Annotated in this window: 52 protein-coding genes and 5 pseudogenes (2 of these 57 running past the window's edge); 40 read left to right on the top strand and 17 right to left on the bottom strand. The window is 62.2% G+C overall.

Annotated features, from left to right (window positions below):
- On the top strand, positions 1-326 hold the 3' portion of the coding sequence (locus SJ05684_RS25965; protein WP_034856282.1) for a GFA family protein. 109 nt of this gene lie to the left of the window's left edge; 326 of the gene's 435 nt are visible here — the last part of the coding sequence; the start codon falls outside the window, past its left edge; its stop codon occupies positions 324-326.
- Positions 327-380: 54 nt separating this feature from the next.
- Here the strand turns inward: SJ05684_RS25965 and SJ05684_RS25960 are convergent, their stop codons facing one another.
- The 4 genes from SJ05684_RS25960 to SJ05684_RS25945 all read right to left on the bottom strand — a co-directional run bounded on the left by SJ05684_RS25960 (position 381) and on the right by SJ05684_RS25945 (position 4,008).
- Positions 381-863 (bottom strand): DUF302 domain-containing protein, encoded by a 483-nt coding sequence (locus SJ05684_RS25960; RefSeq protein WP_034856232.1) that lies wholly within the window; start codon positions 861-863, stop codon positions 381-383.
- A gap of 110 nt (positions 864-973) precedes the next feature.
- A complete protein-coding gene (locus SJ05684_RS25955) occupies positions 974-2,248 on the bottom strand; it encodes an MFS transporter (RefSeq protein WP_034856229.1) in 1,275 nt (424 codons plus the stop codon).
- 180 nt (positions 2,249-2,428) lie between these two features.
- Entirely contained in the window at positions 2,429-2,920 is a 492-nt protein-coding gene (locus SJ05684_RS25950) for a cupin domain-containing protein (RefSeq protein WP_034856227.1), read from the bottom strand.
- Between the two features lie 176 nt (positions 2,921-3,096).
- Positions 3,097-4,008 carry a LysR family transcriptional regulator gene (locus SJ05684_RS25945; protein ID WP_050980069.1) on the bottom strand — a complete coding sequence of 304 codons (912 nt, stop codon included), beginning with the start codon at positions 4,006-4,008 and terminating at the stop codon, positions 3,097-3,099.
- Positions 4,009-4,279: 271 nt separating this feature from the next.
- Between SJ05684_RS25945 and SJ05684_RS25940 the strand changes: the two genes are divergently transcribed.
- From SJ05684_RS25940 to SJ05684_RS25895, 9 genes are all read left to right on the top strand, one after another.
- Positions 4,280-5,107, top strand: coding sequence for a 3-hydroxybutyrate dehydrogenase (locus tag SJ05684_RS25940; protein ID WP_050980068.1), 828 nt, complete (start codon positions 4,280-4,282; stop codon positions 5,105-5,107).
- Positions 5,108-5,124: 17 nt separating this feature from the next.
- Entirely contained in the window at positions 5,125-6,204 is a 1,080-nt protein-coding gene (locus SJ05684_RS25935; protein WP_034856224.1) for a patatin-like phospholipase family protein, read from the top strand.
- 282 nt (positions 6,205-6,486) lie between these two features.
- Positions 6,487-6,756: a BufA1 family periplasmic bufferin-type metallophore gene (locus tag SJ05684_RS25925; RefSeq protein WP_034856221.1), complete on the top strand. Its 270-nt coding sequence runs from the start codon at positions 6,487-6,489 to the stop codon at positions 6,754-6,756.
- 41 nt (positions 6,757-6,797) lie between these two features.
- Complete coding sequence (gene bufB / locus SJ05684_RS25920; protein ID WP_034856218.1) at positions 6,798-7,826, top strand: MNIO family bufferin maturase; 1,029 nt, start codon at positions 6,798-6,800, stop codon at positions 7,824-7,826.
- Positions 7,813-8,616, top strand: a complete 804-nt coding sequence (locus SJ05684_RS25915) for an HvfC/BufC family peptide modification chaperone (protein ID WP_034856216.1) — start codon at positions 7,813-7,815, stop codon at positions 8,614-8,616. Before bufB ends, SJ05684_RS25915 begins: the two co-directional genes overlap by 14 nt.
- On the top strand, positions 8,613-9,086 hold the full coding sequence (locus SJ05684_RS25910; RefSeq protein ID WP_034856214.1) for a DoxX family protein: 474 nt from the start codon (positions 8,613-8,615) through the stop codon (positions 9,084-9,086). The genes SJ05684_RS25915 and SJ05684_RS25910 overlap by 4 nt, the downstream gene beginning before the upstream one ends.
- 4 nt (positions 9,087-9,090) lie before the next feature.
- Positions 9,091-10,374, top strand: coding sequence for an NAD(P)/FAD-dependent oxidoreductase (locus tag SJ05684_RS25905; protein WP_034856213.1), 1,284 nt, complete (start codon positions 9,091-9,093; stop codon positions 10,372-10,374).
- Positions 10,375-10,376: 2 nt separating this feature from the next.
- Positions 10,377-12,299 (top strand): adenylate/guanylate cyclase domain-containing protein, encoded by a 1,923-nt coding sequence (locus SJ05684_RS25900; protein ID WP_034856211.1) that lies wholly within the window; start codon positions 10,377-10,379, stop codon positions 12,297-12,299.
- Entirely contained in the window at positions 12,235-12,612 is a 378-nt protein-coding gene (locus SJ05684_RS25895) for a DUF3307 domain-containing protein (RefSeq protein WP_034856210.1), read from the top strand. Before SJ05684_RS25900 ends, SJ05684_RS25895 begins: the two co-directional genes overlap by 65 nt.
- Before the next feature lie 12 nt (positions 12,613-12,624).
- Here the strand turns inward: SJ05684_RS25895 and SJ05684_RS25890 are convergent, their stop codons facing one another.
- The 5 genes from SJ05684_RS25890 to SJ05684_RS25870 all read right to left on the bottom strand — a co-directional run bounded on the left by SJ05684_RS25890 (position 12,625) and on the right by SJ05684_RS25870 (position 17,806).
- Positions 12,625-12,996, bottom strand: coding sequence for a YbaN family protein (locus SJ05684_RS25890; RefSeq protein WP_034856207.1), 372 nt, complete (start codon positions 12,994-12,996; stop codon positions 12,625-12,627).
- A 157-nt stretch (positions 12,997-13,153) separates the two neighbouring features.
- Positions 13,154-13,927, bottom strand: a complete 774-nt coding sequence (locus SJ05684_RS25885) for a sugar phosphate isomerase/epimerase family protein (protein WP_034856205.1) — start codon at positions 13,925-13,927, stop codon at positions 13,154-13,156.
- Positions 13,924-14,934 (bottom strand): hydroxyacid dehydrogenase, encoded by a 1,011-nt coding sequence (locus tag SJ05684_RS25880; protein ID WP_034856202.1) that lies wholly within the window; start codon positions 14,932-14,934, stop codon positions 13,924-13,926. The genes SJ05684_RS25885 and SJ05684_RS25880 overlap by 4 nt, the downstream gene beginning before the upstream one ends.
- On the bottom strand, positions 14,931-16,784 hold the full coding sequence (locus SJ05684_RS25875) for a DUF2264 domain-containing protein (protein ID WP_034856200.1): 1,854 nt from the start codon (positions 16,782-16,784) through the stop codon (positions 14,931-14,933). Before SJ05684_RS25875 ends, SJ05684_RS25880 begins: the two co-directional genes overlap by 4 nt.
- Positions 16,781-17,806, bottom strand: a complete 1,026-nt coding sequence (locus SJ05684_RS25870) for a LacI family DNA-binding transcriptional regulator (RefSeq protein WP_095694405.1) — start codon at positions 17,804-17,806, stop codon at positions 16,781-16,783. The genes SJ05684_RS25875 and SJ05684_RS25870 overlap by 4 nt, the downstream gene beginning before the upstream one ends.
- A 147-nt stretch (positions 17,807-17,953) precedes the next feature.
- Here SJ05684_RS25870 and SJ05684_RS25865 point away from each other — a divergent pair, with 147 nt between their 5' ends.
- From SJ05684_RS25865 to SJ05684_RS31095, 27 genes and pseudogenes are all read left to right on the top strand, one after another.
- A complete protein-coding gene (locus SJ05684_RS25865; protein WP_034856199.1) occupies positions 17,954-19,249 on the top strand; it encodes an ABC transporter substrate-binding protein in 1,296 nt (431 codons plus the stop codon).
- Between the two features lie 495 nt (positions 19,250-19,744).
- Positions 19,745-20,155, top strand: a complete 411-nt coding sequence (locus SJ05684_RS25855) for a hypothetical protein (protein WP_193354428.1) — start codon at positions 19,745-19,747, stop codon at positions 20,153-20,155.
- 10 nt (positions 20,156-20,165) lie between these two features.
- The gene (locus SJ05684_RS25850) at positions 20,166-21,098 is read left to right on the top strand and encodes a hypothetical protein (RefSeq protein WP_085939106.1); all 933 of its coding nucleotides are present in this window, start codon (positions 20,166-20,168) and stop codon (positions 21,096-21,098) included.
- Positions 21,099-21,123: 25 nt separating this feature from the next.
- Positions 21,124-23,391, top strand: coding sequence for a type VI secretion system tip protein TssI/VgrG (gene tssI / locus SJ05684_RS25845; protein ID WP_095694388.1), 2,268 nt, complete (start codon positions 21,124-21,126; stop codon positions 23,389-23,391).
- Between the two features lie 44 nt (positions 23,392-23,435).
- Positions 23,436-24,518: a DUF2169 family type VI secretion system accessory protein gene (locus SJ05684_RS25840; protein ID WP_244938028.1), complete on the top strand. Its 1,083-nt coding sequence runs from the start codon at positions 23,436-23,438 to the stop codon at positions 24,516-24,518.
- Complete coding sequence (locus SJ05684_RS25835; protein WP_095694387.1) at positions 24,515-25,999, top strand: DUF4150 domain-containing protein; 1,485 nt, start codon at positions 24,515-24,517, stop codon at positions 25,997-25,999. Before SJ05684_RS25840 ends, SJ05684_RS25835 begins: the two co-directional genes overlap by 4 nt.
- The gene (locus tag SJ05684_RS30715) at positions 25,999-27,120 is read left to right on the top strand and encodes a hypothetical protein (protein WP_244426754.1); all 1,122 of its coding nucleotides are present in this window, start codon (positions 25,999-26,001) and stop codon (positions 27,118-27,120) included. The genes SJ05684_RS25835 and SJ05684_RS30715 overlap by 1 nt, the downstream gene beginning before the upstream one ends.
- Positions 27,113-28,761, top strand: a pseudogene (gene tssI, locus SJ05684_RS25825) (type VI secretion system tip protein TssI/VgrG); the annotation flags it as partial. The gene SJ05684_RS30715 and the pseudogene tssI (SJ05684_RS25825), both read left to right, overlap by 8 nt.
- Before the next feature lie 12 nt (positions 28,762-28,773).
- Positions 28,774-29,889 carry a DUF2169 family type VI secretion system accessory protein gene (locus SJ05684_RS25820; protein ID WP_034859917.1) on the top strand — a complete coding sequence of 372 codons (1,116 nt, stop codon included), beginning with the start codon at positions 28,774-28,776 and terminating at the stop codon, positions 29,887-29,889.
- Entirely contained in the window at positions 29,886-31,427 is a 1,542-nt protein-coding gene (locus SJ05684_RS25815) for a DUF4150 domain-containing protein (RefSeq protein WP_095694386.1), read from the top strand. The genes SJ05684_RS25820 and SJ05684_RS25815 overlap by 4 nt, the downstream gene beginning before the upstream one ends.
- A complete protein-coding gene (locus SJ05684_RS25810) occupies positions 31,427-32,542 on the top strand; it encodes a hypothetical protein (RefSeq protein ID WP_034859815.1) in 1,116 nt (371 codons plus the stop codon). The genes SJ05684_RS25815 and SJ05684_RS25810 overlap by 1 nt, the downstream gene beginning before the upstream one ends.
- A 48-nt stretch (positions 32,543-32,590) precedes the next feature.
- Positions 32,591-32,846: pseudogene (locus SJ05684_RS25805) on the top strand (contractile injection system protein, VgrG/Pvc8 family); the annotation flags it as partial.
- 146 nt (positions 32,847-32,992) lie between these two features.
- On the top strand, positions 32,993-33,388 hold the full coding sequence (locus SJ05684_RS25800) for a hypothetical protein (protein WP_034859811.1): 396 nt from the start codon (positions 32,993-32,995) through the stop codon (positions 33,386-33,388).
- 226 nt (positions 33,389-33,614) lie between these two features.
- Complete coding sequence (locus SJ05684_RS25795) at positions 33,615-33,926, top strand: PAAR domain-containing protein (protein ID WP_374193093.1); 312 nt, start codon at positions 33,615-33,617, stop codon at positions 33,924-33,926.
- A 4-nt stretch (positions 33,927-33,930) separates the two neighbouring features.
- Positions 33,931-35,572: pseudogene (tssI, locus tag SJ05684_RS25790) on the top strand (type VI secretion system tip protein TssI/VgrG); the annotation flags it as partial.
- 8 nt (positions 35,573-35,580) lie between these two features.
- Positions 35,581-36,183, top strand: coding sequence for a DUF4123 domain-containing protein (locus SJ05684_RS25785; RefSeq protein ID WP_050980241.1), 603 nt, complete (start codon positions 35,581-35,583; stop codon positions 36,181-36,183).
- Positions 36,183-36,662: a hypothetical protein gene (locus tag SJ05684_RS25780; RefSeq protein ID WP_050980242.1), complete on the top strand. Its 480-nt coding sequence runs from the start codon at positions 36,183-36,185 to the stop codon at positions 36,660-36,662. Before SJ05684_RS25785 ends, SJ05684_RS25780 begins: the two co-directional genes overlap by 1 nt.
- A 148-nt stretch (positions 36,663-36,810) precedes the next feature.
- On the top strand, positions 36,811-37,578 hold the full coding sequence (locus tag SJ05684_RS25775) for an HNH endonuclease (RefSeq protein ID WP_244426752.1): 768 nt from the start codon (positions 36,811-36,813) through the stop codon (positions 37,576-37,578).
- Positions 37,579-37,588: 10 nt separating this feature from the next.
- Positions 37,589-38,119: an SMI1/KNR4 family protein gene (locus SJ05684_RS25770; RefSeq protein WP_034859791.1), complete on the top strand. Its 531-nt coding sequence runs from the start codon at positions 37,589-37,591 to the stop codon at positions 38,117-38,119.
- 1 nt (position 38,120) lies between these two features.
- Complete coding sequence (locus SJ05684_RS25765) at positions 38,121-38,906, top strand: cell division cycle protein 123 family protein (RefSeq protein ID WP_034859788.1); 786 nt, start codon at positions 38,121-38,123, stop codon at positions 38,904-38,906.
- Positions 38,907-38,938: 32 nt separating this feature from the next.
- Complete coding sequence (locus SJ05684_RS25760; RefSeq protein WP_034859786.1) at positions 38,939-39,244, top strand: PAAR domain-containing protein; 306 nt, start codon at positions 38,939-38,941, stop codon at positions 39,242-39,244.
- A pseudogene (gene tssI, locus SJ05684_RS25755) lies at positions 39,241-40,851 on the top strand (type VI secretion system tip protein TssI/VgrG); the annotation flags it as partial. The gene SJ05684_RS25760 and the pseudogene tssI (SJ05684_RS25755), both read left to right, overlap by 4 nt.
- An 8-nt stretch (positions 40,852-40,859) precedes the next feature.
- On the top strand, positions 40,860-41,933 hold the full coding sequence (locus tag SJ05684_RS25750) for a DUF2169 family type VI secretion system accessory protein (RefSeq protein WP_034856912.1): 1,074 nt from the start codon (positions 40,860-40,862) through the stop codon (positions 41,931-41,933).
- A gap of 285 nt (positions 41,934-42,218) precedes the next feature.
- On the top strand, positions 42,219-42,707 hold the full coding sequence (locus SJ05684_RS31100) for a PAAR-like domain-containing protein (RefSeq protein WP_083846205.1): 489 nt from the start codon (positions 42,219-42,221) through the stop codon (positions 42,705-42,707).
- A gap of 101 nt (positions 42,708-42,808) precedes the next feature.
- Positions 42,809-43,546: an HNH/ENDO VII family nuclease gene (locus tag SJ05684_RS25740; RefSeq protein WP_050980096.1), complete on the top strand. Its 738-nt coding sequence runs from the start codon at positions 42,809-42,811 to the stop codon at positions 43,544-43,546.
- Positions 43,543-44,016, top strand: coding sequence for an SMI1/KNR4 family protein (locus tag SJ05684_RS25735; protein ID WP_034856908.1), 474 nt, complete (start codon positions 43,543-43,545; stop codon positions 44,014-44,016). Before SJ05684_RS25740 ends, SJ05684_RS25735 begins: the two co-directional genes overlap by 4 nt.
- Positions 44,017-44,382: pseudogene (locus SJ05684_RS31095) on the top strand (ankyrin repeat domain-containing protein); the annotation flags it as partial.
- Between the two features lie 392 nt (positions 44,383-44,774).
- On the opposite strand, the gene SJ05684_RS25725 reads toward SJ05684_RS31095, so the two are convergent.
- The 3 genes from SJ05684_RS25725 to SJ05684_RS25715 are packed head-to-tail and all read right to left on the bottom strand — an operon-like array spanning position 44,775 to position 47,903.
- Complete coding sequence (locus SJ05684_RS25725) at positions 44,775-45,851, bottom strand: ABC transporter substrate-binding protein (RefSeq protein WP_034856906.1); 1,077 nt, start codon at positions 45,849-45,851, stop codon at positions 44,775-44,777.
- Positions 45,848-47,239, bottom strand: a complete 1,392-nt coding sequence (locus SJ05684_RS25720) for a sensor histidine kinase (RefSeq protein WP_034856904.1) — start codon at positions 47,237-47,239, stop codon at positions 45,848-45,850. The genes SJ05684_RS25725 and SJ05684_RS25720 overlap by 4 nt, the downstream gene beginning before the upstream one ends.
- Positions 47,226-47,903, bottom strand: a complete 678-nt coding sequence (locus SJ05684_RS25715; RefSeq protein WP_034856902.1) for a response regulator transcription factor — start codon at positions 47,901-47,903, stop codon at positions 47,226-47,228. Before SJ05684_RS25715 ends, SJ05684_RS25720 begins: the two co-directional genes overlap by 14 nt.
- Before the next feature lie 363 nt (positions 47,904-48,266).
- Here SJ05684_RS25715 and SJ05684_RS25710 point away from each other — a divergent pair, with 363 nt between their 5' ends.
- The 3 genes from SJ05684_RS25710 (at position 48,267) to SJ05684_RS25700 (ending at position 51,404) form a co-directional block, all read left to right on the top strand.
- Positions 48,267-49,241 (top strand): Bug family tripartite tricarboxylate transporter substrate binding protein, encoded by a 975-nt coding sequence (locus SJ05684_RS25710; protein WP_034856900.1) that lies wholly within the window; start codon positions 48,267-48,269, stop codon positions 49,239-49,241.
- A 148-nt stretch (positions 49,242-49,389) separates the two neighbouring features.
- Positions 49,390-49,860 carry a tripartite tricarboxylate transporter TctB family protein gene (locus tag SJ05684_RS25705; RefSeq protein ID WP_050980095.1) on the top strand — a complete coding sequence of 157 codons (471 nt, stop codon included), beginning with the start codon at positions 49,390-49,392 and terminating at the stop codon, positions 49,858-49,860.
- A 32-nt stretch (positions 49,861-49,892) separates the two neighbouring features.
- Positions 49,893-51,404, top strand: coding sequence for a tripartite tricarboxylate transporter permease (locus SJ05684_RS25700; protein ID WP_034856898.1), 1,512 nt, complete (start codon positions 49,893-49,895; stop codon positions 51,402-51,404).
- A gap of 75 nt (positions 51,405-51,479) precedes the next feature.
- On the opposite strand, the gene ngg is transcribed toward SJ05684_RS25700, so the two are convergent.
- The 5 genes from ngg to SJ05684_RS25675 form a co-directional block, all read right to left on the bottom strand.
- Entirely contained in the window at positions 51,480-53,267 is a 1,788-nt protein-coding gene (ngg, locus tag SJ05684_RS25695) for an N-acetylglutaminylglutamine synthetase (protein ID WP_034856896.1), read from the bottom strand.
- A 1-nt stretch (position 53,268) separates the two neighbouring features.
- On the bottom strand, positions 53,269-55,044 hold the full coding sequence (locus SJ05684_RS25690) for an N-acetylglutaminylglutamine amidotransferase (protein ID WP_034856918.1): 1,776 nt from the start codon (positions 55,042-55,044) through the stop codon (positions 53,269-53,271).
- Positions 55,045-55,167: 123 nt separating this feature from the next.
- On the bottom strand, positions 55,168-55,968 hold the full coding sequence (locus tag SJ05684_RS25685; protein WP_034856887.1) for a FadR/GntR family transcriptional regulator: 801 nt from the start codon (positions 55,966-55,968) through the stop codon (positions 55,168-55,170).
- Positions 55,969-55,972: 4 nt separating this feature from the next.
- The gene (locus SJ05684_RS25680) at positions 55,973-56,770 is read right to left on the bottom strand and encodes an ATP-binding cassette domain-containing protein (protein ID WP_034856885.1); all 798 of its coding nucleotides are present in this window, start codon (positions 56,768-56,770) and stop codon (positions 55,973-55,975) included.
- Positions 56,767-57,327, bottom strand: the 3' end of a protein-coding gene (locus SJ05684_RS25675; RefSeq protein WP_374188716.1) for a dipeptide/oligopeptide/nickel ABC transporter permease/ATP-binding protein. It continues 1,242 nt past the right edge of the window; the window shows 561 of its 1,803 coding nt (coding positions 1,243-1,803); its start codon lies off the right edge, out of view; it ends in the stop codon at positions 56,767-56,769. Before SJ05684_RS25675 ends, SJ05684_RS25680 begins: the two co-directional genes overlap by 4 nt.

Below are 57,327 nucleotides of genomic sequence, written 5' to 3'. Positions count from 1 at the left end.
AATGGTCAGCCGCGCCGGTCAACGCGTTCTCGCTTTGGCCGATGGATGCGGTTACGATCGTGAAGGGCAGCGATGATCTCGCCAGCTACCAGAAATCGGACAACAGCATCCGCAGATGGTGCAGGGCCTGTGGTGGGCATGTCATGACCGAGCATCCAAGGTGGGGGCTCACCGACGTCTATGCAGCCGTCATTCCGGCACTGCCTTTCAGGCCCATGCTGCATGTGAATTATCAGGGGTCGGTGTTGCCGATGAAGGACGGCCTGCCTAAGCAGCGTGATTTCCCGTTGGAGTTCGGCGGCACGGGCGAGCTTGTGCCGGAGTAGCGCTCGCCGAAACCCGTAAGGAACCGGGCGAGCGCTGACAGATCGTGTTCTTGGCTACTTTCTCACGCCATCGGTGACGGCTTCGATTACCTGCGTGGCCATGGCGAATTCACGGCCCCTGTTTTGGATGCGATGGCGTTTTGCGATCCAGCCGAAGTCCGTATAGGCGGCATAGACCGAGCCGTCCTGAGCCTGGTAGACGAGAACGCGCACGGGCCAGTCGAGGCCGGCAAGCGGATTGGCAGTTATGAAGGTCGTGCCGAGCGCCGGATTGCCGAACAGCATAAGCCGCGACGGCCGGACCTTGTTGCCGGCGTCGTTGCCGAGCCGGGCCTGGTCGATGATGCCGAAGAGGGTGATGCCCTTTTCTTGGACGCTGCGCTTGATGCGGTTCACCGTCTCGCTGACGGTGTAGCGACTTTTGACAGTGACGATTCCGTCCCTGTCTCCGGCTTCAACCGTCGAAATGTGAGCCGACGTCACGATCGCGGCGGCGATCAGGGCAGCCGACCGGGTTACATTGCTGATCTTCTTCATGAGAAGCTCCTCTTTGTTGCCACGGGACCGCGCGTCCTTCCGGTGCCGGGTCGCTGTAGCGATTTGAAGTGCTGCATGTTTTGTCCGAAGCCATGCAGTGGTGGTGCATCTCAAACATGCGGTTGACCGGCTGATTTTGATAATGCCGTCTCTTGTCCGTTTCGATAATCGGACCTTATCGCGACCGGTTCGGTGCGCAGAGCCAAGGCCAACAGCATGGCGAGCGCCAGGGTGGCGACGAGCGCCAACACGCAGGCGTTCCATCCAAGGTGATCATAGAGCTGCCCCACCAGCAGGCTGCCGAAGAGACCGCCGGTATAGTAGGAGGCGAGATAGGCCCCGCTGGCTGCCGCCTTCTCCGTGCCCGCGACGCGGCCGACCTGGCTGGTTGCAAGCGCTTGGGCGAGAAAGGTGCCGATGGCGATCATGGCAAGGCCTGCAAGCACAACGCCGAGGCTGCTGCTCAGGAGGGCGAAGAGTCCGAGGACGGCGACGAAGAGGGTGAAGATGATGCCGGCTCCGGGGCCGAGCCAACGCGCGATCAGACCGCCGAGCGGCGTGGTGAAGAGCGACGGCAGGAAAACGAAATAGACGAGGCCGAGCTGCATCGGCGAAAGGCCGAGCTCGACGAGACGAAAGTTGACATAGGTGTATGTCCCTATGAACACGAAGAGGATCAGGAAGCCGATGGCGAGCACGCTCTGAAGGCGTCGGTTGCCGAGCACCGAGCGCCAGCTCCCGCTCATGCCCGGCCCATGCCGGCCCGTCATCATTCGCTCCGTCCGCTTCAATGTGGTCCAGACGAGGGCCGCGCCCGCGAGGTTGAGAAGCGCGAAGGTCTGGAAGTTGATCGACAATCCGCCGAAATCGGCAACCGCAGCCGAGAGAATGCGGCCAAAGAGATTGCTGGCAACATTGCCGGTGACATAGGCCGCGAGCGCCCCCGTTATCCGCTCCGCCGGGAAATGCTCCGCAAGATAAGCCATGGTCAGGGTGAAGGCGGTCGCCATGCAGAGCCCCTGCGCCACCCGCAGACCGGCAAAGAGCGCGATGTCCCGGGTCGTCGAGAGCAGCGCGGTCGGGACGGCAAGCAGTGCGAGACTGACCCAGATGCCGTTTCGCCGGTCCAGGTTGCGCCCGAAAATGCCGATGACGAGGCTGGCGAGCGCCATGCCGAAGGTGCTCGCATTGACTGCGAAGCCCATGGTGGCCCGGCTGACCCCGAACTCTCGCTGCAGCGACGGCAGGATGGCCTGGGCGGCGAAGAGGTCGACGAGTGTCAGGAACGCGATGACCGCAATGATGCCGAAATGCCAGCGATCAGCGGCCGGGCTGGCCAGGATGGACATGGACGCCGGCAGTGAGGCGCGATCGAACTTCTCCATCGCTTTTCCTCCTCCAAAGGGACGTTTCCCGCCAGTGGCGGGAAACGTCCGGGGTGGGTGCGGTACGACCCAGCGCGGGATGAGGAAAAGTGTTGTGCGTTTCCGCCCGCATCCTGCGCAAATTTCTTGGAATCGACCACGTTTGTGCCATTAGGCCGATCCGACCTACCTGGCCGCGGCTCACATAACGTGATCGTCATCCTGCATCGGCGGCAGGATATCGGCCGAGTAGAGCACGGCCGGCTTCGAGCCGTTGTTTTTCCACCAATGGGCAAGATCGCCGAACTCGGCGGTCACTTCGCCAGCCTTGTGCTCGATCGGAACCTTGCAGGTGCTGCGATATTCGGTGATCGAGCCCTCGACGACCAGGATGTTGGCGGGCCGTGCTTCATGCGAATGCCACGGAACCACGCCGCCCGGCTGGACGACAAGTTTGCGCAGACGCAAGGCGCTTCCTTTCCAATCACCGCCTTTCGGGGAGAGATCGATCGAGGCGAGGACGTCGTCGGTGACGCCCTCCGGTGCGGTTGCGCCCGGAGCCATGGCTTCCGCCGCGACCTGGTCGGCCGGGCATTCGCCCGCGAAAGCGGGCATCGTGGCGAAGGTGGGGGCAAAAAGGCCGAGCGTTGCGGCAAAGAGGGGCAGGCGGGTTGCGGTGAGCTTCAGGGTCATGTCGGGTTCTCCTTTGTCGGGATCGCCGGAGAATTTCCGGCGGCACTAGGAGAGTGCGGGAGATTGCGCCGACAAAGAAATGCCGCCTGTTTTTGAATTCCATAGCCCAGGGCTATCGCGGAAGAGAGGGCGCAGCCGCTTCTGCGGCCCGGGTAACTCATCGTGTTCTGGCAGGGTCAGGCGATACGCCGCATATCAATCCCGGAGTGCGGCGCGGCCCAGCCGTAGGACTTCACCGATCCGACGAAGGTTGCGACGGCCGGCGAGAACCGCCGACCGGCAACAGTCACGAGACACACATCGCGCGTCACTTCGGGCTCGGCGACCGGTCGCACCTGCAGACCGGGAATGACCGCGCTGTATTCGGGGATGAAGCAGATGCCAAGGCCACCGGCGACCATGTTCTGGATCCAGTCCTCCCGCTCGCTCGAATAAGAAACCTGGGTCTTGACGCCAACAGAGGCGCAAAGGTCGGTGAGATAATCCCAGTATTCGCAATTCACACGCCGGAGATAGATTTCGCCATCTATCGCCGTGATCGGTATGGCATCGTACTGACAAAGGCGGTGGCCGGCGGGAAACGCCAGCATGAATCTCTCGCGGAAGAGCGGCGTTATGTCGAAACGTTCGGGGAAGCGGTCACTACTCGCCATAATGGCGACGTCAATTTCCCCCGTCTCGAGCAGTTCCGAAAGCCTCTGGGGCACGCCTTCCACGAGCTGAAGCTGAATGCCGCGGTGGCGCACGTTGAAATCGGTGAGCAGGCCGGTAAAGCGGCGCGGCCCGATTGTGCACATGATCCCGACCTTCACATGCGCGTCTTCGAGACAGAGAAAACGCGACGCCTCCTGCCGGACGCCGGACAATTCATCGAGGATCGACTGGAAGCGCGGCCTCAGCAGATTTCCAAGATCGGTCAGATGGGTGAGGTTGCGCTCGCGTCGGAACAGAAGGCCGCCGACCTCGTCCTCGAGTTGCTGAATGGCGCGGCTCAAAGCCGGCTGGGTGACATTGCATTTCTCCGCCGCGCGCGTGAAGTTGCGCGTTTCGCAGACCGCCAGGAAATAGCGAACGTGGTGAATGTCCATACCTGCCCCCCGAAAAGCCTCTATGGCATGTTCTTCGGATCGGATCCGGTCCAAAATGAATGATTTCAGATATTGTGGCGATCCGCCCTTGAGTCTCGATCGATGCGAAGCGCCGCAGTCGAGGCGATGAATTTCCTCTGTGCGCGCCGCCTTCGCCAATGCAATTCACCTATCGAATTCATAGCACAGTGGCATTTCAGTTGAAATGAATAGCGCGCCATTCTCTTCCCGGAAAAAGGGCCCTTCGGCCCAAACGTGAGGAGACGTGGACATGCTGAAAATTACCGCAGAAATCGACGCGATGCTCGGGCGCCGGGCACTCGAGGGCCGCAGCGCCATCGTCACCGGCTCCACAAGCGGCATTGGTCTCGGCATCGCTCAGGCGCTTGCCAAGGCGGGCGCGGCGGTGATGCTCAACGGCTTCGGCGATCCGGCCGAGATCGAACGGCAGCGGGCCGAGATCGCGGAGGAAAACGATGTCGACGTCGCCTATGACAGCGCCGACATGTCGAGACCGGAGGCGATTCGGATGATGGTCGAGCGCGCCAGCGCCCGCTTCGGACAGGTTGACATCATCGTCAACAATGCCGGTATCCAGCATGTGGCACCGATTGCCGAATTCCCAGCAGCCAAATGGGACGCGATCCTCTCGATCAATCTGTCCGCCGCCTTCCATCTCGTTCAGGCGACCTATAGCGAGATGCGCGCCCGTGGTTACGGGCGCATCATCAACGTCGCCTCGGCCCACGGCCTCGTCGCCTCGCCCTTTAAATCGGCTTATGTTGCCGCCAAGCATGGCCTCGTCGGGCTCACCAAGGTGGTCGCTCTCGAAGGCGCTGAATTCGGCATCACGGCCAATGCGATCTGCCCGGGCTATGTCTGGACGCCGCTCGTCGAGCAGCAGATCGACGGTCAGGCAAAGTCGCATGGCATCGCCCGCGATGCGGTCATCCGCGACGTGTTCCTGAAGAATCAGCCGACGAAGCGCTTCGCAACCGTCGAGGAGATGGGTGCGCTCAGCGTCTTCCTGTGCAGCAGCGCGGCCGCATCGATTACCGGGACTGCCATCCCGGTCGACGGCGGCTGGACGGCCCAGTGAGCGCGAGGAAAAGTGCGATGAACAAGCACGCCACCATGGACATTCCTGGGGACGAGGAGAGATCCTCGATCGTCGCGGCGCGCCCGCCGCGAACCCTCAATCTGGCGCTACAGGGAGGCGGTGCGCACGGCGCCTTCACCTGGGGCGTGCTCGACCGATTGCTCGACGAGCCGAGCCTGTCCTTCGAAGGCATCGTCGCGACGAGCGCCGGCGCCATGAATGCTGCGGTCCTTGCCTACGGGCTGGCGGAGGGGGGGCGCAGCGGCGCGCAGAAGGCGCTTGCCAATTTCTGGCGTCGTATCAGCCATGCGGCCGCCTTCAGCCCGCTGCAGCCGAGTCTGCTCGATCGCATGACGGGATCGAAATCACTGGAGCATTCGCCAGCCTTCCTCATCTTCGACATGGTGACGCGGCTGCTCTCGCCCTATCAGTTCAATCCGTTGAACTACAATCCGCTGCGTCAGGTGCTGGAGCAGTCGATAGACCTCGATGCGATCCGCATGGCGCGTTGTCCGGTCAAGCTGAACATCTGCGCGACCAATGTGCGCACCGGCAAGGTCAAGGTGTTTTCGAATGACGAGATTTCGATCGATGCCGTCATGGCATCGGCCTGCCTGCCCTTCCTGTTCCAGGCCGTCGAGATCGACGGCGAGGCCTATTGGGACGGCGGCTATATGGGAAATCCCGCGATCTTTCCGTTGATCTATAGCTGCGACACGCCGGATGTGCTGGTGGTCCACATCAATCCGCTGGAGCGAACGGAACTGCCGCGAACGGCAGGGGAGATCCTCAACAGGATCAACGAAATCAGCTTCAACTCCTCGCTGCTCCGCGAGATGCGGGCGATCGCCTTCGTGACGCAACTGATCGATTCCAATGCGGGCAATAGCCTCGATCTGAAGCGCATCTTCGTGCACGGCATTTCCGACGACGAGACGATGAGAAGCCTGAGCGTCTCGAGCAAGCTCAATGCCGAGTGGGGTGCGCTCGTCGACCTGCGGGACCGCGGCCGAGAATGCGCCGAGGCGTGGCTCGAGGAGAACTACGACGCGATCGGCAATCGCTCCAGCGTCGACATCAGCACGCGCTATCTTTAGCCGTTTCCATGTCCCTCCCACGGCAGCCTCGCCCCCCGATTCGGGGGGCTTTTTCTTAAGGAGGTTCCGCAGAAGGGTCCCACGGTTTTTGCGATCAGGACCTGCGGCAAAACGAGGAAGCCGAGCAGACTTGCTTGCTTGTGGTCGCCTGTATTCAGCGGATAGGCCGGACCTATCGAAACGATGCCCGAACAGCATTTCAAAGAGCGGGAGCCGTCTGCGAAGCTTGTCTCCATCAGGCCGATACCCGGTCTGAACAATGTCAGATCCAGGAGATGTTTCATGATCAACAATCGCACGCTCATCGGCTCCGCACTTGCGGCCATCGCATCGCTATCGGCCTCCACGGTAGCCGCCGGGCCGGCGGCCCAGCCCGAGTTCTCGTTCGAAAAGTGTTACGGCGTCGTCAAGGCTGGGCAGAACGACTGCCAGACCGCGACCCACTCCTGTGCGGGCACCTCGACGATGGACGATCAGGCCGATGCCTGGATCTACCTGCCGGCCGGCACTTGCTCAAAGATCGCCGGCGGCAACAACGCGCCGAAGGCCTGACGGCCGGCGTCTTCAGCAATACTCAAGAAGGGAGTAGACCGATGCCCAAGACGTTCCCAACCCACCCGGTGCCGTGCGCTGCGGGCATCGGCCTTCGTTCCATTCACATCGCCGAAATGCTTGCCCGCAGACCCTCTGCGGGTTGGCTCGAGGTGCATGCCGAGAACTACATGGGTCAGTCGGCGGCCGTCGATGCGCTCGAAAAGCTGCGGGAGATCTATCCGCTTTCGGTGCACGGCGTCGGCCTGTCGCTCGGCAGTGCTTCCGGCCTCGACCGGGATCATCTGGAGCGGCTGCGACTTGTCTGCAGGCGGTTCCAGCCCGCGATCGTCTCCGAGCACCTCGCCTGGAGCATCGCCGACGGCGCCTATCTCAACGATCTTCTGCCGCTTCGCTATGACGAGGAGGCCCTTTCCACCGTCTCCCGTAACATCGACCGGCTGCAGGAAACGCTGAAGCAGCGGGTCTACATCGAAAATCTGTCCGCCTATCTGTCCTTTAGGGGCTCGGTCATGAGCGAGGCCCAGTTTCTGGCTGAGCTCGTCCGCCGCACGGGCTGCGGATTGCTGCTCGACGTCAACAATGTCTATGTCTCGGCGAACAATCTCGACTTCGATGCTGCGGCCTTCATCGATGCCTTGCCGGCCGATGCGGTCGGCGAAATTCATCTCGCCGGCCATGCGGTGAACGAGGCGGATGGCGACGTCATTCTCATCGACGATCACGGTTCGCGCGTACCGCCCGCCGTCTGGTCGCTTTATGCCCATGCCATCCGCAGCATCGGGCCCCGGCCGACGCTGATCGAATGGGATACGGATGTGCCGCCGCTCGACGTGCTGCTCGGCGAAGCCATGTGGGCGGACATGCTTGCGCGCCGCATCGATTTCGACGCCCGCCCGGAGGAGCGAAAAGCCGCACCTGACAGCCGTTTCGCAGCGATGACGCTGCCTCGCCGGGACGACGCGACAGGGATCCGCTTCCCGGCTCTTGCCGCGATCGCAGCCGTCAAGGCCGCATGCCGCGGCTGCGCCGCCGAAGATTGCGGGAGGGCTCGCCATGTCCTCCATTGAGACCATGCAGAGCATTGTCGCGCGCGCTGTGCTTGCGGCCGAGCCCGCTGATGTGCTGCCGCTGCTTGCGCCGGGACGTTTCGATCCCGCAAGGCGGCTCAACATCTACCGGAACAATACGCGCGCCTCGTTGACCGGAACTCTGAAGGTCGTGTTTCCGGTAACGGCGCGGCTTATCGATGAACGCTACTTCAATTACGTCGCGGGTTGCTTCATCCGAAACAATCCGCCGAAGGAGCCGCGGCTGTCGCGTTATGGGGCAGATTTTCCGGCCTTTCTTTCTGGCTTCGAGGCAACCGCCGATATGCCCTTTGTCGCCGAAACCGCGCGGCTGGAGTGGTTGATCGCCGAGGCGCTCGACGCACCGCTCCAGCGGCCATGCCGGCTGATCGAACTCTATGACGGGCTTTCGAACAGCTCGATCGGCCTGACCCTGCAGCCGTCGCTGCGGCTTCTCCTGTGCCGTTGGCCGGCCTTGAGCATATGGGCTTCGCACCAGCCGGGAGCGGACGTTGACCGGCTCGGTGGGCTCCAGCGCAAAGCGGAGCGGATCGCGCTATGGCGACACGGCGAAACCATTCGGTTCATGCGGCTCGACGCCGCGAATTTCGCCTTTTGGCGGGCGCTCATGCGCGGGCTGGGACTGGAGACAGCGGCCGCCCGCGCCTGCCGCCATGCGCCGTCGTTCGATATCGCCCGCGCGCTGACGGGCCTCTTCGTCGGCGAGCTCGTAACCGCCGTAAACCATCATCTGAAGGCGTTTTCCAAAGAGGAGGAAAGAGTGTCATGATTACAATGCGCATCACCGGGGCCGGCGGCTCCAGATCCATCGTCAAGCTCTACGACCTGTTTGCGGAGCAAGCGGCGGCCTTGCCGCTGTCGGTCGTTCAGCTGGCCGCCCGCATCGCTGTCGCCGAGGTGTTCTGGCAATCCGCCCAGACGAAGCTCGCCTCCTGGCCCGTGACGCTTCAGCTCTTCACCTTCGAATACCGCGTGCCGCTGATCGATCCCGCTCTTGCGGCGATCCTGGCGACAGGGGCGGAACTGTCGGGAGCCGCAATGCTGGCGCTCGGCGTGCTCTCGCGGCTGGCGTCGCTGATGCTGCTCGGCGTCGTCGCCACCATCCAGATCTTTGTCTATCCCGGCCATTGGGCCGAGCATCTGATGTGGGCGAGCCTTCTCCTGCTCATTTTGTCGCGTGGGGCCGGGTTCCTTTCAGTCGACCACCTCGTCGCGCGCCGTATACGGGCCGGAGGCTGAGGCGATGGACGCGAAGCGAGATCAGCGTTGCGGGCCGGAGCGTCGGCCGCATGTGGTCATTCTCGGCGCCGGCTTCGGCGGTTTGAACGCGGCGATGTCGCTTCGCCGCGCGCCGGTCGATATCACAGTCATCGACCGGCGCAACTATCATCTCTTCCAGCCCTTGCTCTACCAGGTTGCAACCGCCGGGCTTTCTCCGGCGCAGATTGCCATGCCGATCCGTCGCATATTGACGCGGCAGTCAAACGCGACGGTGCTGATGGACAAGGTCGAGTCGGTCGATGCGGCGGCAAGATGCGTCGTGACCGGCACGCGGCGCATAACCTATGACTATCTGGTGATCGCGACGGGAGCGCGCCACACCTATTTCGGAAACGACGCCTGGTCCGAGTATGCGCCGGGCCTGAAGACGATTGCCGACGCGACGGCGATCCGGGCGCGCATCCTCTCCGCATTCGAGAGGGCGGAGGTGACCGACGATGCTGCTATGCGTAAGCGGCTACTGACCTTCGTCGTCGTCGGCGGCGGGCCGACGGGCGTCGAGCTCGCCGGAGCGATCGCCGAGCTAGCTCGCAATACGGTCGTGCGCGATTTCCGGCGCATCGATTCCTCGACCGCCCGTGTCATGTTGGTGGAGGCGGGGGCGCATATCCTCCCGACGATGCCGCCATGCCTTTCGAAAAAGGCCGGGAGACAACTCGAAAAGCTTGGCGTCGAGGTCGTATGCGGCAATGCCGTCGCCGACTGTGACGACAGCGGCGTGCGGCTCGCGAATGGAACGGAGATCGACTCTGCCTGCGTCCTTTGGGCGGCAGGCGTCATGGCTTCGCGCGCCGCCAAGTGGATCGGCGCGCCGGCCGATCGCGCCGGACGCGTCATGGTCGACGCGCGCCTCAACCCGCCGGGGCATGGCGAGATCTTCGTGATCGGCGACACGGCTTCGGTGGGCGATGGGGGCGGACTGCCAGTTCCGGGCGTGGCGCCTGCGGCCAAGCAGATGGGCCGTTACGCGGCCCGCGCCATTCTCGACGATATGGCAGGACGGCGATCGGCGCCCTTCCGTTATCGCGACTACGGCAATCTGGCGACGATAGGCCGCAAGGCAGCGGTCGCGGATTTCGGCAGGGCTCGGCTGTCGGGCTATCCGGCGTGGCTCGTCTGGAATTTCGCCCATCTCTGGTTCCTTGTCGGCTTCCGCAACCGTCTGGTTGTCTTTCTCGACTGGGCGGTTGCCTATGTCCGCAATGATCGCGCCGCGCGGCTGATCACCGGGCAGTACGAGGCCTAGCGATGTATCGCCCGAAGCTGGCCCAAGTCGTCGCCGTTCTCCTGTTGCTGGCGGTGCTGTCAACCGCGGCGCTGATCCATCTCATCTGGCAGCGTGCGGCCAGCGAGAATATCGAGGGGATCGTCGCAAGTCTCGATGCTCAGACGGCGGGTTCTGTCAGGAGCGACCTGTCCCAGACGCTGGCGCTTGTTTCGAGCTCGGCGGAAATCGTCCGTTCCATTCTTTTCCAGGGAGCGATCAGCGCCGAGGATGAGGTCAGGCGCGAGTTCCTCTTCCTGTCGCTGCTGCGCGAGCAGCCAGCGATCGCCTGGATCGGCTTCGGTTTTCCCGACGGGCGCTTCTTCGGGTCGCACGCGACGGCCGACGGCCGGATCGAAATGGTGGAGATCGGCGCTGCGAAGCCCGGTGAACTCCGCCCGCTGCGGCGCGACCTCTACCGACCGATTCCGGGCGACATCTTCTTCGAGGAGCGCATCAAGACGGAGAGCGCCTATGTAGCGCTCGGCGCGCCATGGTTTCGGTTGGGCAAGGATAGCGCAGAGCCAGTCTGGACGGTCACCAATGTTCTGCCGAACGGCTTCGAGCCAGCCATCGTGTTGTCGAAGCGCGTCGAGAGCTTCGGGGCGTTCACCGGCGTAGTGATGGCGGCCGTCAGCCTCCGGCGCCTGTCCGAGGCGCTGCAGGCGCTCGACATTCCCGCTGAGAGCAAAGCATTCGTGCTTGACGAGCGCGGACGGGTGCTTGCGACCTCCCAGCCATCGGACGGCGTGATGGCGGCGCATTTTTCCGATTTCCCCGAATCCGATGCTGTTGCCAGGGCCGCGGCGCAAGCAGTGGCCGCGAACGGCGGTAACGCATTTCGGGTCGTGGCGCCAAGCGCCGCTCTGGGGCCGCTTTTTGTATCGTCGTCAAGGCTGCCATTTGAAAATTGGCGGCTGATCATCGCTACGCCCCGCTCGACCTTCGCCAGCGGCATCGACAAGAATATCCGGCGCATCGCCATCGTCGTGCTCGCAATCGCGGTGCTTGCGGCAGGGACGGCCGTGGTGGTTGCCAATTTCCTCTTCGCGCGGCCGCTCGCGCGGCTGGCAGTGCAACTGCGCGCGATCGAGCGCTTCGCGTTGGGAAGCGTGTGCCATCATCCGACCTTTCTCTCCGAGCTTAACGACTTCTCCCAGGCGTTGAAGCGCATGTCTGTCGGGCTCTCCGCCTTTGCCCGCTACATGCCGCTTGACGTCGTGCGGCCGTTGGTAGAAGGCAGCATCGAGCCGAAGCCGGGCGGTGAGCTCTGTGAGGTAACGGTGATGTTCGCCGACCTGCCCGGTTTCACCGAGCTGACCGAGAGGCTCGGACCGGATGTCGAGCCGCATTTGACGCGCTTCCTGACGATTGCGGTGGCCGCGATCCATACCGAGGGCGGGACCGTCGACAAGTTCATAGGGGATGCCGTCATGGCCATCTGGAACGCGCCGGGAAGGCAGGTGGATCATGCCGCCCGCGCCTGCCGCGCGGCTATCGCCATCCGGAATGCGATGCACGAGGAGCCACCAGCGGCCGCCGGCGAAAACACGATCCGCGTGCGCATCGGCATCAATAGCGGCACGGCGCTGATCGGCAATATCGGATCCGCGGAGCGGCTGAGCTACACCGCGATCGGCGACACGGTCAATCTCGCAAGCCGGCTCGTGAATGTTGCGAAGGAGCGTGGCGTCGAGATCGTGCTCAGCGACGCGACCATGCGGGACCTCGGTCCAGAGCCGATGACGAGGCCGCTGGGGCTTGCGACGGTGCGCGGCAAGGCGAGGCCCGTCTGCGTGCATACGATCGACCAGCCAAAAGCTCGGTCCACGGGAGGAACCAATGGAGATGGCAATCACGACGGTGGCGATGCTCGCGTGCCTGCAGCTCAAGCATTTCTTTGCTGACTATGTGCTGCAGCCGGCCTGGATCCTGCGCGGCAAGGGCGATTTCCGCATGATCGGCGGCTATATCCATGCGGGCGGGCATGCGCTCGGAACCGTGCCGGCACTGATGCTCGCCAACATCGGCTCGACGCGCATCGCCATTCTCGTGCTCGCTGAATTCGTTCTTCACTATCTCATTGACCATGGAAAGGCGCTATTGTCCCGTCATTGCCGCGCCGATGCAACGACGCGTGCCTATTGGGCCATGCACGGCGCCGATCAATTAATGCACCAGCTGACCTATGCGGCACTGATCTTGGCCGCGCTGGCGTAATCCGTTGCTCTTTCAGAATGGTTCCGGCCGCGAGACGATGAACAGGCCGGCCGCGATCATGATCATCGCAACAATGGCTGCGGTCGGCATGGACGGCTCCACCCGGAGCCAGAAGAACAGGAAGCCCGCGCCCATAAGCGCAATTGCCAGCACCTTGGCGCGCCGTGATATTGCACCGGATTCGCGCCAGTCCCTGAGCGGCCGCCCGACCATCGGGTGATCGAACAGCCATTGTTCGAGACGTGGCGAGGAGCGGGAGAACAGCCATGCGGCCAGAAGCAGGAAGGGCGTCGTTGGTAAGAGCGGAAGAAAGATACCGGCAACACCGAGGCCGACCATCGCCCAGCCGAGGCCGAGAAGAATGAGGCGCAGGGATAGGTTCATCTGCCTTTCCTTGGGGGAGAACCAATGAAATCTTGTCAGGCGCCTCGCAGTGGCCCTGGTGTGGCGTGAAGTCCGCAAGTTGGACCGAGTGCCGCGCGAGATCTTAGTCGAGATAATGACCGCTCGCGCAAAAACAAGGGTTTCGCTGGCGTGACATTCAGCCCTTCAGGATTCCTTGCAGCGTTGCGGTATCCTCGAAAAACGCTGCCGGGTCGTCATTTGCCACGAATTCCAGCATCGCGAAGCGCCGGTCGCTCCAGCGTGAGGCGGGCATGGCGGCGAGAGCCGTCCGCCAATAGTCGGCCGCCGATGACAGCGGGAAGCGGTTGCGATCGGCGTCCCACGCGAAAACATGGACATGGGAAACATGCGGCCCGATTTCGCCGATCTCGGCGAGTGCTTCTTCAAGCGGAAGTCCGGGCCGTGGCTGCCAATAGAGATAGACGTTGTCATGGGCGATCGCCTCGATCAGGCGGCGCGCCGATTGCGTCGTGTCGGTCAGGGACTGCGGGTGACATTCGAGCGATAGGCTTACCCCGTTTCGCGCCGCCTCGGTACCCATCTCGCGGATCGCATCCGCCGTGGCGCGCCGTTCGGCGGCGCTGTAGTCTTCTGAATCGCGCCCGCGCGTGCCAGGCCAGATGCGGATATTGGCGGCGCCAAGCCCAATAGCACTCTTCAGGGCACGCAAGAAGTTCGGCATGCCGTCTGTCGGCGGGGCGACATAGGACCCGTAGGAGGTTGCCAACCCAGCATTCCCGGATAGCCGCGCGATCTCTCTGGCGACCGGCTCATCGCCGGGAGGGACATGGATGTCGCCCGCCCATTCGAGCGCAGCAAGCCCGGCCTTGGCGGCGAGCGCCACGATCTTCTCCGCAGGCAGCTTCCGGAAGGTGACGGTGCAGAGCCCCGGTTCGAAAAAACCGGTCATGCCATTCGCTCCAGTTCCCCCTTGCAGACCTCGAAGAGCAGCGGCCGGCCTTCGACGAAGCGGGCGATCTCGTCGACCGCCATCTCGCCGAGGCGGGTCCGCTCAAGCCCGATGGCGCCGGCGATATGCGGCGTCAGGAACACATTCGGCAATTCATAGAGTTCGGAATTCGTCTCCGGCACTTCAGGATCGGTGACGTCGATGATCGCATGGAGCACGCCCGTCTTCAGCCGTTCGATGAGCGCCGCCTCGTCGACCAGTGCGCCGCGCGCCGTGTTGATGAGTGTCGCGCCTTTCTTCATCAGGGAAAGACGCCGCGCATCGATCATATGCCGGGTGTCGGGGAGCGAAGGTGCATGCAATGACACGATGTCCGCCTGCGCCATCAACTCGTCGAGGTCTACCTTCTCCACCCCCAGGGCGGAGGCGGCATCCGCTCCGACGAGCGGATCATAGAGCAGCAGCCGGCAATCGAATGGGCGCAGAAGCTCGATCACTCGCCGGCCGATCCGCGAGGCGCCGACAATGCCGATGCTGCGGCGGTAATTGCCGATCGGCAGGCCGAGCAGGCGCTCGCTGCGCCCGCGTCCCCTGTCGGCAGCATAAAGATTGCGGAATTGGAAAACCTGCTTGCCGGCGAAGATGATCGCCGCGAGCGTGAACTCGGCGACGGGCATGGCATTGGCCGCAGCCGCATGGCTGACGGTCACTCCGGCATCGAAGACGCAATCGTCGACGACGCCTTTAACGGTACCGGCGGCGTGCATGATGAACCGCAGGCGCGGTGCCGAGGAAAGGGCCACCTCGTCGAAGAGCGGCGCCCCCCAGCCGGTTACCAGAACCTCCGCCTCCGCCAGAAGGCGTCTGGCTCTCTGGCCGTCGAAGCCGGTCATCGGTTCATCATCAAGGATTCGTGCCATCCCGCCGAGGCGGAGCAGGAGCTCCGGAGTGAAGACGTGTTGCGTCCTTTCGGCTCGCATCGCGAAGGCAATCGCGGGACGGTTCATGGCAATCGCCCCGGCGCTTCCATCGCGCTGACCATCTCGCCTTGTTCCGCAAGGGCATCGAGTTCGGCTATGGCCGGCACGACCGGCGCTAATGGCCAGAGATTGTCGGCGACGGCCGTGTCGCGAACTGCGAGTACGGCGCACCGAAGGACGGTTTCTCCGGCTGGGATGGTCGCACGCAGTTGCGGCACCAGCGTCTTGGCGACGATCAGGTTGGTATTGGGCGGCGCCTTCTGGACGAGGCCTTCGCGCGTGACCGTCGAGCCGAGATCGCGGATGCCGCTGAAATCCTCCGATCCGATGGCGTGGGCCGAGCCCGGAGCAGCCACAAGCCTGTCGTCCTCGAAGTCACGCCGGGCGATGGCGAAGCCGCCCTCGGCCGTGAGAAGCGGCCGCGGCGTCGTAATCCGGTGCACCCGGACATGCCAGGGAGGAGAGGGTTTGAGCCAGGTTTCGACGACAACATCGGGCCAGGGCGACCATTTGGAATAAAGCACGTCACCGGCGAGCCGGGCCTCCTCATTCGTCTCGCGCACCCGGTAATGAATGCCATCGTCGCTGAAGGCCAGCATCGAATCGAAGGCGCCGCCGGCAAAGGCTCGCTCATCGCTTTCGACGCTGAAGCCGTAGCGGGTCGAATAGGCGAATTTCGCGTATTTCTCCGGGCCGAAACGCATCTGCCGGTTCTCCTGGCCGGACACGAGCGCGACCACATCGCCCTTGCAGGGCATCATGACCATCCCCGGATGGCGCTGCGCGACGGACTCCTCAAAGGCCGCGGGCGGTACTTCCCGGCTCGTCCAGAAGGGATGGTCCTCGCCAAGGGCGAGCGGCAGGAAGGCCTTGAACGCCCAGTATGGCGAACCGGCCGAATTGTAGTTTTCCGACATCATGAGGTTGGGATAGCCGAAGCCGATCGACAGAATGCCGTCGCGATGTGTCATCGGCTTGTCTGCCCACCAGCGAAGGTGGCGGAGGCAAAGGCCCTTGATCTCGCCCCAGGGCAAGGGCTCGAGGTCGGCAAAGGCTAGCGCCGACCAGAAACCGGCGCAGGCGAAGCGATAGGTGAGGCTGCGGCCGAACGGAACGGTCGCGCCGTCCTCGGCGAACCAGTGGCGAAAATCCCCCGCAAAGGCGAGCGCACGCTCCCGATAGCGCCTTGCATGGTCGTCCTCGACCAGGCGTGAATAGATCAGCCCATAGAAATGCATGGCGAAGGGGACGTAGTGGTCGATGCGCCGGAAATTGCCGTCGCGGTACCAGCCATCGGCAATGTAGAAGCCATCGAGTTCTTCGAGGTATTGCCGCGTCAGCGTGCGATCATAAGGGACCCCGAGGCGGTCGAGGGCGATATCGACGAGGATGCGAAAGAATTTCCAGTTGTTTTCGGCATAGTCGAACTGCCGAACATTCAGGAGATAGTCGACGAGATTGTCGCGCTCGCGCGGCCCCAACGGCTCCCACAGCTTTTCCGGAAGCAGGGCAAGCGCAAAACCCAGTGCCGCAAGCTCGACCATGCGCTGGTCGCGCCCGTTGACGGTGCCCCAATATTCCGGGTGGCCGGGATCGGTGCCGTTGGCAACGCCCTCGGCGTAGCGATCCCAGTGGGCAAAATCGCCACCGCCGGCGGCAAAGGGCGCAAGGCCCCAGAGCGGCCGTGCGAAACCTTCGAGATCGGCCGCGGCCCGGTCGAAATGCGCGGCGGCCGCATCGAGCCGGACCCGGGCATTGCCAGCAGAAAAATATGGCAAGAGCGGATCAAAGAGATCGAGCAGCGCGCGCTGCATGTCGCCGCGCGTTATGAGCGGATTGCCGGATAGCGGATTGGCGCTGCCAGGGTCAAAGGTCATCTCGGCCCTTCCTTGAGCGTGCCGCCAGCGATCGGCACGACGCCGTGCGAGACATGTCGGGCCGGGGCGTCGGGATTGCGGAAGCGGTGCTGCATCATGGCGACCGCCTCGCGGCCGAGCGCCACGCGGTCGACCAACATCGTCGCAATGCGCGGATTGGCCATCTCGGCGCAGGGCAGGTCGTCGAAGCCGACGATCGCGAAATCGTCCGGCACGCGTCGGCCGGCCTCCGCGACCGCCTCAAGCACGCCGACGGCAACGAAATCGTTCATGCAGAAGGCTGCCGTGAAGCCTGCGTCCTCGGTAAGAGCGGCGAGCGTTGCCTGATGCGCTTCGATGCTTGCATTGGTCTCGAAGGGCAGATGGATGACGCGGGCTTCGCCGCCAACCGACGCGACGGCAGCCTCGAAACCGCGTATACGCTCGCGGATCGTCTGACGATGCGATCCGGTAAGATGCAGGATGCGGCGATGGCCGGCATCGATGAGCCGGCGTGTCGCCGCATAGGCGCCGAAGAAGTTCGAGGGAGAAACGCCGTCGAAGCGCATCAGGGGATCGGTGCCGTTGACGAGGACGACGGGGGTACGGCTTTCCTGAAGCCAGTTGCCGAGTGCCTCGCCGGGGTCGATGCCGACCAGGAAGAGCCCTCGGGCCCCGACGGATCCCACGTGCTCGCGGACCGCATCCGGCGTTGCCTTCGCCTCGCGAACGAGGCGGATATCGAACGGCATGCCCTCGCCGGCCGCCTCGGAGCGCAGCCCCTCGACGATCCCTTCATAAAAGACGCTCAGACCTCCGGTTACGCCATGGCTGGCGATCAGCGCCAGTGATCCGGGTGCCGCCTTCGACCCGGCCTTCACCGGATAGCCGAGTTCGTTGGCAACCTTGAGGATCTGGCGCCGGACGTCATCGCTGATCCCCGGTTCGTTGGCGAGGACGCGGGAAACCGTGGAAACCGAGACACCGGCGCGGGCGGCGATGTCGGCTTGGCGGAATCGTTTCGAACTCGGCGTATCGTTCATGCTCGCAAGTTTTATGCAAATCATGCAAATTTGCAAGAAAAAAGCAAAAACTTGCACAAACAGAATTTTTGCATATTCTCTTTGCGCAGTTTGTATCTGCCCGCGGGAGGAGCGCGCGCGGCAGTCAATGAAGAGGAGAACAAAGGCATGCGCATCAATCGACGCACATTCATGCTTGGCTCGGCCGCAGCAGCGGGCGGCGCAGCGCTCGGCATCTCCGGTTCCCGGATTGCCCATGCGGCAGAAGAGGTGCAATTGCGCGCGATGTGGTGGGGATCGAACGACCGCGCCAAGCGCACCTTGAACGTCGCCAAGCTCTTCCAGGAAAAGAATCCGAACGTTTCGATCGTCGGCGAAAGCATCAGCGGCGACGGCTATTGGACGAAACTCGCGACGCAGATGGCCGGGCGCTCGATCGCGGATGTCTTCCAGCTCGAGCCCAGCACGATCTCGGACTATTCCAAGCGCGGCGCCTGCCTCCCTCTCGATCCGTTCGTTTCGTCGGGGCTCGAGGTCGACGCCTTCGGCGAGGATGTGCTGAAGCTGACGACGGTGGACGGCAAGCTCTGGGGGGTCGGCCTTGGCCTGAACTCCTTCGCTCTTTTCTACGACGCCGACGCCTTCGCGAAAGCAGGGATTACCCCTCCGGGCGTCGATACCACCTGGGCGGACTATGCGGATATCGCGGTCGAGATGACCAAGGCCGGCGGCAAGAGGAATTTCTGGGGCGGCCCCTACGGCGCCCGTTACAATTACGTTTTTGATGCCTGGCTTCGCCAGCGCGGCAGCAGCCTCTATACCGAAAGCGGTCTTGGCTTCGGCGTCGAGGAGGCGAAGGAGTGGTTTGCCTATTGGGAGGATCTGCGCAAGCGCGGCGGTACGGTCGGACCCGATATCCAGACCCTCGACCAGAATACGATCGACACCAATTGCCTGGCGCTCGGCTATTCGGCGATCGGCATGGCCTACTCGAACCAGATGATCGGTTATCAGCAGATCATGAAGAACAAGATCGGCATCGCGATGCTGCCGCGCGCCGAAAAGGGCGGGCCGTCCGGTCACTATTATCGCCCGGCGCTGATCTGGAGTGTCGGCGCGACGACCAAGCATGGAGAAGAGGCCGCGAAATTCATCAACTTCTTCGTCAACGACGTCGAGGCAGGCAAGATCCTCGGGGTCGAGCGCGGCGTGCCGCTGTCTCCGAAAGTGCGTGAGGCCATCCTCCCATCGCTGAACCCGACCGAAGCCGAAACGGTGAAATACGTCAACCTGCTCAAGGACCAGGTGGGCAGCTATCCCGCGCCTGCGCCGCTCGGCGCGACCGAGTTCGACCAGCGCGTGCTGCGTCCGATCGCGGACGAACTTGCCTTCGAGCGGATCTCCGTCGGGGAGGCGGCGGAGCGTCTGGTCAACGAAGGAAAGGCGACTGTTCGCGCCGGTTGAACGCAAGGAGCGCGCCCCCAGGAGCGCGCTCCTCTTGCACCGCACGCCCGGATCTGATTCGGATGCCGGCATTTGGCATAGATCAATTCGGTGGAAACTGCCGGTTGTACGTGATTCGACGCAGGCCCTCAGCCCGACTCGGATTTCGGTTGCGGGTGTGCCACATGTCTGTGCCGTAAAGTTGTCACATTTCAAGATTTTGCAACCGGGCGTATTGCCATGGGCCGCATGGCTGGTATCTCTCGCAAAGCGCGAATCGATCAAGAGGATATGCTATGCGGGAGTTGCTGCCGGTTGCCCTTTGCCTGGTGTTGAGCGCCTGTGCGCGCCCTGCCGACGGGCCGAGCGCAAGCGACATCTACAACGCGAAGATTGCCGGCACGAACGAGCGGATCCAGGTCGTGGATCTCGCCAAGGCGCCGGCGGGCGTCGCCTCTTCGGCACCCTTGTCCTATCTACCGAATGACCGGGGGCTGAGCGTCTCTGCTCTTCTATATGAGCGCGGTGCTGGATTCCGATCGGCTTGTGACCTACGCCCCTTCCAGCCGCGGGAGCATGGAGGGCGGCGGCAGAGACGTTGAATATAGCAGGAAGCCCATTCCGCAAATGCCCTCAGCGTCGGATTATCCGAAAGAAGTCACGCCCCGGTATACGGGCAAGATGTTCCAGCCCTTTGAAACCGGCCAGCGTGTCGAATATGCCAATATCGGATCTGCCGTAAGAGATCGCATCGATACGCTGAGCCGTACTTTGACCGGGACTACGTTCTATCCCGAGCAGAACTTTGCCGAGAGGCTCTTGGTCGACCCGACGGGTGGTGCGCAATTGGTGAAAGCCGAGCAGATCATCAACCGTCTTGCTGCCGATGCCCGCCCCAAGCAACTCACCGACGTGCGGATGATCTAGGGCGGTTCTGATGGTGTTGATGGATTATCTCTCGAAGTCACATCGACCGGAGCGAAGCAAAGGCTGGCCCGCTGCCCTGACCGCGCTGGTGTGCGTGTTGGTCGGCTGCGCACCCGTGGTGGCGGATGCCTCCAATTCGATCGACGGTTCCCTTCTTCGGATCGAGCAGGTGGCGTCGCGCCTTTCCAGCGTGCCTTCCGCCGTAGCGACTGTCGAGGACGCCGCCACCGCAGCGGGGATCTCCGGCGTCTCCGAGGCCGCAGCGATACTTAGGCTTAGCGTCGACGCTTCCTTCGATGCAGACGCGATGGCGGCCGAGGTAGCAAAGGCCGTCGAAGAGATCGATGGCCAGACTGTCGACGGGGAGGCTCTCGCCCATGCAGCTGCTGCAATTGAAGAGGGCCGCACGAAGGTCGCTCAGATTTATCAGGCGCAGGACCAGATGGCTGCAAAAGACATCGAAGCCCGCCTTTCCGACGCTAAGAGCGGCGCGTCTATCCAGGAGCTCACGCAACTGATGGCGGCGCCGGATCTCGCCGTCGAAACCGCCATCACCTCGCAACTGATGTATGTCGCCATGGGGGCGTTTTCCGATTCCGGCACGGCGGACCTTGTTTCCGCTTCCAAAGACAGGCTGAGCGCGGAAGCGCCAACAGTAATTTCTGCGCTGCGTGCCAGAAATGAAAACCAAAAGCCCATGCCCAAGGACGCGGCGCGCCTGGACGAAACGGCGCGGCTTAGTTTTGTCCTGGCGACATTGTCCACGGAAGATCTGTCAGTTCTGCTGAAGTTCTATCGCAGTGCCGGCGGAAAAGCCAAACGCCGGGCGCTTGTCGACAGTTATGCACGGGAAATGAATCAGGCGAATGCAATGATGCTGCAGGCGTATTTCTCAGCCCTGGCGAATTATCTGAAAACTCATCCGCGGCCCAGCAGTGACTGACCACTTCCACGAGAGCACTTGAGCTATGGACGATCTTCAATCCTTTGCATCCGATTTCATTCAGGCGAGCCGCATCCTGAAGGTCTCGTCGCCGCTCGGTGAGGACCAGCTGCTTCCCGAGCGGGTCGAGATCGAAGAGGCGGTGTCGAAGCTCTTCGAGATCCGCCTCGCGGTGCGCGCCAAGCGCGAGGCGGTGAAGCCCGAGGAGTTGATCGGCCGGCTCGTCGACGTCTCGATCGAGGTACAGCAGGGGGAGGAAGGCGACGGCGGCGTGCGCCGTCCGTTCAACGGTCTCGTCACCGAGCTCAACGAGGGCCCGCCGGTCAGCCGCGGCCTGCGCTCCTATTCGCTGGTGCTGCGGCCGCAGATGTGGCTCCTGTCGCGGCGCTCCGACTGCCGCATCTGGATGGACAAGACGGCGGTCGACATCGTCGAGACGCTGTTTTCCGAGCACGGCATCCCCGCCCCGGACGTCTCCGGCATCGTCTCGCGCCCGCCGCCGCAGCATTATTCGGTGCAATGGAACGAGACCGACCTCGACTATCTCACGCGCCGCTTCGAGGAGGACGGGCTGTTCTTCTGGTTCAGCCACGAGAAGGGCAGCCATCGCCTCCATGTCGTCGACAGCGCCATCTCCTGGGCAAGGCCCTCCGCTTCGGCGCAAGGCGAGGGGCGGGTGCGGCTGGCGCAAGGATCCTCCGACCGCAACCACATCAACGAATGGGCGCGGCGCTTCTCCTATGTGCCCGGCCAGCGCGCCGGCGCCGACTGGAACTTCGAGACGCCGCGCATGGTGCCGGGCAACGCGACGCCGTCGCTGGTGCAGATGCCGGAGGCGATGAAGCGCGAGCTCTACGAATACCCCTCGCGCATCTCGACCGTCGCCGAAGCCGAACGGGCGCAGAAGCTCAGGATGCAAGCCGTCGAGGCCGACCACGACCGCGTCTTCGGCAACTCCACCTCGCGCGTCATCGAGGTCGGCCGCCGCTTCACCCCTTACGAGGTCGCCCATCCAGAACACGACTACGAGGAGCACGTTGTCGTCTCGATGCGCCAGACGGTGGTTGACCGCTCCTACGAGACCAATTCCAACGACCCGGAATATTCAAACAGCTTCGAGGCGGTACCCGCGCGCGTGCCGCTGACGCCGCACCGGCAGACGAAGCGGCCGCGCATCGAAGGCACGCAAGTGGCGATCGTCGCCGGCCCGCCGGGCGAGGAGATCCACCCGGACAAATACGGCCGCATCAAGCTGTGGTTCCCCTGGGACCGTAAGGCGAAGAAGGACGGCTCCGACACCTGCTGGGTGCGGGTCGCCCAAAGCTGGGGCGGCGGCACCTGGGGCGCGCAGATCATCCCCCGCATCGGCATGGAGGTGATGGTCGCCTTTGTCGACGGCGACCCGGACCGGCCGCTGGTGACGGGCGTGGTGCCGAACCCGGCCAATCCGGTGCCCTACGACCTGCCGGCCAACAAGACGCGCATGGTGCTGCGCTCGAACACGCACAAGGGCCAGGGTTTCAACGAAATCACCTTCGAGGACGAGGCGGGCCGCGAGAACCAGTTCTTCCACGCCCAGAAGGACCAGACGACGCGGGTCTTGAACGACCGCACCAAGCGCATCGACCGCCACGAGATCGCCTCGATCGGCGCCAACCGCGCCGTCGAAGTCGGCGGCAACCAGAAGCACGAGATCGGCGGCTCGATGAACACGGTGGTCGGCGGCACGGGCCCGATGGCGATGGCGCTGATGGGCGCGGTGCAGGGGCTCTCCGGCCACACCGCCGGACTGCTCTCCCAAGCCGGCCAGATCGCCGGCGGCGGCGGCCCGGCGCTCGCCGCCTTCGCCGGCACGCTCGCCTCCTCCGCCCTCGGTTTCCTCGACGCCGGCGGCCTCGGCAGCCGCGAGGGCGTGGTCGCCGACGCGAGCCCGCGCGCCGATGCAGGCACGGCGCTCGCCGGCTCCGGCACCGGCGTCGGCGATGCTGCCTCCGGGCTGTTTCCGCTGCCGGGCATCATGAACACGATCGTCGGGTCGTTCAAATCGGACACGATCGGCGTGGCGCGCGCCGAGCAGATCGGCGTCAGCAAGGTGACGAATGTCGGGCAGACCTCGCTGGAAAGCGTCGGCAAGTTCAAGAAGATCGCCGTCGGCGAGGAGTTTGTCATCGAGTGCGGTGACTCGAAGTTCATCATGAAGGCGAATGGCGAGGTGATCATCCTTGGCAAGACCTTCAACTTCGTCGCCACCGATCATTTCCAGATGCGCGGCAAGCCGATCGATATGAACTAGTCGGGGGACTCTTGCGGCTTGATAATCATACGCCGGCGGAAGCCTTGGCCTTTCGTCAGTTTGCGCGGGACGGCAGCCTGGATTGTGTCGTTGCCGTTAGAGCGACCTTCGAGCACAGGCAGCATGGCGTGCTCGTGCCGGCATCTGAACCCGATCCGTTCCAGTACGAGGACGTCTACGAAGGCGATCCGCATTCGACGGCGCTCTTGCGGCAAAGCGACCTCGTACCGGAGAAGCCGGGCACGGATGTGACGTTCCTCGGCTCGAGCTTTGCTCCAAACGGTGAGGCGGCGCGGCAATGGCCAGCGGAAATCCGTGTCGGCGATCGGCTGCGTAAGCGCGTCCTAGTGACCGGCCCACGACAATGGCTCCCGCAAACGAAACTGACTTGGTCGGGCCTGTTCTCGCGCGATCCGAAGCCGCTGCTGACGGGCTGGGCACTTAGCAAACCGGAACCCGTGGACCAAGTGGAGCTGACATGGGCGAAGGCTTTCGGCGGGCCAGTCATGGGCACGGAGGCGGAAGGCTCGCCGGCGGATCTGCATCGGGAAAATCCGCTCGGCCCGGGGCTGCTCGACGTCGCTCACGGGGACCCGGAAGCGGCGCTTGCCGCTCATCAGATTGACGACCCCGACAGTCCCGTGCGTGACTGGGAACAGCACGACTCTTCACCACAAGGGTTTGGCCTCATCTCGCCCTGGTGGCGCCAGCGTCAGAAGTTTGCCGGCACCTATGATGACACATGGCTGCAAGAGCGCCACCCGCTGCTGCCAGAGGATTTCAATCCGCGTTTTTGGCAATGCGCCCATCCTGATCTGATCGCCATACCGCATTTGCAGGGCGATGAGGAGTACGAGCTAGTCAACCTGCATCGGGACCACAATGCGGCGCGCGGCAGGCTGCCGGGCATCAGGTTGGGCGCTCAGTGTGAAGGCGGCGAGGAAGAGAGCGCCGGCTGGCACATGCTGGTACTCGATGGCGTGCACTTCGATTTTCGCGATGGTCGGGATTCGGTGATGCTCACCTGGCGCACGAGGTTTCAACTCAACAAGGCCGAGCGAGCAGTTCTCACATTGAAACGCATCCGGCTTGCCAACGATAGTGTTGCGCGGGAGGCCGCCGAATGAGCTTTCCGCCTCCCGCCGACAACTATGTTGGCGAGCCACAATACCCGAACCCTTGGACGACGAAGCGGCCGCTTGAAGGACTTCGGGACACCGACGCTGCGAAAATCATCTGCCTTGCACCTGATGTTTGCCTGACCCCGGTTGGCAAGGATGTAGTCCCGATCCCCTATCAAATCGTCGACTATTGCGGCCACGACGAAAACTATACCCCTTCGGTTCGCTTTACTGGCCAAAAGGCGATGGTGTTGCGCTCCAACACGACGCACGCCCATGGCGACGCGCCGGGAACGAAAAAGGGCATCAAGTCGGGTGCGGTTGAGGACATCTGTGAGCCTATCAGTCATGCCTCTCAAGTGCGGGCGGAAGGTTCCCACGTCATCCGCCACCTCGATCGATTCTGGATGAACCGCCGCAATACCCAGGGGGAGGCACAATTTGTCCGAGCCACCAAGACCTACGGGCCGCCGAAGGACGACGATCCGGTCCCGGGCTCACTGCGCTCCAGCGAGTTTGGTAGGGTGATGAGCGATGCCTCTCCCGAGGAATTGATCATGGGAGCGCAATACGCACAGGCATTGCCAGCTCATCAGCTACCTACCCCGGGAGGTGGATCGGCGGTGCCGGTACCCCAACCTAAAGGACCGGGCACAGTTATTCGGCCAAGTCTCGAGCGAGCGCCACAATGGTACAACAACAGAACGCCGCCGCATCTTGATTCTCGCCCGAACGCGGGTCAATGGGCTCGTTATGGAGTTTGGGCACGACGGTTTACCGCGATCGGTATCCTAATCGAAGGCATCTTTGTTCCAAGTAACGGGGCTAATCTCAGCGACGTCGTGCCACAGGACGGCTTCGAAGAAGAAGTGGTGCGAACTTTTCATGAGGGCTTGAAGCACGGCGCCGACAGTTGGGCGATGCGCGACTGGGCGATGGAGCAAATCAATGAGCACCGTTCGCGCCCCCAACACGAACGACCAAGACCGGAAGCGGTTCCACAGCCGGATACGGTGCGGATCGATCGCGAGAACGAGTTCCCCTGCCTCGTCGGGCCCTACAGTGAGATAGCTCCAATTTGCCCGGGGCAGGCTCATCACATCGTGCCGGACATGGCGCTCCGGTACGGGACCCGTGAAGAAGGTGCGGCAGGTCAGAAGCGTATCCCGAATGCTCCCTCGTTGGGCCGGGGTATGACAGTTTGCTTGTCGCAGAGCATGCATAGCGGTCTGCATAGCTCGCTCAATTCAACGCTTGCCGCATTGGGAGCCATGCAAACCCCAGCGGGTACGGCGCCAATGATCAGAATCTTGAACGCTTCCACCGCATCTATTGACTCCGTCATTGGGCTGTCAAAAGAGTGCAAGGAGCGAGCTAAAGCTGCCGCCCGCCTACAGATGATGCCTTTGGCAGCGCAACCAGGCCGCACCACGGTGTCGCTGCCAAATCCGGCTGCAACCGAGGTTCTCAGACGAGGTCGTTATTGATGTCCACACGTTTCGGTGAATTCCAACTCCTCCGTGCTGCCCATGTTGTCTCTCGTGACCGCTTCTGCATTGCTATTCACGAATTAGATGTGGACAATCAATTCTCGATCATTCTGGAATATGACGGGAGCTTTCCGCAACCGTGGAGCCGAGTCGAAGTGCGACGCAACATCGCCGATTTGACTGCGGAGCCGGATGGCTCACCAAATGACCGGCCCTACATCGCGATCAGCGACGAAGGGGACGTATTCTTTATCCGAGACGAAGGCATATTAACCGAGAAGATCTCCGGCGCCGGCGTGTACAGCGCTGATGCTGATGGCTCAGGCGCGATCCGTGGAATTACAATCGCAGACGGATACTTGTACGCCTTCGGCCTCGGAGGTCAGATTTACCGGCGGAATCCAGACCTCGGGTGGCAGCGCCTGCCAATCAGCGACCAATCGGCTGAGCGGCATGGATCGATAGCGTCAGTAAAAGGTGAAACGGAAGTTTATGCTGCCGGAGCCATTGCCCCCCAGACGTCGGCTGTGTCGGAAGATATTGAAAAGGCACAGCTACAAGCTGCAGCAGCAGGTGATTTCCAACGCTTTGAGGAACTAAGCAAAGAAGCAGAGCGGCTAGCAGAGCAACAGGGTTTCACCAGCATGCCAGCTGGCATGCTGCTGTATAAAGATGGAGATTTGTGGGTACGCGTGGATCGGGGTGACGCGCCTCCTTTGAACGATCTATTTATAGAAACGCCTGAACGCGTTTGGGCTGTTGGGACCGGCGGTTCAATTCTACTGGGAAACGCGAAGGACGGTTTTAAAGACATTTCCTTCCATGGGGACCGCAACCTCAACCTAATTTCCATCACCAAGCTGGGGAATAGGATGATTGTCGCTTCTGACTATGGCCTCCATTCCTTTGATGGACACTCACTCTCGCCACTGAAACCAAAGCTGGATCCATTTACAAATCGCAATGTCCCTAATCCGAAGAAAGTACAATCTCTCGGCGATGTAATGTTTTACTTTGATTACAAGCATGGCGTACATCGTTTTGATGGAGAAAACTGGGAGGAAATAGCAATTCCGCCAGAGCTTCTTCAGAAGAAATTCGATGGTCTGGGGAAATAGCCCTCGAGCGCAAGGCGAAGTTGCGTGCGGCTGGCGCAGGGATCGTCCGACCGCAACCACATCAACGAATGGGCGCGGCGCTTCTCCTATGTGCCCGGCCAGCGCGCCGGCGCCGACTGGAATTTCGAGACGCCGCGCATGGTGCCGGGCAACGCGACACCGTCGCTGGTGCAGATGCCGGAAGCGATGAAGCGCAAGCTCTACGAATACTCCTCGCGCATCGCCACCGTCGCCGAGGCCGAGCGGGCGCAGAAGCTCAGAATGCAGGCCGTCGAGGCCGACCACGACCGCGTCTTCGGCAACTCCACCTCCCGCGTCATCGAGGTCGGCCGCCGTTTCACCCCTTACGAGGTCGCCCATCCCGAACACGCCTACGAGGAGCATGTGATCGTTGCGATGCGCCAGACGGTCGTCGATCGCTCCTACGAGACCAATTCCAACGACCCGGAATATGTCAACAGTTTCGAGGCGGTGCCGTCACGCGTGCCGATGACGCCGCACCGGCAAACGAAGCGGCCGCGCATCGAGGGCACCCAGGTCGCCATCGTCGCCGGCCCGCCGGGCGAGGAGATCCACCCGGACAAATACGGGCGCATCAAGCTGTGGTTCCCCTGGGACCGCAAGGCGAAGAAGGACGGGTCGGATACCTGCTGGGTGCGGGTCGCACAGAGCTGGGGCGGCGGCAGCTGGGGCGCGCAGGTGATCCCCCGCATCGGCATGGAGGTGATGGTCGCTTTCATCGACGGCGATCCGGACCGGCCGCTGGTGGTCGGCGTCGTGCCGAACCCGGCCAACCCGGTGCCCTATGACCTGCCGGCCAACAAGACGCGCATGGTGCTGCGCTCGAACACGCACAAGGGCCAGGGTTTCAACGAAATCACCTTCGAGGACGAGGCGGGCCGCGAGAACCAGTTCTTCCACGCCCAGAAGGACCAGACGACGCGGGTCTTGAACGACCGCACCAAGCGCATCGACCGCCACGAGATCGCCTCGATCGGCGCCAACCGCGCCGTCGAGGTCGGCGGCAACCAGAAGCACGAGATCGGCGGCTCGATGAACACGGTGGTCGGCGGCACGGGCCCGATGGCGATGGCGCTGATGGGCGCGGTGCAGGGGCTCTCCGGCCACACCGCCGGACTGCTCTCCCAAGCCGGCCAGATCGCCGGCGGCGGCGGCCCGGCGCTCGCCGCCTTCGCCGGCACGCTCGCCTCCTCCGCCCTCGGTTTCCTCGACGCCGGCGGCCTCGGCAGCCGCGAGGGCGTGGTCGCCGACGCGAGCCCGCGCGCCGATGCAGGCACGGCGCTCGCCGGCTCCGGCACCGGCGTCGGCGATGCTGCCTCCGGGCTGTTTCCGCTGCCGGGCATCATGAACACGATCGTCGGGTCGTTCAAATCGGACACGATCGGCGTGGCGCGCGCCGAGCAGATCGGCGTCAGCAAGGTGACGAATGTCGGGCAGACCTCGCTGGAAAGCGTCGGCAAGTTCAAGAAGATCGCCGTCGGCGAGGAGTTTGTCATCGAGTGCGGTGACTCGAAGTTCATCATGAAGGCGAATGGCGAGGTGATCATCCTTGGCAAGACCTTCAACTTCGTCGCCACCGATCATTTCCAGATGCGCGGCAAGCCGATCGATATGAACTAGTCGGGGGGACTCTTGCGGCTTGATAATCATACGCCGGCGGAAGCCTTGGCCTTTCGTCAGTTTGCGCGGGACGGCAGCCTGGATTGTGTCGTTGCCGTTAGAGCGACCTTCGAGCACAGGCAGCATGGCGTGCTCGTGCCGGCATCTGAACCCGATCCGTTCCAGTACGAGGACGTCTACGAAGGCGATCCGCATTCGACGGCGCTCTTGCGGCAAAGCGACCTCGTACCGGAGAAGCCGGGCACGGATGTGACGTTCCTCGGCTCGAGCTTTGCTCCAAACGGTGAGGCGGCGCGGCAATGGCCAGCGGAAATCCGTGTCGGCGATCGGCTGCGTAAGCGCGTCCTAGTGACCGGCCCACGACAATGGCTCCCGCAAACGAAACTGACTTGGTCGGGCCTGTTCTCGCGCGATCCGAAGCCGCTGCTGACGGGCTGGGCACTTAGCAAACCGGAACCCGTGGACCAAGTGGAGCTGACATGGGCGAAGGCTTTCGGCGGGCCAGTCATGGGCACGGAGGCGGAAGGCTCGCCGGCGGATCTGCATCGGGAAAATCCGCTCGGCCCGGGGCTGCTCGACGTCGCTCACGGGGACCCGGAAGCGGCGCTTGCCGCTCATCAGATTGACGACCCCGACAGTCCCGTGCGTGACTGGGAACAGCACGACTCTTCACCACAAGGGTTTGGCCTCATCTCGCCCTGGTGGCGCCAGCGTCAGAAGTTTGCCGGCACCTATGATGACACATGGCTGCAAGAGCGCCACCCGCTGCTGCCAGAGGATTTCAATCCGCGTTTTTGGCAATGCGCCCATCCTGATCTGATCGCCATACCGCATTTGCAGGGCGATGAGGAGTACGAGCTAGTCAACCTGCATCGGGACCACAATGCGGCGCGCGGCAGGCTGCCGGGCATCAGGTTGGGCGCTCAGTGTGAAGGCGGCGAGGAAGAGAGCGCCGGCTGGCACATGCTGGTACTCGATGGCGTGCACTTCGATTTTCGCGATGGTCGGGATTCGGTGATGCTCACCTGGCGCACGAGGTTTCAACTCAACAAGGCCGAGCGAGCAGTTCTCACATTGAAACGCATCCGGCTTGCCAACGATAGTGTTGCGCGGGAGGCCGCCGAATGAGCTTTCCGCCTCCCGCCGACAACTATGTTGGCGAGCCACAATACCCGAACCCTTGGACGACGAAGCGGCCGCTTGAAGGACTTCGGGACACCGACGCTGCGAAAACCATCTGCCTTGCACCTGATGTTTGCCTGACCCCGGTTGGCAAGGATGTAGTCCCGATCCCCTATCAAATCGTCGACTATTGCGGCCACGACGAAAACTATACCCCTTCGGTTCGCTTTACTGGCCAAAAGGCGATGGTGTTGCGCTCCAACACGACGCACGCCCATGGCGACGCGCCGGGAACGAAAAAGGGCATCAAGTCGGGTGCGGTTGAGGACATCTGTGAGCCTATCAGTCATGCCTCTCAAGTGCGGGCGGAAGGCTCTCATGTCATTCGCCACCTCGATCGATTCTGGATGAATCGCCGCAATACCCAGGGCGAGGCGCAATTTGTCCGAACCACCAAGACCTACGAGCTGCCGAAGGACGACGATCCGGTTCCGGGCTCTTTACGGTGGATGTCCGGGCATGGAGAGAGCCAGGTGATGAGCGATGCGTCTCCGGAGCCTCTCCTTATGGGTGAGCAATATGCGGACGTGGGTGGGGTTGCCCAACGAAGTCCCTCGCTAGGTACTGCTCCGTCACAGAGCATAGTAGCCAATCCTTTGCCCAGAACTCCACCTCCCCGCACTGGCGTAGGTGGTCCCAACAACGTCATTCAAGGGCCATGGAAACCCCGCCCGGCACCAACGCTCCAGACTGAGTCCGGCTTTTTTCCCAACCTACTCAGATATGGCAAATACGGGGTCCTTCTGCTCCCTTTGATGTTGTCCGGGGATACGCCTCTCATTCCTCATCTTCCTCGGGATGCTGATCCTGTAGAAAGGGAGCTTAACGAGCATGCCCGTTCACTTCTCCATCCGTTCGAGCATGCTTACAATCGTGATGTTCAACGTTGGTATTACGAGCAGATCGAGGCCTATAGGCGCCACAAGCGCGAGCAGGAGGAACAAGGCAGATCCGAGGCCTTCCCGCAGCCCGATACTGTCAGGGTTAGCGATGAAGAAGGATCGCAAAGGCGATGCATTGTCGGGCCATATGAGGATATCGAGCCAATCTGCCGTGGCCAGGCTCACCACATAGTTCCGGACATGAGCTACCGTCTGGGTCGCCGCCCGACGAGGGCTGCTGACTTCAATTCGACCGTGGATCGCATCCCCAATGCTCCAACCTTCAACCAGGGCATGGCGATATGCCTATTGACGCGGCAGCATGGAAGCGACAGCGAAGGCTTGCACGGCATCCTGCGTCAAAGGTTCGCTGAGGTTGCGAGCCCAGTATCGGGTACGGCTCCTATGGGCGCCATCCTGGCTGAAAGCATCAAAGTCATTGAGGATATTCCCGATTTGCCGGAAGAATGTAAAGCGCTTGCATCGCTTCGAGCAACAGAGCAAGTTGCGTCCAAGACCGGGTTCGCCGCGCCCGGCCGAACCAGAGAACGACCGTTGCCGAGCGGCGAAGCAGAGACGGTTCTAAGACGAGGACACTATTGATGACTGCGAGTGGTTGGAAGCCGACCATCCAGGCTGCTGTCGCCTTCGACTCCGACCGGTTTACGGTATGTTGTGGTGAACTTGAATATGACGATCCGATGACGGCGATTATTTCCTATGATGGGCGCTTTCCACAGCCATGGAGTCGGGTAGATGTGAAACGTGAGATCGTCGACGTCTGCTATGCGACCGTCACAGATTCTGCAGAACCGATTGCGCTTGCCCTCAGTAACGAAGGCGATGTTTACACGCTCTTAGAAGGCCGAACCGAACGATCCAAGATACCAGGGGCCGGTGTGCTCAGCAGTGACGCTGAAGGGCTTGGCGCCGTTCATACACTTGTTCTTGAAGGGTCAACTCAATTTGTGATCGGTAACAGCCGCCAAATCTACCGGAGGAACAATGGAGCAGCTTGGGAACGGCTGTCGGCCGATTCCTCGAGGGCGGACGGCTATGAGGCGGAGCATTTCGGAAAGGCGATTTCGACCGGCGATGGACGGCTTCTAATTGAAGGCGTGCAGCGTCCATACTCTCCGCCAACAGCGGCTCAACTCGATCCCACGGCGTGGAAAAGTGTCAGCCCTGAGCAGTTTCTGCGTATGATGCAGCAACAGCGCGCACAAAGAACGACTCGCAAGCGAATACAGCGCCTCTACATGTATTCGAGTGGCGATCTGTCTCAGGTTTCGATTCCCGACGATTCCGACATCCGTGGTCTTTATCTCGATCCTTTAAAACGGGTCTGGCTTACGGGCGTTTCCGGGCTGATCTTGCGAGGTCATCCCGACACGGGCTTCGAAAGATTGGGTTTCCACGGCGATGTGGAGACGTTGTTTTCTGCGGCGTGGTTTGATGATGCACTAATCTTGGCAACGGATGACGGCCTTAGGCGTTTCGACGGACATAAACTTACTGTTGTGAAGCCCACACTAAACTCGCCTCTTACAAACCGAAACGTGCCTGTACCGCTCAAGATTCAAGTGTTTGACGATACCCTTATGTATTTCGATGCAAAGCACGGGGTGTGTCGGTGGGATGGCGAGACCTGGCAATGGTTCGAAATTCCACCAGAACTATTGGAACGGAACTTTGGAGGGCTGCCGGCGAGACCATAGACTGGCACTGCGCGAGAGACCTTAAGGTCTCGATTCGAACTGTAGGCGCTGGTGCTGCGGCCGCAGATGTGGCTCCTGTCGCGGCGCTCCGACTGCCGCATCTGGATGGACAAGACGGCGGTCGACATCGTCGAGACGCTGTTTTCCGAGCACGGCATCCCCGCCTCGGACGTCTCCGGTATCGTCTCGCGCCCGCCGCCGCCGCATTATTCGGTGCAATGGAACGAGACCGATCTCGACTATCTCACGCGCCGCTTCGAGGAGGACGGTGTTCTTCTGGTTCAGCCACGAGAAGGGCAGCCACATTTCTGCTCGATGTGGCCGATGCACGCCGCATAGCTTCGGCAAGTGGGGATCCCTCGAAATATGATGGCGCAATCATTCAGGCCACCGCATATGCCTCACGCCTAAAGAAGCATGGAATCATAAACTGACGGGAGAAAAGTCCAAATGGCGAGCGAAAAGGAATATTGGGAAATTCTGCCGCAAGCAGGGTTGGGGCAACTCAAATTTGGTGATCCCAAGGCGGCGGTCGATGCTCTTGAAGACATCTATGGCGCGGTCACTCGGCAGGCGTCTGACCGGATTCCCGATTCGACCCTACAGGATACGTTGGCGCAGTTCGGAAGCGATCTGAGCGATGAAGAAAAACAAGCACTCCTTGCACTCTATGCGGAAAGCGGTCCCGATGCCTCCAGCATAACGGAAGTCCGCGGTGATCACGGTCTTGTGCTGCGCTATGAGCAGATCGACTGGTGGAAATCACTTTGTCAACTGCTCATAGCTCGGCCAACCTGGACGGAAAGGAGGTGTTCCTGCTTCCGGCGCAGGACGTGCTTGCAATAGCCGAAAAGCTTAACAAGGCTCCTGGTCTTTATCATGGCACAACGGCGGCATTTCTCAATCTCAGCCTCATATTCGAAGGATTTAGCCTAACCGGTCGTCGGCCTGTTCCACAATTGCTCGATTCGAGTGACGAGCGATTTACCGGCCGTTCAATCGGCATGTTTGCGAGAGTTATCTTGGATGAGGATCGATTTCGCGCCTTCTCGTGGCTTACCCAAAGTTGACCATGGAGGTTAATATGGCGTCGCCAGTATCGCTCAAAGGCCACATGCATGTTTGTCCTATGTGCGATACTGGGCCGAAACCGCACATCGGCGGTCCGGTGCAATCGACAGGTCAGAGCTTCGTCAGAGTGAATGGCGTACCGTTCGCGACAGTGGGCGACCGCTGCCTGTGCACGGGCGTCCCGACGACGGCTGCAATTTGTGGCGGCTCGTCCATTGCGAAAGTTAACGGCAAGAAGGTCGCGAGAGTCGGTGATCCCTGTGAACATGGCGGGAGACTTGTCCAGGGAGTCCCCTGGCTGACCTTCGAATAGGAGATCCTCCGACCGCAACCACATCAACGAATGGGCGGCGCTTCTCCTATGTGCCCGGTCAACGCGCCGGCGCTGGTGCAGATGCCGGAGGCGATGAAGCGCGAGCTCTACGAATACCCTTCGCGCATCTCCACCGTCGCCGAGGCCGAGCGGGCGCAGAAGCTCAGGATGCAAGCCGTCGAGGCCGACCACGACCGCGTCTTCGGCAACTCCACCTCGCGCGTCATCGAGGTCGGCCGCCGCTTCACCCTTACGAGGTCGCCCATCCAGAACACGACTACGAGGAGCACGTTGTCGTCTCGATGCGCCAGACGGTCATCGACCGCTCCTATGAGACCAACGCCAACGACCCGGAATATTCAAACAGCTTCGAGGCGGTGGCCGCGCGCGTGCCGCTGACGCCGCACCGGCAGACGAAGCGACCGCGCATCGAAGGCACCCAGGTGGCGATCGTCGCCGGCCCGCCGGGCGAGGAGATCCACCCGGACAAGTACGGCCGCATCAAGCTGTGGTTCCCCTGGGACCGTAAGGCGAAGAAGGACGGCTCCGACACCTGCTGGGTGCGGGTCGCCCAAAGCTGGGGCGGCGGCACCTGGGGCGCGCAGATCATCCCCCGCATCGGCATGGAGGTGATGGTCGCCTTTGTCGACGGCGACCCGGACCGGCCGCTGGTGACGGGCGTGGTGCCGAACCCGGCCAATCCGGTGCCCTACGACCTGCCGGCCAACAAGACGCGCATGGTGCTGCGCTCGAACACGCACAAGGGCCAGGGTTTCAACGAAATCACCTTCGAGGACGAGGCGGGCCGCGAGAACCAGTTCTTCCACGCCCAGAAGGACCAGACGACGCGGGTCTTGAACGACCGCACCAAGCGCATCGACCGCCACGAGATCGCCTCGATCGGCGCCAACCGCGCCGTCGAGGTCGGCGGCAACCAGAAGCACGAGATCGGCGGCTCGATGAACACGGTGGTCGGCGGCACGGGCCCGATGGCGATGGCGCTGATGGGCGCGGTGCAGGGGCTCTCCGGCCACACCGCCGGACTGCTCTCCCAAGCCGGCCAGATCGCCGGCGGCGGCGGCCCGGCGCTCGCCGCCTTCGCCGGCACGCTCGCCTCCTCCGCCCTCGGTTTCCTCGACGCCGGCGGCCTCGGCAGCCGCGAGGGCGTGGTCGCCGACGCGAGCCCGCGCGCCGATGCAGGCACGGCGCTCGCCGGCTCCGGCACCGGCGTCGGCGACGCGGCCTCCGGGCTGTTTCCGCTGCCGGGAATCATGAACACGATCGTGGGGTCGTTCAAATCGGACACGATCGGCGTGGCACGCGCCGAGCAGATCGGCGTCAGCAAGGTGACGAATGTCGGGCAGACGTCGCTGGAGAAGGCAGGAAAGACTAAGAAAACCACAGTGGGTGAACGTTACGAGATCACTGTTGGCAAAGCGATCCTGAGCCAGACGGAAAACCACACGATGATCGCAAGCGACAAGATCGTGCTCGCGGCCCCCGGCGGCATCATCGAAATCAACAAGCAAGGCGTGTTCATCAAAGCCAAGAAGTTCGAGGTGAAGGCGAATTCCGTGAACTTCAAACGCGGCAGCGGCGGCAAAAACACGACCAAACCTTTTGCGGAAGATTGCTCGAAGAAATAGGGGGTACTTTGGCGCTGACGAGTGACGGAAAGCAGAGAGTAATCGAGGAACTCCGCGGGACATCAGTCATCCGGTCGGGGGGGCGTCTTTACGCGATTGTAGATGCATCGCGTGGTCCGATGACCATCCCACCCACGCTTCAGGCGATGACGGACAATGTGGCCTGCCTATATCGCGGCCAGGCGCTGGAGGAATTCGGCGACGACACGGCCTGGGTTGTCGAGATCGCGTGGGATGAAAGCGTCCTGGACTGGCTGATCGACAATGGCTTCGGCAAGCGCTGGTCGATCTTCCTGCGGTCGGCGCATCGGCTGGCGGACGTCGTCCGGCATCTGCGCAAGTTCACGACGATCGAAGACCAGGAAGGTACCGTGCACTTTTTCCGTTTCTACGATCCGAGGACGCTGCGGCAGTATCTTCCGGTTTTCACGCCCGAGCAGAGTGCGGCTTTCTTCAAGGGCGTGGATGCATTCTACTGCGAGAACGATGTCAGGCCCGGCGAATTCTTGAAGTTCACCACCGATGGCAGCAAGCTGCATCGTGAGGTCATTTTGCTATTGCCTGAAGATGATGTGGCAGACACAGCGTACAGGTTCGAAAGGACAAGATGATGATCATCAAATTCGACCCGCATCAGATGAATGCGATGCTGCGCGAGGATGATGACTTCGTGGACTATTTTACGAAGGAGATCATGCCTAGGCATCTGCCGAGCTTTGCGAATATGGCGGCATCCCCTCAGGCGGCCGAGATGACGCGCTGGGGGCGGCGCTATGCCGAGCATTTCGGCTTTTCTGACCCGGTCTACCAGATCCACTTCGTCGTCCTGATGTGGCGGATCGGGCCAGATTTCTTTTTGTTCGAGCCCTATCGAACCATACTCGAAGACCGCGATCAGTCGGAGAAGCAGCGGATGGAGCGCTGCAACCTCGAGCCGACCATGGCTCAGGAGGGGCAGGCGATCGCGCGGAGCAAGAACGACTATTGGTTCCCGCAATATATGAGGAACAACATGCTCGGCGTTCCCTATGACGATATCGAGGAGCAGTATTTGGCGGAGATCGAAGGGAAGAAGGGCGATGCTCAATGACGCAGCACCTCGACGATCTGGTTAATGTTCCCGATTCGCGGGAGTTGGAGCTTGCCCGCCGTGATGTGGACATGCTCAACCAACGCTACACTGCCATTGCGAAAGAAGCAGGCTGGCTGGCAGCGTCGTCCGTACCGTGGGCGGCGTCGTGGACGTGGCGAGTGCTATCGGTAATGCATGGAGCGGAAACTGGGCCGATGCCGGTCTCGACCTCTTCGGGTTGATACCGGGGTGGGGCGACGGCGCGAAAGCCGCCGTCAAAGGCACGAAACTTGCTCGCTACGCCGAAAAGCTGGTGAGCCAGGTCGCCGCTGCGCAACGTAAGGTCCAGGCGCTCGAAGATCACGTGCGCAAGACCGCGGCCGCTTCAAAATATTGGGCATCGAAACGGGGCGAGGCCTATAGGAAGCTTCAGGAAGACCTGAAGAAATGCAACTCAAAAGCATGCCGTCAGAAGAAGATCGAGGAATACAAGAACGGTGGCAAGTACAAGAATATTCCTCGCGAGGGGAAGTGGTCGGGTGAACCGGGTAACAGCAAATGGACGCCTGAACCAGGTTCAGAAGCCGAGAGGGCCTTAAAGGATTATGGACAGGATGGCGTCCAGTACCGAAATGGCAAGCCAGATTTCTCACCTTTCTTGAAAAATGGTCCGGACGGCCAGCCTGTCCAGACCCGGATCCCGGATATGCAGGGCAACCACGCAGGTGGCACTGGCGATTTCGGACAGGCGAGGGATGCCATGGCGGAGAAATACGGCAGCTGGAATGCCACGAAGATGGAAAGAGGTTACACTTGGCATCACAATGAGGATACATCCACCATGCAGCTCGTGGATAGGCGTATTCACGGCACTCGATATGGCGGTGGCGCCCATTCGGGTGGCGCCTCGGCCGTGAACGATCCTGCTTACTAAGGAGAGCTGAATGAGAGTCACTTTGGATGAAGCGGTTGCGAAGATGCAATCGACTGGCGATTGGTCGTTTGAAGAGGACTCGCTCTGGTCCGATCAGGACATTTCCGCTTTCGAGGCGGAGACCGGCCTGGTGATACCTAGTCAACTAGCCGAGGTTCTAAAGCGCTATGGATGGAATGGCTTCGGCAGACCGGATAAATACGCCAAATTCCTCGCCGTATTTGAGGACGGGACGCGTTCGGTCCACGAGGTCCAAATTTTGGTTTCGCCCCAAGAAGATATTCGCCAAAGTCATGATATGTTCATTGTTAAACCGAGCTGGCCGGATCAATTCACGTTGCCGATGATATTTTTTGGTACTGCGGATGGCGGTCACTCGCATTTGCTTGTGGACGGTCGCGATCGTGGGAACAATCAGGTCTTTCTCTGGGAACAGGCTTCCGATCCTTTCGGAACGGGAAACAATGCAAGGGGGCTAGGCCTCGTCGCCCCATCCTTGTTCGAGTTCTTCTACAATCTAAAGCGGGCAGAAGAGATCTGACATGCTCGGCTTACATGAAAAATGGCGCTTAACTTTCATGGAAGCATGGCCCGATGAGGTTTTGGAACTGGGCTTGCCTTCGGAACATGTTCCTCTCTCGGAGCACGATCGTCTCGCCATCGGCAGCCGGACGGCGGGATTCCGCGAGATATTCGAAATCGATGAAATGCCGGACCTCACGGAAGATTTCGGAGTCGAGCTGGACAGAAAGATCGCATTTTTCCCCACGGGAGTACATATCCGTCTCGGAGGATGCAGCTTCAAAAAGCCAGGCCGGTACCAGACCGCCCCCATTTTCAATAGCCGACAAGTCGCGACTCATGCGCTCCAGGATAATCCAAGGGTGGCCGGCCTGTTAGCGAGCTCGCTCCAGAATGATTTCGAGGTCGCGCTATTCATTCGACCATGGCGTAAAATTCCGAAATGGGCAGAATACAGGCTGTTCATGAAGGCGCGCGCCTTCACCGGAGCATCGCAGTATTTCCACACAGCCGCGTTTCCCGAGATTGAAGCCAATGCGAAGCCGATTGCCGGCGCCCTACTCGACTTTGCCGACGAATTTCTAGCGGTCTCCCATCTGGACGACGCAATCGTGGACGTTTTCGTGGAAGAAGAAGGTGGCGCATGGCGGGCGGTTCTCCTCGACATCAATCCCCTGATTTGGCGCTCGGATTCGTGCCTCTTCCGCTGGACGAACGACGGCGACTTCGATCGCGGCTTGCGCTTTCGCCGTCGCGACGGGCGCGTGCTGTCAATGGCACCATTGCCCTTTGCGCGTGCATCCTGAAACACCGCATTGAGAAGAAGAGACAAAGATCCATGGGCGGACAACCAGTTACCCTCAAAGGCCACATGCATATGTGCCCCATGGTTGACCCGGGGCCAAAGCCGCATATCGGCGGACCAGTGATCTCGACCGGCCAGAATTTCGTCTGTGTCGAGGGCGTTCCCATCGCGACGGTGAGCGACACATGCCTGTGTTCCGGCGTGCCGACAACATCGGATAGCATTGCGAGCGGCTCCTCAATCGCTGAGATCAACGGCAAGAAGGTTGCACGCACCGGAGATTCCTGTTCGCATGGCGGGCGCCTAGTTCAAGGCGTGCCGTGGATAACATTCGAGTAAGTGCCCAGCGCGCCGGCGCCGACTGGAACTTCGAGACGCCGCGCATGGTGCCGGGCAACGCGACGCCGTCGCTGGTGCAGATGCCGGAGGCGATGAAGCGCGAGCTCTACGAATACCCCTCGCGCATCTCGACCGTCGCCGAAGCCGAACGGGCGCAGAAGCTCAGGATGCAAGCCGTCGAGGCCGACCACGACCGCGTCTTCGGCAACTCCACCTCGCGCGTCATCGAGGTCGGCCGCCGCTTCACCCCTTACGAGGTCGCCCATCCAGAACACGACTACGAGGAGCACGTTGTCGTCTCGATGCGCCAGACGGTCATCGACCGCTCCTATGAGACCAACGCCAACGACCCGGAATATTCAAACAGCTTCGAGGCGGTGCCCGCGCGCGTGCCGCTGACGCCGCACCGGCAGACGAAGCGACCGCGCATCGAAGGCACCCAGGTGGCGATCGTCGCCGGCCCGCCGGGCGAGGAGATCCACCCGGACAAGTACGGGCGCATCAAGCTGTGGTTCCCCTGGGACCGCAAGGCGAAGAAGGACGGGTCGGACACCTGCTGGGTGCGGGTGGCCCAAAGCTGGGGCGGCGGCACCTGGGGCGCGCAGATCATCCCCCGCATCGGCATGGAGGTGATGGTCGCCTTTGTCGACGGCGACCCGGACCGGCCGCTGGTGACGGGCGTGGTGCCGAACCCGGCCAATCCGGTGCCCTACGACCTGCCGGCCAACAAGACGCGCATGGTGCTGCGCTCGAACACGCACAAGGGCCAGGGTTTCAACGAAATCACCTTCGAGGACGAGGCGGGCCGCGAGAACCAGTTCTTCCACGCCCAGAAGGACCAGACGACGCGGGTCTTAAACGACCGCACCAAGCGCATCGACCGTCACGAGATCGCCTCGATCGGCGCCAACCGCGCCGTCGAAGTCGGCGGCAACCAGAAGCACGAGATCGGCGGCTCGATGAACACGGTGGTCGGCGGCACGGGCCCGATGGCGATGGCGCTGATGGGCGCCGTGCAGAGGCTCTCCGGCCACACCGCCGGACTGCTCTCCCAGGCCGGCCAGATCGCCGGCGGCGGCGGCCCGGCGCTTGCCGCCTTCGCCGGCACGCTTGCCTCCTCCGCCCTCGGTTTCCTCGACGCCGGCGGCCTCGGCAGCCGCGAGGGCGTGGTCGCCGGCGCGAGCCCGCGCGCCGATGCAGGCACGGCGCTCGCCGGCTCCGGCACCGGCGTCGGCGACGCGGCCTCCGGGCTGTTTCCGCTGCCGGGAATCATGAACACGATCGTGGGGTCGTTCAAATCGGACACGATCGGCGTGGCGCGCGCCGAGCAGATCGGCGTCAGCAAGGTGACGAATGTCGGGCAGACGTCTCTGGAGAAGGTTGGCAAGTTCAAGAAGGTGATCGTCGGCGAGGAGTTCGTCATCGAGTGCGGCGCTTCGAAGTTCATCATGCGCAAGGATGGCACCGTCATCATCCTTGGCACCCAATTCAACTTCACAGCTTCGGGTCCTACACAGATTAATGGTGTCGTTGTTGATCTGAACAAGCCAGGCGGAGGTTTCTCCGAAGCATCACCAACATCTTCGGACACAACGGCGAAAGGCTGAATGGCCGGATGTCCGTCGAAAACCACACGCCATTTCCCTCGCTTGCTTTCCGTCAGTACAACTTGGCGGGCGATCTTCTGGGCGTCGTCGTGGCGCGCGGCACGTTTCGGCTCAGCAATGGCGGTCCGCTTCAGATCGCCGAAGAGCAATATCCGCTCGTCATGTCCGACACCTATGACGGCGACCCGCATCAGACACCGCAGACAGCCTGCACCGATTTGGCTCCCTTCAAGCCAGGCACCGACGTGACTTTCATGGGGGCTGCCTTCCAACCAGATCGGCAGCCGTCGCCGTCGTGGACATGCGGCATTCAGGTGGGGCCCGTAGGCAAGCGGCTTCGCGTTTACGGCCCTCGGTATTGGCGCGCGCGGACCAGAAAGACCTGGAGAGGGCTTATCGACCGCTCCCAGGAGGATGCGCTGGACGGATGGGACCTTACGGAACCCGAACCCGTGAAACATGTGCCGATCGACTGGAGGCTCGCCTTCGGAGGGAAACTTGAGAGCCCCCGCCACAAGGAAGTCGTCGAAAAGAATCCCATCGGCGTCGGGCTAGTTGACGAAGCACTTTTCCGCGAAAGACCCGAATGGCCCGCGCCGCGGATCGAGAATGACGCCCATCCTATCCGCAATGTGAAGGACAGACCCGATCCGGCCGGTTTCGGTCCGCTAGCACCCTTTTGGGAGGACCGGGTATCGCGGGCCGGAACATATGATGACGCTTGGTTGGACGAACGACATCCGCTTTTGCCGAGGGACTTCGATTCCCGCTTTTGGCAGGCCGCTCATCCCGATCTCGTCAGCGAGACTTGGCTCCAAGGCGACGAGGAATTCGCATTGGAGAATCTATTGCCGGGATACCCACGGCTGAGGGGAGTTCTGCCTGGCATCAAGTTGGGCGTCGAGATCGACCGCGGAACTGGTCCCGCGCGGGGAGACATGAAGCTCGACGGCGTTCATTTCGACATGCGACCCGGCGTCGGCCGCGTCTTCCTCACTTGGCGTTGCGGTTTTCCGTGGCCTGAGAAGATCGGCGTTCCAAGACTCACCTTCATTCCGCAGTCGGCTAGGGAGCTCGGTTGATGGTAGCGGAGACCGCGCTCGACACCAGCCATCTCCGCGATGTCAGCGCGGCGGCGGCAGAGACTGGTGCAATCGCTCGACATGGGCTCGATCCCTCTCTGCCTGTCGGTTGGAACATAAAAGGCGACTACTTCTATCAGTTTGACGATCCCACCGGCCTCAAGCCGCCCAAGGAATTCACCGATGATGCGCTTTCGAAGCGGGTGAAAGAAGACGAGGCAAAAAAGAAGAGGATACCATCTCCGACTAGTGCCAGCCCGGCACCGCCGGAGCTGATCCCGGACGATAGCAAGGCAATCGCCGTATGTCTGTCGCCGGACGTCTGCAGGTCGCCGGAAAAGCCGGTTCCCTATATGTCTTGGGGCAAAGCCTCGGACGATCAAGAACTATTCGCCGAACGTTCGGTCGAACGGCAAGGTCATCAAACGCCAGGATTCCAAGTTTTCCTGTTGCTATGGCGACGAGCCGGGCGTCGGCTTGGGCTGCAAATCCAACACCGTCGGCGACGTCGTCGAACCAGTCACCTCATCAGGCATCGTGCGGGCGAATGGTATCTGGGTTCAGCGTCACGGCGACCGCTGCACGTTGAACAACGGCAACACCGTCGGCGAATACGTCCATGTTGAGTCGACGGCCGTCCATCCGGCGCCTGACGGCACGGACAACGAGGACCAAGCCTCCGCATCAGCGCAGGATACCGCAGCACCGGCGAAAAATTCGCCGATGGTTTCACGGAGAATGCCAGCGAAACATGGGAAGGCGTCAAGAAGGTAGGTTCGGATCTGTGGGGCGGAACGAAGGATCTCGCGTCCGATCTCTGGAATGATCCGACGGGAACGATTGCGGCAGGCGCCGAGAGCGTCAAGGACGCGGCAGTGGGCGCTGCAAATTGGACCGCCGAAGTTGGCCGAAATCTCTATGACAATCCCGGCGCGACCTGGGGTCGCGGTTGGGACAATGCGACAAACACGGCGAGTTCGATCTGGCATGCTGTCGCAGATCCTTACAGCGAAGCCTATGAGAAAGGTGGGCTGGCGCAGGCAGTCGGGCACGGCACCTTCGATGTCGCGAAGCTTGCGCTCGAAGCCGTGGCCACAAAGGGCGCGGCGACGGCGGCAGGCAAGACGGCGTCGATCGGTGCAGGCGTAGCGGCGAAAGCGCATCGTGCGGAAGAGGTCGCGGAAACCATCAACGATGCGCGAAAGATCGAATCTAAGAGTGAAGACGGGGCGAAAGGTGCGAGAAGCACGCGCACCAATTTGTGGACCAGAAAAGAGGTTAACGGTCGCAAGGTTTATCAGCGGGACGACCTCATCGATCCGGACAAGAAAGGTCCGGATGGAAGAACGAATCTCGAGAGGATGCAGGATGGGGACCCTCCGATCGGTCCTGACAATAAGCCAATCAATCTGCACCATATGACGCAGGATGAGCCCGGTCCTATTGCAGAGGTCGAACAAACCTTCCATAAAGACAACCACAGAATCTTGCACATTTACCCCAACGGCCAAGCGAAGATCGGTTACGGCAGTGCCCCTCCTCCCGTGGACCGGGCCGCTTTCAGGACTTGGTCAAGGCAATACTGGCGAACGCGAGCGGGTGATTTCGAATGAGCATTGAAGATATCGATGGAGTTGTTGCGGACGCACAGAATTCTTTTCCAAGAGTGCGTATAACCGGCGGTGCAGCTCCTGAAGAGATTCACGAGCTGGAACTCCTTGTAGGAGATGTTCCATTAACCTATAAATATTTTTTATCCAAATATGGCACCTTCGGCTTTTACGGGCTTGAGATTTACGGCCTCATCAAAGGAAACGTCTTTGGGGAAGGGCCGCCCAACGCCTATTTTATGACCAAATCCGATTTGGACGACAGCTCGATACCCAATCGGCATATTGTGATCGCATCAACTGGATACGGCCCCGTTTTTCTGTTGAATTGCGAAACGGGAGAGGTCGTCGGTTGGAACTATAGTGGTGAAGTTGACGAAGAACTTCCGGTCTACGCTTCCTTTGAAGCGTTTCTTGAGGAGGTGACATCCCAAACAATACAAGATTATCAATCCGGGAATGGTGCGGTTTAGGTGGTGGGTCTCTTCGCTGAACTACGTACAGATCCGAATTTTAATGCTAGTGTGATCGAGGACTTTACCGAGATAAGTGAGGATAACCGTAGCTACCTTCAAGAAGCGATTGCTTACCGACCCGAACACGCGGCATCGATCCTGCAGGCAGGGGTCCCCCTGGATCATCAGGAGGATAACGGCCAGACGGCGCTACAATATGCGATCTCGCGAGGCATGAACGATCTCGCGGAGGCCATCGTCAACAAGGGAGCGGATCTACATCGTCTCGATAAATATGGAAATGACGCGCTATGGACGGCGGTACTCAACCCACGTCCATGCCTGCCACTGATTGAGTTGCTTATAAGAAAAGGCGCAGACCCCCACCGCAAGAACGCGGCCGGACGATCCTCGGCAGACATGGCTACGACAAAGAAAAGATGGTACTCTTCGGGATTTAGAAGCGCGCACCCGACTGCAATAACTCGGGACCTCCGTTGTGGACCAGCCCCCACGTCGCCGACAGCGCTGTTTCCTGGCTCCGCTTCGGCGCAAGGCGAGGGTCGGGTGCGGCTGGCGCAGGGCTCGTCCGACCGCAACCACATCAACGAATGGGCGCGGCGCTTAGGGGTGCCGTGGATTACATTTGGGTAATGTACCCGGGCGCGCGCTAGCGCCCATACAGAGGCCGGATGCGATGCTGAGACGATGGCCTCATCAAGTAGCGACAACTGAGGGCGATCTTTTTCAAAAATCGCTGCCCTCACGGTTCCCCTTCACCGCCCCTCGATCAACCTCTTCCAGTCCTCAATAAAGCTCCGCCGCTGGATCTCGTCCTGGGCCGCGAGTAAGGCGGGGCCGATGCGGATCGGGCGGGCGATGCCGGATTCCATCAGCGATGCGGGGCCGTCGACGCCGGCGGGCAGGGGGCCGTTTTCGGAGAAGAAGAAGGATTTTTCGCGGGCGACGGCTCGGCCGCGCGGCGACAGGAGATAATCGAGGAACTGCTTGCCGAGCGCTGGTTTACGCGCCGTTGAGGGGACCATCGCGCCGCGCGCGAGAACGAGCGTGTAGTCGTCGGGGACGACGATGCCGAGGTCCGGATTTGCCTTCGCCGCGGCGTAGGCATAGGAGCCGAGCACGTTATAGGCGAGGCGCACATTGCCGGCGGCGATTTCCCCCAGCATCTCGTTGTTGCAGCAGCGGATGACCGTTTTCGTACGGCTCAGGCCTTCGATCAACCGGCCATAGGTGGTTGGCGCCTGGCGGGAATCGTTGAAGGCGAGCAGGTAGCCGATGCCGGAGGCCGCGATATCGTAGGTGCCGATGCGGTTGCGATATTCCTCGGGCTCGCGCCTCAGCAGGTCGGCGAGTTCCTCGTGGCTGCGCGGTACGTCCGTAGCAGGAAGAGCGCGGCGGTCGTAGACGAAGACCACGGGCTCGAAGGTGAAACCGAAGATCTCGTCGCGCCAGTTGGCCCAGGCGGGTACTGCCGATGTCTCATGCGAAGTGTGGGCCTCCGCGCAGCCGTCATTGGCAAGCCGTACCAGTTGATCGACGGAGGAGGAGAGCAATATGTCGGCGCTGCGGCCCTTGCCGGCGCAGGCCACGACGGCTTGCCGGAAGAGATCGTTCGTGACGGAGTCGATGAAATCCACCGCGATGCCGGGCCTCAGTTCCTGGAAATCCCGGATCAGCGGACGCATGGCTTCGAGATCGGTGGCCGCGTGGATGGTCAGCCGTTCCGCCTCTTTGCCGCTTGACGGAAAGAACGCCCTCTGGCCCTCGAGCGCGGCGGCAGCCGACGGCAGCAGCCAGAAGAGGATGGCGAGCGATCGAAGAAGCGGCCTCATACCCGTTCCTCCGTCGCGAGCGGCAGCTCGAGGAAGACGCAGAAATCCCGCCCCTCGGCCTTTTCGCGGAAACCGACCCGGCCGCCCAAGACGGACGCGACTTCGGAGGCTATGGCAAAGCCGAGGCCTGAGGCGCCCTTGTCGGAACGGGTCGAATAGAAGCGCTTGGTCACGTTTCCCCATTCCTCCGCGGGGATTCCCGGGCCGTCGTCCGAGACCTCGACGCGTCCCCATCCGCCATCGCGCGTGACGCGCACCTCCAGCCGTGAAGAGGCGCCGTGGCGCAGCGCATTGTCGATGACATTGGCGATCGCCTCGCGCAGGCTGAGCACGTCTCCCATGATGATCGGATCGTCCTCCGCCGCCTCGAAGGACACGATCATGTCGTCGTCGATGGTGATAGGAACCGTCGTGCGGAACGCCTTGCGCGCGACGTCGTTCAAGGAAACGGGCGCAAGCTGGGTTGAGTCGAAGCGATGGATGACCATTGCGTGGTTCAGCAGCTGATTGGTGAAACGCGCAAGTTCTGCCGTCCGGTTGCGCACCCGTTCGAGATGGCGGCGATCGTCCGGCGTGAGATTGTCCTCGTTGATCAGGCTCACCTGGGCGGTGAGCGCGGTAAGCGGCGTGCGGATCTGGTGCGCACTGTCGGCCACATAGCGCTGAAGCAGCTTCACCCGTTCGTCGAGGCGGTTGATGAAGTGGTTTATCGAGGTCATGAAGGGGAAGAGCTCGCGAGGCACATCGACGGTCATTGGCGTCAGATCCTGCGGATCGCGCTGACGCAGGGCGTCGCCGAGGACGTCGACCGGTCGCAGAGAATAGCGGACGGCAAGCGCCGTACCGCCAAGGGCGAGCAGACTCATGATCGCGACGAGAAGGGTGGCGCGCGTCGTCAGCTCGGAGGCAAGCGACTGGCGGGCTTCGATGGTTTGCGCGACGACGACATAGGCCCAGCCGGTGCCGTCGTTGAGCGTCATCGCCCGGGAAAGGGTGACGGTGCGGACGGCCGCGCCGCGATATTCGGCATTTCCGAAGGCGGGACCATCGCGGCTTTGCGAGAGTGGCGCTTTCGGCTCGAGATCCGCATAACCCGTAAGCGTCGAGCCGGTCGGATCGATCACCCGGTAGAATATCCGGTCCCGGTGGGCGAGGCCGAGGAGCTCGAAGGCGGAGGGAGGCAGGACGAAGCGAAGTGCCCCGTCGGCCACGGTCAGGCTTTCCGACATCTGGAAGGCAGCGCCGAGAAGCAGCCTGTCATAGGCCTCGTCCGCCGCCGTGCGGGCGTAGAACCAGGCCGCAGTGATCAGCGATGCGGCGCCGAGCATGAGCACGATCGCCACCCGGCGCACAAGGCGGGCGAAAAGCGAACTTCTAGGCGTTGTCATCGGCCACCAGCTGATAGCCGACGCCCCTCAGCGTCACGATGCGGGCCTTGGCACGCTCGAGCTTCTTGCGTAGACGGCCGATATAGAGCTCGATCGCATTCGGGCCGGCGGCCTCTTCGAAGCCGAAGAGCTGGTCGAGAAGCTCCTCCTTGCTGAACACTCTGCCGGGGCGGGAGGCGAGAATTTCGAGCAGCGTCATCTCGCGGCGCTTGAGCTGGATCTCGCGCTTGCCGATCTTGACGCTGCGATTGGCGCGGTCGAGGCTGACGTCGCCGCAGACGATGATGTTCGTCGCATCGCCGCCGGTCCTGCGGCGCAAGAGCACGCGGGCTCTCGCTTCGAGCTCGCGGAAATCGAAGGGCTTGACCAGGTAATCGTCGGCGCCGAGATCGAGTGCGCCGACGCGGTCGTCGATTTCCGAGCGCGCCGTCAGCACAAGAACGGGCACATTGCTTTTCGACTGGCGCAGCCCGCGCAGGATGGAGAAGCCGTCGAGGCCCGGAAGCATGACGTCGAGAATGACGAGGTCGTATTCGGTGAAGCTCAGGATTTCCGACGCCGCCGATCCGTCAGTCTCCCAGTCGACGGTATGACCCGTCTGCTGGAACCGGCGACAGATCGCCTCGCCCACATCGATGGTGTCTTCGACCAAGAGAATACGCACGTTTTAATGATTGCATGCGCCTACGGGCCGATCAAGCGGCCCGGCGTCCTTCCAGCCGTTCATCTACTGCACGTCTCCTTCAATCGAGCTCGATTAAAGGGCAAAGACATGCAGCAATTCAAAGTGTTACAGCGACATTTGCGCGTCTGATAAGACGCGCGGCGCAGTATGTGGCGGCAAGATGACAGGATGGTGACAGGAACGGCGCTTAGGTTGCCACGACCGGTTCCAGGGAGAGAGCAGCGGACCGGCCCGGGAGGAAGCCCGCAGCGACAGCGCTATGACTGGTGCCCCAAACGGCGCCGGCCGGCGGTCGTTGCCGCATCTTCCGACCGGCAGCCTCAGCACGAACGGGAGACATCCATGACTTCAGCTTTCACCAAGACTCTGTGCGGTGCCGCTCTTGCGGCCTTTGCGATGACGGCATCCGCGCATGCCGGACCCACGAAGCCCGAGTGCCTCGCCGGCGCCAAGCCGGGCGGCGGCTTCGACCTGACCTGCCGGCTGGCCGCCAATGCCCTGCTCGAGACCAAGCAGATTTCCAAGCCGATGGCCGTTACCTACATGGAAGGCGGGGTCGGCGCCGTTGCCTACAACCACGTCATAGGCAAGCGCGGTTCCGACGCTAATGTCATCACCGCCGCCTCATCCGGCTCGGCGTTGCTGCTCGCACAGGGCAAGTTCGGCCAGTATGACGAGTCGGCCGTGCGCTGGCTCGGGGCGCTCGGCGCCGACTACGGCGTTCTCGTGGTTTCAGCCGATTCTCCCTACAAGACGCTCGGCGAACTGGTCGAAGCCTACAAGGCTGCGCCCGGCGACTTCGCGATCGCCGGTGGCGGCGCCGTCGGGTCGCAGGATTGGATGAAAGGCTCCCTCCTCGCCAAGGCTGCAGGACAGGATCCCAAGAGCATGCGCTATGTCGCGCTCGAGGGTGGTGGCGCGGTGCTGACGGCACTCGAAGGCGGCCATGTGAAGGTCGGCTCCGGTGATGCGGCGGAGATGGGCAAGCACCACGTCGCCGGCAAAGTGCGCATCCTCGCCGTCATGTCCCCGGAGCGCCTGCCCGGCGAGCTCGCCGACGTGCCGACTGCCAAGGAGCAGGGCTTCGACATCGATTGGCCGGTCTGGCGCGGCTACTATGTCGGCAAGGACGTTTCCGACGCCGAATACGAATGGTGGGTCAAGGCTTTCGAGTCAGCATCGCAGACGCCGGAATTCGCCAAGGAGCGCGAAGCCCGGGGGCTCTTTGAATTCACCCTGCTCGGCAAGGACTTCGAAGATCGCGTGAAGGCCGACGTCGAGCGCTTCAAGGTTCTCGCCAAGGAAGCCGGCATGTAACCCCGTTCCCCTCGCGGTTCCTCCCAAGACAATGAGGTGGCCCCCTTCCGTCACCGGTCACGGCCGGTGGCGGAAGGAAGCGAGGGGACTATCCGCGGTCACGCCGCGCGACGGCTTTCAACCATGGAATACCAGGGGAGAGACACCCATGTCCGAAGTCCATCAGCCTTCTTCCAGGACCGTCCAACTGATCGGGCGCGTCTCGGCCATCTGCCTCTTCGTCTTCGCCATCGCCTACGGCATTGGCGGTAGCGTCATTGAATACGCCTTTGCCTCGGACCCGCTCGGGCCGAGGGTCTTCCCGGTCGCCCTGGCGGTTGCTCTCGGCCTGCTGAGCGTCTGGTACTGGTTCTCGCCGGGATTTGCCGAAGGGTTTCCAACCGGGCCGCTGCTTTTGCGCGTTCTTGCCGTGCCGGTCCTGATGCTGATCGCCGTCATGCTCTTTGAGCCCGCGGGCTTTGCTGCCTCGATCTTCGTCCTCACCCTCGGCACCGCCATTCTGTTCGGCGCCCCGCCGGCCAAGGCGCTTGCCGGTTCCATCGGCCATGCCGCCCTGTGGTGGTTTGTCTTCTCCTATCTTCTGGAAGTCTATCTGCCGGCCGGCGCATTGTTCGGCTGACCGCAAGACTGAAACCGGAAAGGTCACGTCCCATGAACCTCGAATATCTCTGGCAAGGTTTTGCCGTTGCCTTGACCTGGCAAAACCTTCTGATCGGTCTCGTCGGCTGTTTCATAGGCACCATGGTCGGCGCCTTGCCGGCAATCGGCCCGATCAACGGCATCGCGCTGCTGCTTCCCATCGCCTACACCATGGGGCTGCCGGCGGAGAGCACGATGATCCTGCTGGCTGCCATTTATTGCGGCGCCGAATATGGCGGACGCATTTCGTCGATCCTGCTCAACGTGCCGGGCGACGCCGGCGCCGTGATGACGGCTCTCGACGGCTATCCGATGGCTAAGCAGGGCCGGGCTGGCGAGGCTCTCGCTCTTTCCGGTCTCGCGTCCTTCGTCGGCGGCATGTTCGGCTCGATCGGTCTCGCTCTCTTCGCGCCGCTGCTTGCCGGGCTTGCGATCGGTTTCGGCCCGGCTGAATATTTCGTCCTGATGGTCTTCGCCTTTGCCACGCTCGGCTCGATGGTCGGCAGCCAGCCGGTCAAGACGCTGATCGGCTGCGTGCTCGGCCTGATGCTGGCAACGGTGGGTCTCGACGCCACCTCGGGGGCGTATCGTTTCACCTTCAACGAGCCGGAACTCGGCGACGGCATCGAGTTCGTCGTGCTCGTCATCGGGCTGTTCTCGATTTCCGAGGCGCTGATCATCCTCGAACACCAGGGACGCGGCATGACGGTTATCCGCGAGCTTGGCCGCATGACGGCGCGGATGTCGGATGTCGTCAAGAGCGCCGGCACTACGGTGCGCAGTTCGATCATCGGCTTCGTCGTCGGCGTGCTGCCGGGAACGGGCGCTTCGGTCTCGAGCGCCGTGTCCTATACGACCGCCAAGCGGATTTCCGACACCGAAGGCACCTTCGGCAAGGGTGACGTGCGCGGCCTTGCGGCACCGGAAGCGGCGAACAATGCGACCGCCTGCGGCGCCTTCGTGCCGATGCTCACGCTCGGCGTACCGGGCTCCGGCACGACCGCGGTCATGCTCGGCGCGCTGATGCTCTACAACATCCAGCCCGGCCCGATGCTGCTCGTCGAGCGCCCGGAGATAGTCGGCGGCCTCGTTGCCTCGCTCTTCGTCGGCAACCTGATCCTGCTGGCGCTCAACCTGCCGCTCGTGCAGATTTTTGCCCGCGTCCTGACCGTGCCGAACTGGCTTCTGGTGCCGGGCATCCTGGTGCTGTCGATCGTTGGCGTCTACTCCGCCCACTCCTCGGTCTTCTCGATCTATCTGATGATGGGCATCGGCATGACCGGCTGGCTCCTGCGAAAGGCAGGCTTCGACATGGCACCGATCATTCTCGGTTTCGTGCTCGGCCGGGTCATGGAGGTCAACCTGCGAAATGCGCTCGCAATCAGCGGCGGCGAGATCTCGATCCTGTTCAGCAGCACGATCTGCATCGTCTTGTGGTGCATGGCCGTGCTGGTCGCGCTCCTGCCCATCTATCTGTCACGCCGTGCCAAGCGCCGCGCCATGAAACTCGCGGCCGCGGAATAGTGCAATCTGAGCCAAGAGTTACCGACGGCCGGGCGTTCCGCCCGGCCGTTTTCCGTTTAGTGCCGTGCCGGGCCGTCAGGCCATGGCGCGGCTGCCCGGAAACAGGAGATCCACGAAGCGCTCGGCGGTCGGCTGCGGTTCGTGGTTGGCAAGGCCGGGCCGTTCGTTCGCTTCGATGAAGACATAGTCGGACTTTTCCGGATCCCGCACGATGAAATCGATGCCGACGACCGGTATGCCGATCGCTTTCGCGGCGTCGCAGGCGGCGGCAACGAGGTCCGGATGCACCTTGGCCGTCACGTCGTGGATCGTACCACCGGTATGAAGGTTGGCGGCCTTGCGCACCGTGATCTCCCGCCCCTCCGCCGGGATGCTGTCGAGATCGAGGCCCTGCTCGCCAAGGCAGCGTTCGGTCTCGGCATCGACGGGGATGCGGCTCTCGCCGCCGGTGGCGGCGGCGCGCCGGCGCGACTGGATATCGATGAGCTTGCGGATCGTCGACTCGCCATCACCGATGACGCGCGGCGGCCTGCGTACGGCAGCGGCAACGAGCTTGTAGTCGATCACCACGAGCCGCAGGTCTTCGCCCTCGAAATAGGCCTCCAGCAGCACCCGGTCGCAGACGGTCCTGGCCTGCTCGATCGCCGCCTCCAGCGTCTTCATCGACGCGATGCCGACCGATATGCCGCGGCCCTGCTCGCCGCGGGCTGGCTTGACCACCAGTTTGCCGTGCATCTCCAGGAAAGCGCGCTTCTCGTCCTCGCCGCCATCCGCCGAAATCTGTGCCGGCACGTCAAGTCCCGCAGCCGACGCCAGGCGGCGGGTCACCGCCTTGTCGTCGCAGATCGACATGGCGACGGCTGAAGTGAGTTCCGAAAGGCTTTCGCGGCAGTGGATCGACCGGCCACCATGCGAGAGCCTGAAGAAGCCGTCCTCCGCGTCCGTCACCTCGACATGGATGCCACGCCGCAAAGCTTCGTCGACGATCAGCCGCGCATACGGGTTGAGGGCGTCGTAGAAGGGGATCGGCTGGGCGAAGAACCTCTCGTTGATCGCGTTCTTGCGCTTCAAGGCGAAGAGCGGCACGCGACGGAAGCCGAGCTTCTCGTAGAGCCGGATCGCGTTATCGTTGTCGTAGAGCACCGAGAGGTCCACATAGGCGAGCCCGCGCGCCTGGAAATATTCGGCAAGCTTGTGCACCAGCCGTTCTCCGATGCCCGGCTGGCGCGCCTGGGGGTGGACCGCGAGACACCAGAGAGACGCACCCCGCTCCGGATCGTTGAAGAGATGCCGGTGGTCGATGCCGGTCACCGCGCCGACGATCTGGCCGCTCGCATCGTCCTGCGCGACGAAATAGGTGAGCGAGCGATTGTCGCGCTCGCTCGAAAAGAAGTCGGATCGTACTTGCACCATACCGCAGGCAGCATAGACGGCATTGACGCCTTCGGCATCGGCTTCCGAGGCGAGGCGACGGACCGTGATTCCGCGCACGCGCCGGCCCCGGCCGCGATAGGTGGACAGATCGAGGCGAAAGGTGTGCGAGGGGTCGAGGAATATCTCCTGCGGCGCCAGCGACAGGAGCACGTGCGGATCGCGCACGTAAAAGGCGATGTCGCGGCTCTGCGGCGCTTCCTCGCGCAATTCGCGGACGAGCGCCTCATCATCGTCGAAGGTCTGCGCGAAGAGCAGCCGCCCCCAGCCGCAATCGAGCGTCACGTTGCGGTTTTCCGTCTCCGGCTCCACCTTGCGGTCGCGCGGTGCGCCGACCTCTGGGCCGGCCGGCGCCCGCAGGCGCGTCAGGCGGTGGGAGACGGCACGGTTTCCTCGCGGCTTTTGCCGAGGGATGGTGGCGAGTTTCTTCATCTTACACCTCCTGGGCCTGCAGCCACATCTCCAGCAGCCCGACCTGCCAGAGTTCGGATCCCTTGAGCGGCGTAATGTGTTCGAGCGGGCTGTCCAGCAGCCTTTCGAGATAGGAGCGCTGGAAGAGCCCGCGTTCGCGGGCCGCCTGCGAAGACAGAGCGTCGCGCAGCATGTCGAGATAGGGCCCGGCGATATATTTGAGCTGTGGCACGGGGAAATAACCCTTCTTGCGGTCGATCACCGCGCTCGGGATCACCTTCCGCGCGACGTCCTTCAGGATTCCCTTGCCTTCGTTGCGAAGCTTCTCCTCCGGAGGAATGCGCGCCGCCAGTTCCACCAGTTCGTGGTCGAGGAAGGGTACGCGGGCCTCCAGTCCCCAGGCCATCGTCATATTATCGACGCGCTTGACCGGATCGTCGACCAGCATGACGGTGCTGTCGAGCCTCAGCGCCTGGTCGACCGCGGTATCGGCGCCGTCACGCAAGAGGTGCTCCTTCAGGAGATCGCCGCTGACATCGCGTTCCGGCATCCACTCGGACGCAAGTTGGGCCGCCAAGGTCTCGTGCGACCGGTCGCGGAAGGCCCTTGCATAGTCGGCGACGACGTTGTTGGAATTCATGAGCGGCGGGTACCAGTGATAGCCGCCGAAGACCTCGTCCGCGCCCTGGCCCGACTGCACCACCTTGACGTGCTGCGAGACCTTCTTGGAAAGCAGGTAGAAGCCCACATTGTCGTAGGAGACCATCGGCTCCGACATGGCCGCGATCGTTCCCGGCAAGGCTTCCATCAGATCGGCGGATGGGACGAAAATCTTGTGATGATCGGTCCCGAAATGCTCCGCGATCAGGTCGGAATAGACGAATTCATCGCCTTTCTCCCCATTCGCTTCCTCGAAGCCGACGGAGAAGCTCATGAGGCCGCGTTGCCCGGCTTCAGCGAGCAACCCGACGATCAGGCTTGAATCGACGCCGCCCGAAAGCAGCACGCCAACCGGCACGTCGGCGATCATGCGCCGTTTGACCGCGAGCCGAAGCGCCGAGAGAAGCCGCTCCTGCCACTCCTCCCGACTGACGGCCGCATCGCCGGCCTGGCGCCGGTAGGGCGGATCCCAATAGCGGCGCTCCTTGAAGCTGCCGTTCTTTTCATAGACGCGGATTGTGGCCGGCGCCAGCTTGCGCACGCCCCGGAAAATGGTGCGCGGCGGCGGCACGACGGCATGGAAGGTCATGTAATTGTGGAGGGCGTCGGGGTCGATCGCGGTGTCGACGCCACCCGCCTGGACGATCGCCGGCAGCGACGAGGCGAAGCGCAAGGCGCCGTCCACATTGGCGAGATAGAGCGGCTTGATGCCGAAGCGGTCGCGGGCCATAACGATCCTGCCGCTGTCGCGCTCGTGGATGACGAAGGCGAACATGCCGTGGAAGCGTGTTACGCAATCCTCGCCCCAGGCATGCCATGCCTTCAGGATCACTTCGGTGTCGCCGTCGGAGAAGAAGCTGTAGCCCTTCTCCACGAGCTCGGCCTTCAGTTCGCGGAAGTTGTAGATGCAGCCGTTGAAGACGATCGAGAGGCCGAGCGCGGCGTCGACCATCGGCTGCTGGGATTTGTCGGAAAGATCGAGGATCCTCAATCGTCGATGCCCCAACCCGACATTGGCGTGCACCACCAGCCCGGCCGCGTCCGGTCCTCTTGGGCTGAGCACGTCGGCCATGACCGAAATTGCCGAAACCGACGGCAAACCGCCGCCGAACCTGACTTCACCGCAAATTCCACACATGAATTGGGTCGAAACCTCCTTTGTTGGTACTCGTGAAAAGATCAGGGCCGCGGTGGTTTCCGCGGCCCTGATGTCGCACATCTTTGATAATGCGCGGGGCCGCCGATCGTTCCCGATCGGAGGTCATTCTTTCCCCTTCTCATCGGCAAGCGCTTCCGCGCGCGCGAGCATATAGCGTTCCGCGAGGATCATGTGTTCGCGGGCGATCTCGCGGGCCTCCTCGCTTCTCCCGTCTTTCAACGCCGCCATCAGGCGGTATTGAAAAAGGAGCCCCTCTTCGCGCGCGGTCGGCATGGGATCCGCATAGATCCGTCGGGCGAGCGGCAGGTCGCGCAGGAGATTGTGCATGAGGCCGCACAGGAAGCCGAGGAGCCGGTTCGGACACAGCTGTGCGAGCTGCGAATGGAAGTCTAGCTCGGCGACGCGCTGGCGATACTGTTCGTCGATATTTTCCGGCGCATGGTCGTAGATGCGGATCGTCCTTTCGAGTTCCGCAAGCTGCGCCGGCTGAAGGCGGCCCGCAAGATGCGCGGCGATTTCCGGCTCCAGCGCCTTGCGGATCGCGTAGATGTCGGAAAGGCTTGGCTGGTCGAAAAAGAAATAGGCGCCGAGCAGTTCCATGGCGTGCTGGGCAGAAGGCTGGGCGACGAAGGCCCCGCCGCCCGGCCCGCTGCGGGTGTAGATCAGGCCTTGCGTTTCCAGCGTCTTCATCGCCTCGCGCACCGTGCTCTTGGCGGCCTTGAACTCGTCGATCAGCATCTTCTCCTGCGGCAGCCGATCGCCGGGAATCAGCTTCTCCGTGCGTATGAAGTCCTTGATCCGGTCGGCGATCGCCTCCGGCCTGCGGCGGGTCCGCCCTGCCGGAACGTAGAGGCGCTTTTCTTCCTCGCTCATGGGTTTCGTTTTTTCGATGGTAGCGGGCATGCGGTCATTCTTTCCTGATCCGGGGCGCACTGGCGATGAGCCGTTTGGTATAGGCGTGTTGCGGATCGGCAAAAAGCCGGGCCGCCGGCCCGATCTCGACGATCTCTCCGCGATGCATGACGGCAATGCGGTCGGCGATCGCCTCGACGACGGCCAGATCATGGCTGATGAAAAGATAGGAGAGGCCGAAGCGCCGTTTGAGGTCACGCAACAGCAACAGGATCTGCGCCTGGACGGAGACGTCGAGCGCGCTGACCGGCTCGTCGAGTACGAAGACCTCCGCTTCCGCGGCGAGCGCACGGGCGATCGCGATCCGTTGCGCCTGGCCGCCGGAGAATTCATGAGGATAGCGCTGAAGCGTGTCGCCGGGCATCTGTACCGCGTCCAGCAGTTCCGCCACGCGGCTTTGTCGCTCCGCGGCGTCATATCCGCAGAGCAATTTCAGCGGCGTCTCGAGGATCTGCCCGATGGTCTTGCGCGGATTGAGCGAAGCGATCGGGTCCTGGAATACATATTGGATCATCTTGCCGAAAGCGAGCGCGCCGGCACGCCGAAGCTCGGCGGCATCGCGGCCACCGATCCGCAATGTACCGGAGGTCGGTTGCTCCAGGCCGACGAGCATGCGTGCAAGCGTGCTCTTGCCCGACCCGCTCTCGCCGACGACGGCAAGCGTTTCGCCGCGCCCGACCGAAAGCGAGACTTGGTTGACGGCGGTCACGGCGTGACGCGACCGCCCGAAAAGCGTATGTCCGCCGCCGAAGACCTTGGTCACGTCGTGCACTTCGATTGCGGCTGTGGTCATGCCGAGCCCTCCCGCTGGCGCGCGGCAAACAGGCCGGACACCCGGTCGAGAAAGTCCGCTCCGGTGCCGAGTTCCGGCACGCAGGCAATGAGCCGCTTCGTATAGGCGTGCTGCGGATGGGACAGCACCCGCCGCGTCTCTCCCGTCTCGACGATCTCGCCGTCCTTCATCACGGCGATCCGGTCGCAGAGTTCCGAAACCACACCGAAGTCGTGGGTGATGAAAAGCAGCGCCATGCCGCGCTCGCGCTGCAACCCGCGCAGGAGGTCAAGGATGTGTGCCTGAACGGTCACGTCGAGCGCCGTGGTTGGCTCGTCGGCGATGATGATGTCCGGATCATTGGCGAGCGCGATGGCAATGCCGACACGCTGGCGCTGCCCGCCGGAGAACTGGTGCGGGTAATGTGCCGCCCGTGTGTGCGCATCGGGGATCCCGACCTTCTCCAGAAGCGCTATCGCCCTTTTCCGCCGTTCTGGGGCGCCGATCGGCTGATGCGCCGCAACTGCCTCTTCGACCTGCCGGCCAACGGGTAGGAGGGGGTGGAGCGACATTAGCGG

It is taken from the genome of Sinorhizobium sojae CCBAU 05684, from assembly GCF_002288525.1.
Taxonomy (GTDB): Bacteria; Pseudomonadota; Alphaproteobacteria; order Rhizobiales; family Rhizobiaceae; genus Sinorhizobium; species Sinorhizobium sojae.
This window is presented reverse-complemented; position numbering and strand designations above follow the sequence as displayed.

Bases quoted from the DNA above. Each gene is read 5' to 3' on its own strand.
- SJ05684_RS25960 (WP_034856232.1), bottom strand. From the start codon at position 863: ATGAAGAAGATCAGCAATGTAACCCGGTCGGCTGCCCTGATCGCCGCC.
- SJ05684_RS25955 (WP_034856229.1), bottom strand. From the start codon at position 2,248: ATGGAGAAGTTCGATCGCGCCTCACTGCCGGCGTCCATGTCCATCCTG.
- SJ05684_RS25950 (WP_034856227.1), bottom strand. From the start codon at position 2,920: ATGACCCTGAAGCTCACCGCAACCCGCCTGCCCCTCTTTGCCGCAACG.
- SJ05684_RS25945 (WP_050980069.1), bottom strand. From the start codon at position 4,008: ATGGACATTCACCACGTTCGCTATTTCCTGGCGGTCTGCGAAACGCGC.
- SJ05684_RS25940 (WP_050980068.1), top strand. From the start codon at position 4,280: ATGCTGAAAATTACCGCAGAAATCGACGCGATGCTCGGGCGCCGGGCA.
- SJ05684_RS25935 (WP_034856224.1), top strand. From the start codon at position 5,125: ATGAACAAGCACGCCACCATGGACATTCCTGGGGACGAGGAGAGATCC.
- SJ05684_RS25925 (WP_034856221.1), top strand. From the start codon at position 6,487: ATGATCAACAATCGCACGCTCATCGGCTCCGCACTTGCGGCCATCGCA.
- bufB (WP_034856218.1), top strand. From the start codon at position 6,798: ATGCCCAAGACGTTCCCAACCCACCCGGTGCCGTGCGCTGCGGGCATC.
- SJ05684_RS25915 (WP_034856216.1), top strand. From the start codon at position 7,813: ATGTCCTCCATTGAGACCATGCAGAGCATTGTCGCGCGCGCTGTGCTT.
- SJ05684_RS25910 (WP_034856214.1), top strand. From the start codon at position 8,613: ATGATTACAATGCGCATCACCGGGGCCGGCGGCTCCAGATCCATCGTC.
- SJ05684_RS25905 (WP_034856213.1), top strand. From the start codon at position 9,091: ATGGACGCGAAGCGAGATCAGCGTTGCGGGCCGGAGCGTCGGCCGCAT.
- SJ05684_RS25900 (WP_034856211.1), top strand. From the start codon at position 10,377: ATGTATCGCCCGAAGCTGGCCCAAGTCGTCGCCGTTCTCCTGTTGCTG.
- SJ05684_RS25895 (WP_034856210.1), top strand. From the start codon at position 12,235: ATGGAGATGGCAATCACGACGGTGGCGATGCTCGCGTGCCTGCAGCTC.
- SJ05684_RS25890 (WP_034856207.1), bottom strand. From the start codon at position 12,996: ATGAACCTATCCCTGCGCCTCATTCTTCTCGGCCTCGGCTGGGCGATG.
- SJ05684_RS25885 (WP_034856205.1), bottom strand. From the start codon at position 13,927: ATGACCGGTTTTTTCGAACCGGGGCTCTGCACCGTCACCTTCCGGAAG.
- SJ05684_RS25880 (WP_034856202.1), bottom strand. From the start codon at position 14,934: ATGAACCGTCCCGCGATTGCCTTCGCGATGCGAGCCGAAAGGACGCAA.
- SJ05684_RS25875 (WP_034856200.1), bottom strand. From the start codon at position 16,784: ATGACCTTTGACCCTGGCAGCGCCAATCCGCTATCCGGCAATCCGCTC.
- SJ05684_RS25870 (WP_095694405.1), bottom strand. From the start codon at position 17,806: ATGAACGATACGCCGAGTTCGAAACGATTCCGCCAAGCCGACATCGCC.
- SJ05684_RS25865 (WP_034856199.1), top strand. From the start codon at position 17,954: ATGCGCATCAATCGACGCACATTCATGCTTGGCTCGGCCGCAGCAGCG.
- SJ05684_RS25855 (WP_193354428.1), top strand. From the start codon at position 19,745: ATGAGCGCGGTGCTGGATTCCGATCGGCTTGTGACCTACGCCCCTTCC.
- SJ05684_RS25850 (WP_085939106.1), top strand. From the start codon at position 20,166: ATGGTGTTGATGGATTATCTCTCGAAGTCACATCGACCGGAGCGAAGC.
- tssI (WP_095694388.1), top strand. From the start codon at position 21,124: ATGGACGATCTTCAATCCTTTGCATCCGATTTCATTCAGGCGAGCCGC.
- SJ05684_RS25835 (WP_095694387.1), top strand. From the start codon at position 24,515: ATGAGCTTTCCGCCTCCCGCCGACAACTATGTTGGCGAGCCACAATAC.
- SJ05684_RS30715 (WP_244426754.1), top strand. From the start codon at position 25,999: ATGTCCACACGTTTCGGTGAATTCCAACTCCTCCGTGCTGCCCATGTT.
- SJ05684_RS25815 (WP_095694386.1), top strand. From the start codon at position 29,886: ATGAGCTTTCCGCCTCCCGCCGACAACTATGTTGGCGAGCCACAATAC.
- SJ05684_RS25810 (WP_034859815.1), top strand. From the start codon at position 31,427: ATGACTGCGAGTGGTTGGAAGCCGACCATCCAGGCTGCTGTCGCCTTC.
- SJ05684_RS25800 (WP_034859811.1), top strand. From the start codon at position 32,993: ATGGCGAGCGAAAAGGAATATTGGGAAATTCTGCCGCAAGCAGGGTTG.
- SJ05684_RS25795 (WP_374193093.1), top strand. From the start codon at position 33,615: ATGGAGGTTAATATGGCGTCGCCAGTATCGCTCAAAGGCCACATGCAT.
- SJ05684_RS25780 (WP_050980242.1), top strand. From the start codon at position 36,183: ATGATCATCAAATTCGACCCGCATCAGATGAATGCGATGCTGCGCGAG.
- SJ05684_RS25770 (WP_034859791.1), top strand. From the start codon at position 37,589: ATGAGAGTCACTTTGGATGAAGCGGTTGCGAAGATGCAATCGACTGGC.
- SJ05684_RS25765 (WP_034859788.1), top strand. From the start codon at position 38,121: ATGCTCGGCTTACATGAAAAATGGCGCTTAACTTTCATGGAAGCATGG.
- SJ05684_RS25760 (WP_034859786.1), top strand. From the start codon at position 38,939: ATGGGCGGACAACCAGTTACCCTCAAAGGCCACATGCATATGTGCCCC.
- SJ05684_RS25750 (WP_034856912.1), top strand. From the start codon at position 40,860: ATGTCCGTCGAAAACCACACGCCATTTCCCTCGCTTGCTTTCCGTCAG.
- SJ05684_RS25735 (WP_034856908.1), top strand. From the start codon at position 43,543: ATGAGCATTGAAGATATCGATGGAGTTGTTGCGGACGCACAGAATTCT.
- SJ05684_RS25725 (WP_034856906.1), bottom strand. From the start codon at position 45,851: ATGAGGCCGCTTCTTCGATCGCTCGCCATCCTCTTCTGGCTGCTGCCG.
- SJ05684_RS25720 (WP_034856904.1), bottom strand. From the start codon at position 47,239: ATGACAACGCCTAGAAGTTCGCTTTTCGCCCGCCTTGTGCGCCGGGTG.
- SJ05684_RS25710 (WP_034856900.1), top strand. From the start codon at position 48,267: ATGACTTCAGCTTTCACCAAGACTCTGTGCGGTGCCGCTCTTGCGGCC.
- SJ05684_RS25705 (WP_050980095.1), top strand. From the start codon at position 49,390: ATGTCCGAAGTCCATCAGCCTTCTTCCAGGACCGTCCAACTGATCGGG.
- SJ05684_RS25700 (WP_034856898.1), top strand. From the start codon at position 49,893: ATGAACCTCGAATATCTCTGGCAAGGTTTTGCCGTTGCCTTGACCTGG.
- ngg (WP_034856896.1), bottom strand. From the start codon at position 53,267: ATGAAGAAACTCGCCACCATCCCTCGGCAAAAGCCGCGAGGAAACCGT.
- SJ05684_RS25690 (WP_034856918.1), bottom strand. From the start codon at position 55,044: ATGTGTGGAATTTGCGGTGAAGTCAGGTTCGGCGGCGGTTTGCCGTCG.
- SJ05684_RS25685 (WP_034856887.1), bottom strand. From the start codon at position 55,968: ATGCCCGCTACCATCGAAAAAACGAAACCCATGAGCGAGGAAGAAAAG.
- SJ05684_RS25680 (WP_034856885.1), bottom strand. From the start codon at position 56,770: ATGACCACAGCCGCAATCGAAGTGCACGACGTGACCAAGGTCTTCGGC.